38 protein-coding genes, 1 tRNA gene and 4 pseudogenes (2 of these 43 running past the window's edge) are annotated in these 57,671 nt (G+C 68.5%); 9 read left to right on the forward strand and 34 right to left on the reverse strand.

Annotation, left to right across the window (positions count from 1 at the left end; genetic code table 11):
- The 3 genes and pseudogenes from BN3794_RS15980 to BN3794_RS11180 all read left to right on the forward strand — a co-directional run.
- Nucleotides 1–783, forward strand: a pseudogene (locus BN3794_RS15980) (IS3 family transposase); its annotated part reaches 71 nt to the left of the window's first position; the annotation flags it as partial.
- Between the two features lie 73 nt (nt 784–856).
- A protein-coding gene (locus BN3794_RS15985) for an IS3 family transposase (protein ID WP_187128042.1) occupies nt 857–1,968 on the forward strand; the annotation gives its coding sequence in 2 pieces (ribosomal slippage) (nt 857–1,109 and nt 1,109–1,968; 1,113 coding nt in all).
- 14 nt (nt 1,969–1,982) lie between these two features.
- Nucleotides 1,983–2,288, forward strand: a pseudogene (locus BN3794_RS11180) (IS3 family transposase); the annotation flags it as partial.
- A gap of 143 nt (nt 2,289–2,431) precedes the next feature.
- Here the strand turns inward: BN3794_RS11180 and BN3794_RS11185 are convergent.
- The 10 genes and pseudogenes from BN3794_RS11185 to BN3794_RS11215 form a co-directional block, all read right to left on the reverse strand.
- The gene (locus BN3794_RS11185) at nt 2,432–3,157 is read right to left on the reverse strand and encodes a hypothetical protein (RefSeq protein ID WP_147675755.1); all 726 of its coding nucleotides are present in this window, start codon (nt 3,155–3,157) and stop codon (nt 2,432–2,434) included.
- Between the two features lie 40 nt (nt 3,158–3,197).
- The gene (locus tag BN3794_RS16400) at nt 3,198–3,605 is read right to left on the reverse strand and encodes a hypothetical protein (RefSeq protein ID WP_147675756.1); all 408 of its coding nucleotides are present in this window, start codon (nt 3,603–3,605) and stop codon (nt 3,198–3,200) included.
- A 23-nt stretch (nt 3,606–3,628) separates the two neighbouring features.
- Nucleotides 3,629–4,009: an immunity protein YezG family protein gene (locus tag BN3794_RS11195; RefSeq protein ID WP_066097409.1), complete on the reverse strand. Its 381-nt coding sequence runs from the start codon at nt 4,007–4,009 to the stop codon at nt 3,629–3,631.
- 2 nt (nt 4,010–4,011) lie between these two features.
- Entirely contained in the window at nt 4,012–8,727 is a 4,716-nt protein-coding gene (locus tag BN3794_RS11200) for a hemagglutinin repeat-containing protein (RefSeq protein WP_066097410.1), read from the reverse strand.
- A 34-nt stretch (nt 8,728–8,761) separates the two neighbouring features.
- Nucleotides 8,762–9,373, reverse strand: coding sequence for a hypothetical protein (locus BN3794_RS16405; protein WP_160330917.1), 612 nt, complete (start codon nt 9,371–9,373; stop codon nt 8,762–8,764).
- Complete coding sequence (locus tag BN3794_RS11205; RefSeq protein WP_066097411.1) at nt 9,370–17,745, reverse strand: hemagglutinin repeat-containing protein; 8,376 nt, start codon at nt 17,743–17,745, stop codon at nt 9,370–9,372. The genes BN3794_RS16405 and BN3794_RS11205 overlap by 4 nt, the downstream gene beginning before the upstream one ends.
- A complete protein-coding gene (locus BN3794_RS17065; protein WP_425476723.1) occupies nt 17,657–17,998 on the reverse strand; it encodes a hypothetical protein in 342 nt (113 codons plus the stop codon). The genes BN3794_RS11205 and BN3794_RS17065 overlap by 89 nt, the downstream gene beginning before the upstream one ends.
- Nucleotides 17,993–18,883 (reverse strand): annotated as a pseudogene (locus BN3794_RS17070) (hypothetical protein); the annotation flags it as partial. The gene BN3794_RS17065 and the pseudogene BN3794_RS17070, both read right to left, overlap by 6 nt.
- A gap of 6 nt (nt 18,884–18,889) precedes the next feature.
- Nucleotides 18,890–20,476 (reverse strand): annotated as a pseudogene (locus BN3794_RS17075) (two-partner secretion domain-containing protein); the annotation flags it as partial.
- A gap of 66 nt (nt 20,477–20,542) precedes the next feature.
- Nucleotides 20,543–22,264: a ShlB/FhaC/HecB family hemolysin secretion/activation protein gene (locus BN3794_RS11215; protein ID WP_236493248.1), complete on the reverse strand. Its 1,722-nt coding sequence runs from the start codon at nt 22,262–22,264 to the stop codon at nt 20,543–20,545.
- A 482-nt stretch (nt 22,265–22,746) separates the two neighbouring features.
- Between BN3794_RS11215 and mutS the strand changes: the two genes are divergently transcribed.
- From mutS to katG, 3 genes are all read left to right on the forward strand, one after another.
- Nucleotides 22,747–25,377, forward strand: coding sequence for a DNA mismatch repair protein MutS (mutS, locus tag BN3794_RS11220; RefSeq protein WP_066097413.1), 2,631 nt, complete (start codon nt 22,747–22,749; stop codon nt 25,375–25,377).
- A gap of 476 nt (nt 25,378–25,853) precedes the next feature.
- The gene (locus tag BN3794_RS11225; protein WP_066097414.1) at nt 25,854–26,477 is read left to right on the forward strand and encodes a DUF937 domain-containing protein; all 624 of its coding nucleotides are present in this window, start codon (nt 25,854–25,856) and stop codon (nt 26,475–26,477) included.
- A 339-nt stretch (nt 26,478–26,816) separates the two neighbouring features.
- On the forward strand, nt 26,817–28,961 hold the full coding sequence (gene katG / locus BN3794_RS11230; RefSeq protein ID WP_066097415.1) for a catalase/peroxidase HPI: 2,145 nt from the start codon (nt 26,817–26,819) through the stop codon (nt 28,959–28,961).
- A 372-nt stretch (nt 28,962–29,333) separates the two neighbouring features.
- Here katG and BN3794_RS11235 read toward each other — a convergent pair whose 3' ends face one another.
- Entirely contained in the window at nt 29,334–29,741 is a 408-nt protein-coding gene (locus BN3794_RS11235; RefSeq protein WP_066098813.1) for an RNA-binding S4 domain-containing protein, read from the reverse strand.
- 83 nt (nt 29,742–29,824) lie between these two features.
- Here BN3794_RS11235 and BN3794_RS11240 point away from each other — a divergent pair, with 83 nt between their 5' ends.
- Nucleotides 29,825–31,312, forward strand: a complete 1,488-nt coding sequence (locus tag BN3794_RS11240; RefSeq protein WP_066097416.1) for an MATE family efflux transporter — start codon at nt 29,825–29,827, stop codon at nt 31,310–31,312.
- A 704-nt stretch (nt 31,313–32,016) separates the two neighbouring features.
- Here BN3794_RS11240 and rplS read toward each other — a convergent pair.
- From rplS to ffh, 6 genes are all read right to left on the reverse strand, one after another.
- Nucleotides 32,017–32,421, reverse strand: coding sequence for a 50S ribosomal protein L19 (gene rplS / locus BN3794_RS11245; RefSeq protein ID WP_066097417.1), 405 nt, complete (start codon nt 32,419–32,421; stop codon nt 32,017–32,019).
- A gap of 159 nt (nt 32,422–32,580) precedes the next feature.
- Nucleotides 32,581–33,351 carry a tRNA (guanosine(37)-N1)-methyltransferase TrmD gene (gene trmD / locus BN3794_RS11250; RefSeq protein ID WP_066097418.1) on the reverse strand — a complete coding sequence of 257 codons (771 nt, stop codon included), beginning with the start codon at nt 33,349–33,351 and terminating at the stop codon, nt 32,581–32,583.
- Nucleotides 33,352–33,467: 116 nt separating this feature from the next.
- Nucleotides 33,468–33,983 (reverse strand): ribosome maturation factor RimM, encoded by a 516-nt coding sequence (gene rimM / locus BN3794_RS11255; protein WP_066097419.1) that lies wholly within the window; start codon nt 33,981–33,983, stop codon nt 33,468–33,470.
- A 38-nt stretch (nt 33,984–34,021) separates the two neighbouring features.
- A complete protein-coding gene (gene rpsP / locus BN3794_RS11260) occupies nt 34,022–34,282 on the reverse strand; it encodes a 30S ribosomal protein S16 (RefSeq protein ID WP_066097420.1) in 261 nt (86 codons plus the stop codon).
- An 86-nt stretch (nt 34,283–34,368) separates the two neighbouring features.
- Nucleotides 34,369–35,448, reverse strand: coding sequence for an NAD(P)H-dependent flavin oxidoreductase (locus BN3794_RS11265; RefSeq protein ID WP_066097421.1), 1,080 nt, complete (start codon nt 35,446–35,448; stop codon nt 34,369–34,371).
- Between the two features lie 18 nt (nt 35,449–35,466).
- Complete coding sequence (gene ffh, locus BN3794_RS11270) at nt 35,467–36,846, reverse strand: signal recognition particle protein (RefSeq protein ID WP_066097422.1); 1,380 nt, start codon at nt 36,844–36,846, stop codon at nt 35,467–35,469.
- Between the two features lie 157 nt (nt 36,847–37,003).
- Between ffh and BN3794_RS11275 the strand changes: the two genes are divergently transcribed.
- Nucleotides 37,004–37,753 (forward strand): cytochrome C assembly family protein, encoded by a 750-nt coding sequence (locus tag BN3794_RS11275; protein ID WP_236493282.1) that lies wholly within the window; start codon nt 37,004–37,006, stop codon nt 37,751–37,753.
- Between the two features lie 22 nt (nt 37,754–37,775).
- On the opposite strand, the gene BN3794_RS11280 is transcribed toward BN3794_RS11275, so the two are convergent.
- From BN3794_RS11280 to murJ, 15 genes are all read right to left on the reverse strand, one after another.
- Nucleotides 37,776–38,162, reverse strand: a complete 387-nt coding sequence (locus BN3794_RS11280) for a DUF805 domain-containing protein (protein WP_066097424.1) — start codon at nt 38,160–38,162, stop codon at nt 37,776–37,778.
- A 119-nt stretch (nt 38,163–38,281) separates the two neighbouring features.
- Nucleotides 38,282–39,184 carry a DUF817 domain-containing protein gene (locus BN3794_RS11285; protein WP_201455274.1) on the reverse strand — a complete coding sequence of 301 codons (903 nt, stop codon included), beginning with the start codon at nt 39,182–39,184 and terminating at the stop codon, nt 38,282–38,284.
- Entirely contained in the window at nt 39,181–40,572 is a 1,392-nt protein-coding gene (gene radA, locus BN3794_RS11290) for a DNA repair protein RadA (protein WP_066097425.1), read from the reverse strand. The genes BN3794_RS11285 and radA overlap by 4 nt, the downstream gene beginning before the upstream one ends.
- Before the next feature lie 342 nt (nt 40,573–40,914).
- On the reverse strand, nt 40,915–42,804 hold the full coding sequence (locus BN3794_RS11295) for a M61 family metallopeptidase (RefSeq protein ID WP_066097426.1): 1,890 nt from the start codon (nt 42,802–42,804) through the stop codon (nt 40,915–40,917).
- Between the two features lie 138 nt (nt 42,805–42,942).
- Entirely contained in the window at nt 42,943–43,284 is a 342-nt protein-coding gene (gene cyoD / locus BN3794_RS11300) for a cytochrome o ubiquinol oxidase subunit IV (RefSeq protein ID WP_066097427.1), read from the reverse strand.
- Complete coding sequence (gene cyoC / locus BN3794_RS11305) at nt 43,284–43,910, reverse strand: cytochrome o ubiquinol oxidase subunit III (RefSeq protein ID WP_066097428.1); 627 nt, start codon at nt 43,908–43,910, stop codon at nt 43,284–43,286. Before cyoC ends, cyoD begins: the two co-directional genes overlap by 1 nt.
- Complete coding sequence (cyoB, locus tag BN3794_RS11310; protein ID WP_066097429.1) at nt 43,907–45,919, reverse strand: cytochrome o ubiquinol oxidase subunit I; 2,013 nt, start codon at nt 45,917–45,919, stop codon at nt 43,907–43,909. The genes cyoC and cyoB overlap by 4 nt, the downstream gene beginning before the upstream one ends.
- Before the next feature lie 2 nt (nt 45,920–45,921).
- A complete protein-coding gene (gene cyoA / locus BN3794_RS11315) occupies nt 45,922–46,938 on the reverse strand; it encodes a ubiquinol oxidase subunit II (protein ID WP_066097430.1) in 1,017 nt (338 codons plus the stop codon).
- Nucleotides 46,939–47,242: 304 nt separating this feature from the next.
- Nucleotides 47,243–47,318 (reverse strand) — tRNA-Thr (locus tag BN3794_RS11320).
- Nucleotides 47,319–47,385: 67 nt separating this feature from the next.
- Nucleotides 47,386–48,567, reverse strand: coding sequence for an acyltransferase family protein (locus BN3794_RS11325; RefSeq protein ID WP_066097431.1), 1,182 nt, complete (start codon nt 48,565–48,567; stop codon nt 47,386–47,388).
- Between the two features lie 81 nt (nt 48,568–48,648).
- Nucleotides 48,649–49,599: a 4-hydroxy-3-methylbut-2-enyl diphosphate reductase gene (gene ispH / locus BN3794_RS11330; RefSeq protein WP_066097432.1), complete on the reverse strand. Its 951-nt coding sequence runs from the start codon at nt 49,597–49,599 to the stop codon at nt 48,649–48,651.
- A 55-nt stretch (nt 49,600–49,654) separates the two neighbouring features.
- Nucleotides 49,655–50,155: a signal peptidase II gene (gene lspA / locus BN3794_RS11335; protein ID WP_066097433.1), complete on the reverse strand. Its 501-nt coding sequence runs from the start codon at nt 50,153–50,155 to the stop codon at nt 49,655–49,657.
- Between the two features lie 133 nt (nt 50,156–50,288).
- On the reverse strand, nt 50,289–53,138 hold the full coding sequence (ileS, locus tag BN3794_RS11340; protein WP_066097434.1) for an isoleucine--tRNA ligase: 2,850 nt from the start codon (nt 53,136–53,138) through the stop codon (nt 50,289–50,291).
- A gap of 53 nt (nt 53,139–53,191) precedes the next feature.
- A complete protein-coding gene (locus tag BN3794_RS11345) occupies nt 53,192–54,145 on the reverse strand; it encodes a bifunctional riboflavin kinase/FAD synthetase (RefSeq protein WP_066097435.1) in 954 nt (317 codons plus the stop codon).
- 79 nt (nt 54,146–54,224) lie between these two features.
- Nucleotides 54,225–55,817: a murein biosynthesis integral membrane protein MurJ gene (gene murJ / locus BN3794_RS11350; protein ID WP_066097436.1), complete on the reverse strand. Its 1,593-nt coding sequence runs from the start codon at nt 55,815–55,817 to the stop codon at nt 54,225–54,227.
- Nucleotides 55,818–55,927: 110 nt separating this feature from the next.
- Between murJ and rpsT the strand changes: the two genes are divergently transcribed.
- Nucleotides 55,928–56,200 carry a 30S ribosomal protein S20 gene (rpsT, locus tag BN3794_RS11355; RefSeq protein WP_066097437.1) on the forward strand — a complete coding sequence of 91 codons (273 nt, stop codon included), beginning with the start codon at nt 55,928–55,930 and terminating at the stop codon, nt 56,198–56,200.
- Between the two features lie 182 nt (nt 56,201–56,382).
- Here rpsT and cgtA read toward each other — a convergent pair whose 3' ends face one another.
- Both cgtA and rpmA read right to left on the reverse strand, forming a co-directional pair.
- The gene (cgtA, locus tag BN3794_RS11360; protein WP_066097438.1) at nt 56,383–57,429 is read right to left on the reverse strand and encodes an Obg family GTPase CgtA; all 1,047 of its coding nucleotides are present in this window, start codon (nt 57,427–57,429) and stop codon (nt 56,383–56,385) included.
- A 210-nt stretch (nt 57,430–57,639) separates the two neighbouring features.
- Nucleotides 57,640–57,671, reverse strand: partial view of a 50S ribosomal protein L27 gene (gene rpmA / locus BN3794_RS11365; protein ID WP_066097439.1) — the 3' end only. Its footprint extends 235 nt past the window's final position; only the last 32 of its 267 coding nucleotides appear in the window; its start codon lies beyond the right edge, outside the window — the gene reads right to left on this strand; it ends in the stop codon at nt 57,640–57,642.

Raw genomic sequence — 57,671 nt, forward strand, 5'->3', positions numbered from 1 at the left:
GAGCTGCGCTCAGGTGGCCCGGGAGCTCGGGATCCGGGACACCCTATTGACCCGCTGGAAGCGGGAGGCCCAGAGCCAGGGCGCGGTCGCCTTCGGGGGAGCGGGAATGCCCCGGGACGAGGAAATGGCCCGCCTGAAGCGCGAGTTGGCCAGGATCAAGAAGGAACGAGATTTTTTGCGAGAAGCGGCGACGTTCTTTGCCAAGGGATCATCCTGAGGTATCAGGTGATCGAACGTTGCCGCGATGAGTTTCCGGTTCGACTGATGTGCCGCTGCCTGCAGGTGTCGGCCAGCGGTTACTACGACTGGAGCAAACGCTTGCCCAGTGCCCGACAGCTCGACAACCAACGCTTGCTCGGTCGGATCCGTGAGCTGCACGAGGACAGCCGGGGCACGCTGGGTGCCGGCCGCATTCACGAAGACCTGGTCGATCAAGGCGAATCAGCCAGCCTGAACCGGGTGGCACGCCTGATGGCGGCCGATGGCCTGCAGGGCTGGCCGCGGCCGAAGTGGCGTGGCAAGCGCAGCCAGCCGGCGCTGACGCCGCCAGGGGTGCGCAACCTGCTGGAGCGGGACTTCACCACATTGGAGCCGGAGACCAAGTGGGTCACCGACATCACCGAGCTCAAGACCCGGCAGGGCAAGCTGTACCTATGCATCGTGCTGGACCTGTTCGACCAGCGGGTCGTGGGTTGGTCGATGCACCACCGGCAGGATCGGCAGATGGTGATCCGGGCCGTGCAAATGGCTGTCTGCCAGCGCCAGGGGAGCGATCCGGTCATCCCGTAAGCTTCCCCGATCCGCAGACACCCCATAAGTAGAACTTTCTGGCATGTTTCCCCAGCCAGGAGGTTCCATGAAGAAGTCCCGTTTCACCGAGACCCAGATCGTCTCGATCCTCAAGCAGGCCGACGCCGGCGTGCCGGTCAAGGACATCTGCCGGCAGGCCGGCATCAGCGTGCCGACCTACTACAAATGGAAATCGAAGTACGGGGGCCTGGAGGCCTCGGAGCTGCGGCGGGTCAAGGACCTGGAAGCCGAGAACGCCAGGCTCAAGCGGATGTACGCCGAGCTGGCGCTCGACAACGCGGCGATGAAGGACCTGATCGCAAAAAAACTGTAGGGCCGGAGCAGAAGCGCGAGGCCGTGCGGTACCTGGTCGAGGTGCACGCGCGGCCCCTGAGCCGGTCCTGTGATTGCGTCGGGTTGTCGCGTGCGGCCTGGTATCAACCGCCGCTGCATTGGACCGTGCGCGACGCCGAGATCATCGCGGCACTGGCCGGGCAAGTCGAGAGTCGTCCGACGCGCGGCTTCTGGAAGTGCTGCAAGGTCCTGCGCCGTGCTCGGCCGGACTGGAACCACAAGCGAATCTACCGGGTGTACAAGGCCATGGAACTCAACCTCCGTCGCAAGGCCAAGCAGCGGCTGCCCAAGCGCGAACGCGTGCCGCTGTACGTCCCGCGCCTGCCAGACACCGTCTGGTCGGCCGACTTCATGGCCGATGCGCTGGCCTGTGGCCGTCGCTTCCGGACCTTCAACGTAGTCGACGACTTCAACCGCGAGGCGCTGCACATCGAGGTCGACACCTCGATCTCGTCCACGCGTCTGATCCGCATTTTTGAGCAGCTCAAGCGTGACCACGGCTTGCCGCAGGTCCTGCGCACCGACAACGGCCCGGAGTTCCTGGGCGAGACCTTCGTGCAGTGGGCCAAGCTCAACGGCATGGCCATCCGGTACATCCAGCCCGGCAAGCCCAACCAGAACGCCTACATCGAACGCTTCAACCGGACCTTCCGCGAGGAGGTCCTGGACCAGCACCTGTTCACCCGCCTCGACGACGTACGCGAGGCGGCGTACTGGTGGATGCTCGAGTACAACGAGGAGCGTCCCCATGACTCGCTCGGCGACATGACGCCGGTCGAGTACCGTCAAGCCGCCGAAGGTTCTACTTTTGAAATGTCTGCTTGACGGGGAAGCTTACGATCCTGCACTCGGACAGGGGAAGCCAGTTCCGTAGCGGCGACTACCAGCGTTACCTGTCGTCCCACGGGCTGGTGTGCTCGATGAGCGCGGTGGGCCACTGCGGTGACAACGCGGCCTGCGAAGGCTTCTTCGGCCTCCTCAAGCGCGAGCGGGTCTACCGCATTGCGTACCCGACACTCGATGCTGCAAAGGCAGATGTGTTCGAATACATCGAGCGGTTCCACAACCCAAGGATGCGGCGTAGGGTCGCCAGGCAAGACCAAAAGTTCTCAGCTCTTTCACAACCGTCCGTGATTTCGGGGTAGAACCCCCTTGCGCCGGACACGGACGCCGCTCAGCATCAGGAAAAGGTCGCGACCTTGAGCAAAGTCGCCAAGCTGCGCCGAGGCCATCAACCTTCCCGCCCGCAATCGCAGGCCTCCGGATGCACCGATCAACGTACGGCGCCCTAGCGGGCCAGACCCTGCCAACCGATGCCGAGGCGCTCCAGCTCCGACGCCATCTGTTCGGCCATCGGCTTGGCCGGGAAACCGCGGATGTCCAAGGTCCCGGTGGTCGTGCCGGCGGCGATCGGCTGATCGTCGACGTCTTCCAGCAGCCAGTACACGCGGAAGCTGTACGACGGCACCGCCGATGCCTGCGCGCCATGGATGAACCAGGTACCCGAGCCGCTGCCGATCTTCCGCGTTCCCCATTGCAGGCCGCTGGTCCGAACGACCTTGTCAGGCAACAGCAGCAGGCGATAGCCGACGGGCATCGCTGCTTCCTCGTCGCGATACTCGCGGGCGATGGCCGATGCACTGGTCCTTGCCGATTCGTCCAGGTTGCGCTCGAAGCCTTCGATGCCGTTGACGCCTCGCGGGGCCGCATCCAGGGTCAACGTGCCCGTCGGCATGTCCTTGGCGCCAACCCGGACGCCCTTCTCCCGCAAGGTGCCGACCACGACCTCCAGGTACTTGCCGATGTCCTTGGAAAGCCTCGAGTCGTCACCGGTGCCCTCCTGCAGGAACGAGTAGACGTACAGGCCGTCAACAGCAATCGGCCTGGCGTCGTCCAGGCGCTGGCCTTCGGTACGCGCGCGGGAGAAAGGGCCGGCCTGCGCCGCGAACGCCACCAGCACGAACGGAAAACACGCGGCCAGCAGGCCTCTGCAGATACGCATTCGGTTCTTCACGTCTCAGGACCTCAAATTTTCCTGCGCAATAAAAACCAACCTATGGGATAGCTAACCGAATGGAATCAGCATCCACCTCAAGGCGGATTTGGTGAACTCCCCACAGGTCTTGCATGAAACCTTCCCCAGCCCCATCACTCAACTGTCCGCGAGTGAAATCCATAAGACGATCGACCTGTTTCGGCGCCAGGCTCTTTTCAAGAAAATAGCGCACGTAGATCAGCAGCACGTCACCCTCGCGAGCGAGGATCATCGAACCATCCGTGATTCCTGCATCACGCAAAGGAGACGAAGTAGGCTCATCTATCAGATACTGAGCCATCTTGAGATCCTCGTCGCCGCTTACAGATGCGTGAAGATCGTCAAGCACATGCTCTGGAATAGCGATCTCGTCGTAGCTATCACTGTACGCGACAACCCGCGCACAGAATGCAAGTTCATCCGTCATGTCATCAGATCCTGAAAGGCTCGCTACTGCTGATCCGCCAGCTCTTGTGCAGTGCCACCCCTCATATAGACACCAATTACATCCTGCTCTCGAGGCACATAGGCGAACTCCACCTTGAACTTTCCCTCCTCATTGAGGATCGCCTTGAAATGGGTCCAGGGCTCTCTCTTGAACGGCTCCATGGTCCTCAGGCGGCGCATGTTCTCCATGATTTCGTGCAGCGGCATTGTTGGATAGTTGTCGAAGTCGAACTGGAAACGCCCACCCGATGCATCGATGAGCCAAGCTTCATCTTCGCTGAAATCGTCATAGAATTTTCCAAACAATTCGAACTTCACGGCCCTCTTCGGCATCAACGACCACATAATTTTGCCAACCGCGCTATAGATATCTTTGTCGCTCACGTTCAGCCACCTGAGTTGGAAATCGTCCGACGCACCGTTCTGCCGTCGATGGAATACAAAACACTGAATGCAGTAGGCCTACTACCGGTACCGGTGTAAATAGGTGACACATTGACTTTGACCTGCCCACCGGCCTGAAGTGCCTTCTTCCACTCTTGCTCCATCTGGTACCAGGCGCCGCCTGATCCGTTGAGCTTGGCATTCATTGGTACAAGGTTAACGCCTTCACCCGGACCGCCAAAGAGCGATGCGATCAGATGCCCACCGCAGTCGCCCTCGGCACCGCAACTTGCAGCCTTGCCTTGCTGATAGGTATTGCGGTCCCATGGATCGATCTTGAGGTCGGCCTCCACGGACGCCACGCGCCCCTGCGCATCAGTTTGGTAGGCATAGCCGTTGTCGAACGTGTACCGCGTATTGGGTTCGGGATTGTTGGCCAGCTTGTTCCAGTCGCCCTTGGTACCACGGACGAGATCCTTGCTTGCCAGTTCCCCGCCCTTAGGCAAGTCCTCGGCAACGTCCCCCAAGACATTGTCGGTACGTCGTACCGCACCTTCCACGACATCATCGGCCACGCGCGCCACGTCCTCGGCCGCGTTCGCCACCCGCGCCACCGTCTTGCCGCCCTTTAACCCGTACTTGGCCGCGGTCACCGCGGTGATCGCGCCCATGGTCGCCAGTTCCGCGACCACCTCCACGGCGATCCCGCCACGCAGTTCGGCGTACCCGTCGCGGAAGTCCTGCAGATCCATCTGCATGATATCGATCATCAACTCGGCACTGGCGTCGATGCCCAGATCCTGAAGTCCCTTGAGGATCCGTGCCGTTGTTCCGCTCGGGTCGGTGGCCATCTGCTTCGCCAAGGACGCGATGCCCTTGTAGGTAGCCGGATCCACGAAAGCGGCGTAGCCCTTCAGGGCGTTGGTTGTGCCTTCCAGGAAGGCATCGGCCTCCGCTCCGGGATTCTTCAAATAGACCTGCATCAATTCGCCGACCGACGTCTCGCTCAGCTTGATGTTGGCCGAGTCGAGGTACATCTTCAGGCTGGCCGGCGTCTCCATCACCTGGCGCGCGTACAGCGCTTCGTTGGCCCGCTCTTCCGCGCTCGAGGTGAAGGCCGGCTGGATCACCCCCACGCTGTCGCGGATCTGCAGGTTCGATTCGCCGGCCTTTCCTGCCAGCCAGCCGAACGCATCCTGGTACTGCTCAACGCCCTCGGACACGTACAGCGTCAGCAGTTCCTTCCAGTCGTCGTCGTTGTTCATCAAGGCACCGCGCAGCAATTGCTGCTCCGCCTCTTCGACGCTGATGCCCTGTTCGGCCGCGTACTCGGGTGCCTTGTCCTTGATGAACTCCAGTTCTTCCTGGTGCAGTTGGCGGTTGAACTGCTCGCCCGCCAGTCCGGTGGCGGCGCCACTGCCGCCGCCGGCCACCATGCCGATCCCCGCGCTCACCAGCTGCTGGACCAACCGGGATTCGTCGGCGGTCAGCGGACGTCCCAGCTCGGCCGCACCGGCGCCCAGTGCGCCCTGCAGTGCATTGCCACCGCCGGCGGCAGCCACCAGTGCACCGGTCACGGCATGCAGCACCGTCTTGCCAGTGCCGCCTTCCTTCCACAGGTCGTATTGGCCCTGGTTGGCCGCCATCGTGGCATTGGCCTTGTCCAGCATCTGCTGCGCCAGCTGCCGCTCGGCGTCGTTTGACGCACCATCCAGCAGTTTCTGCGCCGCTTCGGCCTGCATCTGCGCGTCGCTGTACTCCTTCGTCAGGGCCTTGCCGATATCGCCGGCCACGCGGAACCCGACCTGTCCGGCGACCTGGCCCAGTTCGAGCTTTTCGTTGACCTTCTGCTCGTCGAAGATCGGCTTCAGCCCATCCTGCTGCAGCTCGGTCACCGAGCGATCGACGTTGGCCAGGGCCGACTCGTCGCCATTGCGGATGTCCACCGTGCCGGCGCTGATGCCGCTGCGGGTCACACTGCTGGCATCCTCGTTCTGCGGTATACCCAGGCCGGGGCTAAAGCTCCCGCCACTGGAGCCCGAGTATGCCTTGCTTCCTGAAGGCGCCTGGCCCGCCATGCCGCCCGAGCCCCCGATGCTCGCCGAGACCGCGCTGTACTCGGCCCGGTTCTCGATGTCGGTCACCGCCAGGCTATCGGTGCTCAGGCGGTTCCTGCCGGGATCGGCGGTGCTGGCGATGGCCGCGCCGTTCAACTGCGTGTGGTTGCCCACATTGATGTCGAATCCGCCGCTGCCGGCCTGGATACCGGTCTGCTCCTTGACGCTGGCGTAGTCGCTGTCCACCTTGCTGTAGCTGGCCGACGCGCTGCCGCTGAAGCCGTAGCCGATGGTCATTTCGCCCTGCGCGGCGGTGTTCTCGTTCTTGTAGGTGTCCGTGTCCTGTTCGCTGGTCAGGGTCAGGTTGCGGCCGACGTCGCCGATGACGGTGTCCGCGGTCAGCTGCGCGCCCTGCAAAGTGGTGTCGCGTCCGCTGCTGAAGCGCAGCGTGTCGCTGGCGTTGATCAGGCTCTCGTTGTGGACCGTGCCGGCGCCGTCGCCCTTGCCGCGGGCGGTGTTGGCGGCCACGTACAGCCCGAACGCGGCGCCGCCGCTGTCGCTGGCGCTGATCGCCACGCCGATCTCCCCGCCTTGCGACTTGCTGCGGCTCTGGCTGCTGTAGCTGTCCTCGCTGCTCTTGACCAGCAGGTCGTTGGCCGCGGACAGGTCGATGTTCCTGCCGTCCACCGTGCTGCCGATGATGCTCAGGTCGCCCCCGTTGCCCTGGCCGTCGCCGGTGGCGACGATGGCGATGTCGCCGCCGCTCTGGATCGTACTGCCGCGATGGCTGGTTTCCTGGGTATGGGTCTCGGACTGCGAGCTCTGGCTGCCCACGGTGATGCGCACGTTCGCCCCGCCCGCGGCGCTGCCCGTGCCGGATTGCATGCCTTGGGCGCCCTGCATGGTATCCGCGGCCGAGTAGGCCGCCTGCGCGGCGTACAGCGCGCTCAACCGATCGTCCTCGACTTCGCCGCTGCGCTTGGCCGCGCCGTAGGTCGCCAGTGCGCTGTCCACCACGCCGCCGCCCACCGCCACGTTCAGCCCCGACTGCTTGAAGTAGCGGCTGTCGGTGCGGTCCAGGGTCTGTTCGGCGGCGGTGATGGTGACGTTCTGGCCCACCATCTGCGTGCCGGTGGCGCTGATCACGTCGCTGCCGCGCACGGTCAGGTCCTGGCCGGCGACCAGGGTCACGTTGCCTTCCACGCTGCCCACCGTGCTGCCCTCGGCGTAGGTCTGGGTGGCTTCCATCGTCTGGCCGCGCTTGCGGCTGCCGATGGTGATGCCGATACCGCTGCCCATGCCGCTCATCAGCCCGGACTTCTTCGTGTCGACGCTGTGTTCTTCGCCATGGGTCGACTCGGCCGCATCCAGGGTCAGGTTGCGGCCGGCGGCGATGGCCACGTCGCCGGTTCCCACGACCTGGGCGCCCTGTGCCGTCACGTCGCGGCCAGCGCCGATCTGCACCGTCTCGCCGCTGACCACCGTGCCGACCGCGTAGCTGTCGCTGTAGGCATCGTGGGTGGTGGTGGTCTTGCTGCTGAGCAGACCCGACTTCTTCCGGGTCTCGCCCACCGACACGGTGTGGTTCTCCTGCGCCGTGGTCAGGTTCACGTCGCGGCCGGCCGCCAATGCGATGCCGCCGGCCTCGCTGACCACCGTGGCCGACTGCAGGGTCAGGTCGTTGCCCGCACTCAGTGCCAGGTCCCCGCCGGCCGTGAACGTGCTGCCCTGGACCGTCTCGTCGCTGGCCGTCACCGTCCGCGAATAGCTACCGCCACGTTGGGCCCAGTCCAGCGACGTGCTATCCACCGCCGCCTGGCTGGTGATGTCGCCGCCGGCCTGCACCGCCAGCGCGTCGCCCGCCGAAACCTGCGCCGCGGCCAGGTTGACGTCGTTGCCGGCCTGGACGACCACGTCGCCGGCGCCCTGCACCGTCGTGCCCACCTGGGTGGTGGACGCGGTGCGATAGTGGTTGTCGCCGTGGGTCAGGTCGGTATTGCGGCTGGTAGTCAGCGTGCTCAGGTTGACGTTGCCCGCCGCTGCGATCTGGGTCAGGCCGTTTGCTCCTGCATTGCGGATCTGCGCCCCTTGCAGCGTGATGTCGCCACCCGCCGCGACCGCCAGCGTTCCCAGGCCATCGGGGCTGGTCACATACAGCCCGGCCACCCGGTCCAGCGTGGTCTGCGCGTAGCCGGACCCTGCCTGGGTCTGCATGGTCGAGGCCACGGTGATGTCGCCGCCGGCCCGCACGCTCAGCAGGTCCGCCGCGGTCACGGTGGCGCCGATGACGTTGATGTCCTGCGTGGCCTGCAGCCCCACGCTCTGGCCGCTGATCGCGCCGCCCTTCAGGTTCTGAATGTTGGTGGCATCGATCGACACCACCTGGCGCCCGGCGATGGTGCCGGTGTTGATCAGGTCGCCGCCCAGCTTCAACTCGACGTTCTCGCCGGCCAGCAGCGCGCCGTTGTCGTTCAGGTCGCCCGGACGCAGCCGCAGGTAGACCTGCGGCACCAGCGCCGTGGTGGTGCTGCCGTCGGGCAGGGTCACCGTCTGCTCCACCAGCCACACGATGTCGCTGGTCAGCTGCGCCATCTGCTCGGCGCTCAGCGCCACGCCCGGGCGCAGGCCGTAGGCTTGCGCGAAGGTGGCGCCGGCGTCCATTTACAGTCGTCCCTGACGCCTTAATCAGCCACCATCATCGATTCGGTGGTGGCTCATCTTTGCATTGATCAAATCCCCCCACATACCAGCACGGAGGGAACTCATCTTTCGTCAGTTCCCGGTATACAAAACCCTGCTCCCCCATGCATTTGTTCAAATACTCCTGGCTGTGCTCTTGCCGCAAGCATTTGCTTTTAATATCTGACGCCTCAATGTAACTAGACCCCAGCTTCATCCAACCCTTTCTCGGCGGCGGAGGCGGGACATACACAGACTCCCCCGGCGGATATTTCATATACTTATATCCCGCATTCTTCATACAGGCATCACTGTACTTCCCGATAAAAACTCCATCAGCGAACATATTTCGCCTATCCTCCCTTGTCCTTTCACTAATTCTCTTTATTTCAGGAACACTATCAGCCACCCTCTTTGCATCAAAATAACCGGGCTGCTCTTTTGCCTCAGAAATACATCGCTGCCACATTGAATAAGCATCCTTGCCTGTAACTCCCGGCTTGTACCACCCCTTAGAAGGCCCAACTTGCACCATAGAACTCGAAGCCGAGTACTGCCCCGTGGCACACGCAGTAACCACTAAAGCGATGCAAGCCAGCATAGCGATACGCAGTTTCACATTATTCATTTCCCACCCCTCTTCTCCAACTCGACTTTGGCCTTGTCCGAAGGTGGCACATATACTGGAATACTGTATTTACCCGACCCCCAAGTCTTGTCGGTAGCATCGCGAATATTCACGCCATTAATAACAGTACCCACTGCCGGCAACCACTGCATGTATGCGCTGTGGGAAGCCGGGAAACTACCCTTGTTTTTCTCACCCGTTGCCGGATTCCCACCAAGAATCACGGGAATACGCCCCACAAGATCGGTTGGATGCGTCGCCTGATATTGCGTGGACATGCCGCCACTGATGATGTAGCCAATATCCGCCGACTCCTGGGCATTGGCTGCGGCCCCAAAGAAATACACACTTCCGATGGCTACATTTTTTTCATCTCGCCGCTTCAGATCACCCACTGCATTAATCCACGTCATACTTCCACGACTGTGGTTGACGCTATCCACCACGGCACCTTCCAATTTAGCTTTCTTCAGGAACTCCTGATTCATTTCTTCAGCACTAGTCAGCGGCAATGCCCCACCCATCCAATCATTTAGCTTGTCGTAACCGGCATACAGTATTTCGGCCACAGGACTTCCAGTCTTTGGATTCAAGATGAAGTACACGCCCTCCTTGTTGACTTCGCTGAGATTCTGCTTTGCTCCATTGACAAGAGCATATTCCTCTTCATTGAAGATGCCATTGTTGAATACGTAAATCTTGCCATCGACCACCTTGACCTGATCCAGCGTCACTTCCTGCTTCGTACAGTTAAGACTGTTGGCTTCACACTTCTGCAAGACGATCTTGCTGTCCGCCGAAGCCGCGCGATGCACCAGGTCCACCTGCGTCATGGTCTGGCCAATCAGGGCATCGCTCAAATCCGGGCCAGTAAACAGCGCCATCGCTGCGCTATCAAGCCACTTGGCACTCTTCTTTATCCCTGCAGCCTCCTCGTCCAACCGTGAGGACTCCTCGGTATCAACGCCACCATTGGCCATCCGAATGGCGCGTGCCTCGTCCGCCTTGGCCTGTGCGTGCGCATACAGTTCGGCCTTGGCCTCCTGCCGGTTCTGGTCGAACGCCTGCGTCACCTGCACTTGCAGGTCCACTTCCTCCTGCACAGCCGCTGCATCGAACCGGTTGACCAGTGCTCCGCTATTCTCGGCCACCTGATCGGTGCTTGTGGTCGTAGCCACTTCGGCCTTGACCTGTTCGATGGTCTTGCCGGTCGCCACCTGCCCATCGACGTCGGTGATGATCAGATTCGTCGTATTGATACCACTGCGCGTGATGCTGCTCTGCTCATCGCTATCGTAGCCAAACCCCGCCGACTTGCTCGCGCTTGTGCCGCCGGGCTTTCCATTGGATGAGCCTTGTGCAAGTTCATGCTCTCCCTGCTCACCCTTGCCGTTGATGCCCACGCCACCACTCACTCCAAACCCCGTACCTTTGTACTCGGCCTGATTTTCGATGTCGCTGACGGTCAGCGTGCCGGTGCTGAGACGGTTGAGGCCGGCCGCTTCGGCCGCATCGGTGCTGGTGATGATGGCACCCTTCAGATCCGTGTTGCCCACCACATTGACTGCATAACCGCCATCGCCCGCCAGAATGCCGCTCTGTTCGGTCACACTGGCGTAATTGGCGTCAATGTCCGACTGGTTGTAGCTGCCGCTGACCGACGCACCGTAACCCACTGTCACCTGGGCGCTGGCATTCATCTGCTTGCTCTTGTAGGTCTCCGTGTCCTGCAGGCTCTCGATGAGAAGATCAGCGGCATTCACTTCCACACGATTCCCGCTGACTTGACCACCCCTGATACTGGTGGTTCCGCCGCTTATCAGTGTCGTCGTGCCACCGCTACCCACGTGCGAATTGACCTGAGTAACGGTCTTTCCATCGCTGTTCCCCTTGCCCACGTTGCCACCAGCGGTAATGCCTGCCGCCCAACCGCTGGAACCGAAACTGATCCCGACGCCGGCATTCCAACCGCTGGACTTGTTCTCGGAATGTTGTTCGTAAGTACTCTGCGCCGCCACTATGTCGATGGCGTCTTCGGCAAACAGGCCCGTTCCAGTACCGCCATAGATGTCTGAGCCCGATATCCGGATATCGGAGTCGCTCCCCCCTCCCGTCGCGAGGATGTCCACACGCCCTCCCGCCTTGACGGAACTTCCCACTACCTGACTGGAACTTGCGTTCATTTCATTCTTCGACTGCTGCGACCCGACAGTGATGGAAATGCTGGCCGCCTGACCACTCATGGCGCTTGCCGCGGCACCCGCGGCTTGATAGGTATCGTAGGCCGCATTGGCCGCAGCCATTGCGTTGACACGAGAGTCCTTGCTTTGCCCCACAGTCTTGGCAGAGCGATAGGCACCCATTGCCGCATCCACCACTGGGGCAGAGGCACCGACGGTGAGACCACCCTGTTTCATTTTCTCGACGGAGTGGTAAGTCGATGTGTCGTGGACCTCTTCGATATTGACTGCCTTTCCGCTGATCGCCACATTGCCCTCAAGCGAACTCACGGCCGAGCCCAGCACGTTTACTGTTTCACCCGCCACGATCATGGTGTCGCCCTGCAGGCTCCCGATCAGGCTGCCGGTGTGCGTGGTCTCGCTGATGTCCACATCGGTATCCATCTGCTGCTTGCCGATGGTGAAGCCAATTCCACCACCCCCGAACACCCCCGACTTCTTCACCGTCTTGTCGTGCGTCTCGGTGTGGGTGTTCTCGCCGGTGCCGATCGTCACGTCGCGACCGGCCGCCAGCAGCACGTCGCCGGTGCCGGCGATCTGCGCCGCCGTCGCACTCAGGTCGCGGCCGGCCGCCACCTGCACCGTCTCGCCCGACAGCACCGTGCCGATCGCGTAGCTGTCGCTGTAGGCATCGTGGGTGGTCGTGGTCTTGCTCTTCAGGAACCCGGACTTCTTCGTCGTCTCGTCCACCGTCAGCGCATGCTCTTCCTGCGCCGTGGTCAGGTTCACGTCGCGGCCGGCCGCCAGCGCGATGCCGCCGTCCTCGCTGATGACCGTGGCCGCCTGCAGGCCGATGTCCCGGCCCGCCAACAGGGCGATGTCGCCGCCGGCCTGGAACACCGTGCCGTGCACCGTCTCGTCCGAGGCCGACACGCCCAGGGCATGCTTGCCCCCGGTCGCCTGCGTGTCCAGGGTGGCCGTGTCGGTGGCCGCGGTGCTGTTGAGGTCGCGCCCAGCCTGCACCGCCAGCGCGTCGCCGGCCGAGATGTTCGCCGCCGCCAGGTTGACGTCGTTGCCGCCCAGCAGTGCGACGCTGCCGGCGCCTTGGATCGTCGTGCCCACCTCGCGGCTATCGCTGCTGCGGATGTAGTTCTTCTCGTCGTAGGTGCTGTCGCGGTCGTGCCGTTCGCTCACCGTGGTCAGGTTCAGGTCGCCCGCCGCGGCGATACTGGTGATGCCGTCGGTGCCGGCATTGCGGATCTGCGCCGCCTGCAGGGTCACGTCGCCGCCGGCGGCCACCGCCAGCACGCCGCTGCCGCCGGGACTGGTGACATACAGCCCGGCCACCCGGTCCAGCGTGGTCTGCGCGTAGCCGGCACCTGCCTGGGTCTGCGTGGTCGAGGCCACGGTGATGTCGCCGCCGGCCTGCACGCTCAGCAGGTCCGCCGCGGTGACGGTGGCGCCGATGACGTTGATGTCCTGCGTGGCCTGCAGCCCCACGCTCTGGCCGCTGATCGCGCCGCCCTGCAGGTTCTGGATGTTGGTGGCATCGATCGACACCACCTGGCGCCCGGCGATCGTGCCGGTGTTGACCAGGTCCCCGCCCAGCTTCAAGTCGACGTTCTCGCCCGCCAGCAGCGCACCGTTGTCGTTCAGGTCGCCCGGACGCAGCCGTAGGTACACCTGCGGCACCAGCGCCGTGGTGGTGCTGCCGTCGGGCAGGGTCACCGTCTGCTCCACCAGCCACACGATGTCGCTGGTCAGCTGCGCCATCTGCTCCGCGCTCAGCGCCACGCCCGGGCGCAGGCCGTACTCCTCGGCGAAGGTGGCGCCGGCATCCATCAGCGCCTGGAACTGCTCCTCGTCGCTGGCGTAGCCCTCCAGGAAGCGGCGGCCGGTCAGCTGCCCGATCTGCTCGTTCACCAGGCGCTGTTCGTAGTAGCCATCGCCCAGGCGCTTCTGGGTGAGCGCCGGGTCGCTGCCGAGCAGGCCCAGCAGGTAGTCCGACCCCAGCCAGCTGCGGTAGTCGGCGAAGCGCGGGTCGGTCTCGACCAGGTAGCTGCCGCCGTTGGGCTTGACCGTGAACAGGCTGGCGGTCGGCAGCTTCGTGTCCAGCGTGGCGGCCACGATGGTGTCGGGGGAACCGTCGGCAGCAGAGGCCACGGTGCGGCCCGCCACGCCGCCCTCGCCTTGCACCACATCGGGCCCTTCGCCGCTGCCGCCATGCGCGGCCTGCGGCCCCGCCACGGTGGCCGTGTCGGCGTCGCGGCCGGATATCGCGGCCGGGCCGGTGATCGTCGTGCCGCCCGGACCGGTGGGGCCGGTGCCCGGTCCATGCGGGTCCAGGCCGGCGATCGCGCCGCTGTCCTGCACGTTGGGCGCATCTCGCCCTTCGTTGAGGTTGCTCAGCTCGCCCACGTCTACCGTCAACGTGCCGCCGCTGGTGATGCTGCCGCCGATCTGGCCGATCACCTGGGAGATCGAGGGATTGCTCCAGGCCACGACGCTACCGCCGAAGGTGTGGCTGACGTTGTCGAAGTCGTAGGTCCGGTACAGTGTCTGCGCCAGGTTGGTGACGCTGGCCGCCGCGGTGAGGCCGACGATGTCCAGGTTGCCGCCGGCGGCGATGCTGCCATAGTGGTTCACCAGCTCGTCGGTGCCGATGCGCATCGCGCCGCCGGCGTGGATGATCGCGTCCGCGCCGACGCCCGGGGCGAGCACGTCCTCGGTCACCGTCTGCGTGGCGATGCGGTACTGCTCATTGTTGCTGGTCGAATTGCCGCCGGTCCCATGGGGATTGGTCAGGATGTGGTCCGGATCGTCATAGTCGTGATAGGCCACCAGCTGCACGCAGTGGGTGGTGCAGGTGCCATAGGCGCTGGAATAGGTGAGCGTATCGCTGACATAGCTGAAAGCCGGCGAACCGGGTTCGATCTGCGACAGCTCGGCGAACGGGTCGTCCGCCCCATTGGCGACCTGGTCCGGATTGACCTGGTTGTCCTGCCGATCGAAGTAGTACAGGGTCACGGTCCCCGAATCCACGTCCAGCCGCGAACGCTCGCCACGCGCCCTGTACAGCGCGCCGCGCCCGAAGAAATAGGCGCTGGTCTGCGTCGTCAGCCGCACCACGGCACGATGTACGGTGTAGCCGTCCGGGGTGACGTAGGGCTCGTCCTCGAGGATATCGGCCGGGTCGAGGTAGTAGATCTCGTAGGCGTTGTAGTTGCTGGTGCTGCGGATGTTCGAGGTGGCGTTCTCTCCGTTGTGCCACCATGCCGGCCGCTGCATCCTTACCGGATCCTTCACCGTCGTCGTCTGGGTGACGACCACGTTCTCGCGAATGTTATTGATCGCCTGCGATTGGATATCCAGGTTGCCCGCGATCTCGATAGTGGAACTGAGGTTGTCGATCCGCTCGGCGATGCCGCTGGCGTGCAGGCTGGCATCGAGCGCACCGCCGATGGCGGCGTTGCCGTCGCTGTAGACCAGGCCGCCGCCGGTATTGGCCAGCGTGTCCACGCCCAGGTCCAGCCGCTCGCGCGCGGCGATGGTCGCCGAGCGGGTCGTGCCGTCGAGGGTCTCGGCACGGTTGCGCAGTTCGCCGGCGTCGATCGCGATGTGGTCGCCGTACAGGCGTCCGCTGCCGACGTTGTCGAGCAGGCCCGCCTCCAGGTGCGCGATGGCGCCGTCGATCAGGCCGCGATTGGTCAGCGTGCCCCCGGCCACCAGGTGGGCCGTGCCGACGGCGGTGAGCTCGCCCTCGGCGGTGTTGTCGATCGTGTCGGCCTGCAGTTCCAGGTTGCCGGCCTGCACCAGGCCGGCATTGCGCAGGTCGCCGTCGGTGGTCAGCGACAGCGTGCCGTTGGCGGTGAGCTCGCCGGTATTGGTGAAATCCTCCTGCAGGACGAGCGTGGCGTCGCCCTGCGAGAGCACGCGGCCATCGCCGCCGAGCTGGCGCGCGGTCAAGCGCTGGTCGCCGCCGGACAGCAGCGTGCCGCCGGTGTTGGTCACCGCATCGGCGCGGACCTGCAGGTCGCCGCCGGAGGACACCTGGCCGGCCGTGTTGTCGAGCCTGCCGCCGAGCTGGAAGTCGGTACGGGTATCGGAGAGCACCTGTCCCTGGCGGTTGTCCAGGCTGCCGGCCTCGACGCGCAGCGCATCGGCCTGCAGGCCCAGCGGCGCGCCCGGCGTGGCGGACAGGGTGTCGCGGTTGTCGACGCTGGCGGCGGTCACCGCCAGCGCGTTGGCCGCGGCGACCAGGCCGCCGCGGTTGTCCAGCGCTCCGGAAAGCGCGAGCCGGGCATCGCCGCCGGCCTGCACCGCGCCGCCGGCGTTGGACAGGCGGTCGGCCTGCAGCGCCAGGCTGGCCGCACCGCCCAGCTGGCCGTCGAGGGTGTTGTCGATGGCGGCTGCCTGCAGGTGCACGTCGTCCTGCGCGAACACCACGCCGGCGCGGTTGTCGAAGTCGCCGGTGTGCAGGTCCATGCGCCCGGCACTGAGCAGGCCACCGGCGGTGCTGGAATCGCGGTTGGTCACCGTCTGCCCGCCGGTGTCCAGGGTCAGGTCGCCGGCCGACTGCACCAGCCCCCCGGTGTTGTGCACCGCGCCCGTGCTCAGGTCGAGATCGCCGTCCGTGCTGGCGAGCGTGCCCCCGCCGTTGTCCAGCAAGCGGCCACGGGTGTCGATCCGCACGTCGCCGCCGACGATCGTGCCGCCGGCGTTGGTCAGGCCGCTACTCGCCAGCACCAGCGAGTCCCCGGCCTGCAGGAGACCGTCGGTGTTGTCGATGCCCGTGACTGCAGTGCCTTCCAGTGCGCCGCCGGCACCCAGGGTCCCGGCGCGGTTGTCCAACGACTGCGCGGCGAATACCAGGTCGCCGCCGCTGGCGATCACGCCCGCTTCGCGGTTGTCCAGCAGGCCATCGACCGTGACCTGCAACTGCGACGTGCCGGCGGTCTGCAGGGCGCCGCCTCGATTGGACAGCGAGCCGGCGTGCACCGAGGCATCGCCTGCCGTCAGCAGGGTGCCGCCGCGGTTGTCCAACCCGGCAGCCACCTCGAAGACGCTGCGCTGCGCACCGGCCGCCTGCACGGTGCCCTGCGCGTTCGTGAACGTCGTCGCCTGCAGGGCGATGGCGCCGTTGCCGCCGATGGTGCCGGCGGTATTGTCCAGCGTGCCGCGTACCTGCAGGTCGAGCACGTCGGTACCGGTGGCCGCCAACTGGCCGCCGGCCGTGGTCAGGTCGCCGGTGGCGATGGCGATGCGCTGGGCCGAGGTGACGCCTTCGGCCAGGTCGGTCGTCTCGCCGGCGATCGACAGCGACCCGTTGCTGACCAGGGTGCCGCCACGGCCGTCGAGCGTCACCGCCTCGATCGCCAGCGTGCCGTCGCCGGCCTGCTGCACCAGGCCGTCGATATTGACGAATCGATCGGCCGCCAGCGACAGGTCGCCATTGCCGGCCAGCGTGCCGTCGCGGTTGTCCAGCTCGCCGGTCACGCGCACCTGGTTGGCTGCGCCGCCGGTGGCGACGATCTGCCCGCCGCGGTTGTCCAGGCGGGCGGCGTCGATCACGATCCGGTCGGCGCTGAGGTTGCCCTGGCGGTGCGAGATATCGGTGGCCGTCAGGGCCAGCGTGCCGGCGGTGGCGATCGTGCCTTGGTCGCCCTGCAACCGGCCGGTGGCCACGTTCAGGCCCTGCGTGCCGGCCTGCTGGATCGCACCGCGCGTATTGAGCAGTTGGCCCGCCGCGATATCCAGCCGGTCCGCATTGCTCGCCAGGGTACCGTCGGTATTGTCCAGGGTACCGGCGACGTCGATGGTGGTGGCATCGGTACCCGCCGAGGTCAGCGTGCCTTCACGGTTGTCCAGCGAACCGGCCGCCACGTCCAGCGCGCCGTTGGCGGTGATCGCGCCGCCCGCGTTGTCGAGCGCCCCCAGCACCTGCAGCCGCAGGGCCTGTTCGCCGGTGGAGACCAGCGCGCCGCCGGCAGTGGTCAACGTGTCGGCCGCCACGTCGATGCGGTCGGCCTGCGTGACGCCGTTGCGCAGGTCGATGTCGCCGCCGGCCAGCGCCAGCGTACCGCCGCTACGGATGCTGCCGCCTTCACCCTGGAGCGTGCCGGCCTGCACGGACAACATTCCCTCCCCGGCATGCTCGATCGCGCCGCCGCGGTTGTCCAGCGTCGCGGCCACGAGTGTCAGCTCGCCCCCCCGCGGCAATCTGGCCCCGGGCACTGTTGTCCAGCCGGCCATCCACCGTAACCTGCAGCGTGGCCTGCTCGGCCGCCAACAGGCTGCCGCCGGCATTGTTCAACGCGCCGGCGCGCAACACGGTGTCGCCCCCGGTGGAAAACTCGCCGTCGCGGTTGTCGAACGCGCCGCTCACCTGCGCGATGGAAGGCGCGGTGCCGGCCGCCACCAGGCGCCCCTGCCGGTTGTCGAGCATGCCCGCATCGAGCGCCAGCGCACCATTGGTTCCAAGGATGCCCGTGCTGTTGTCCAGCGTGCCACGAACCTGCAGGCGCAGCAGGTCGGTGCCGGTCGCCGTCAGCTGGCCGCCGGCCGTGGTCAGGTCGCCGGTAGCGATGGCGATGCGCTGGGCCGAGGTGATGCCTTCGGCCAGGTCGGTCGTCTCGCCGGCGATGGACAGCGAGCCATTGCTGGCCAGCGTGCCGCCACGGCCCTCCAGAATGGCCGCGTCGATGCTCAACACGCCGTCGCCGGCCTGCTGCACCACGCCGTCCACGTTGACGAAGCGCCCGGCCTCCAGCGACAGGTCGCCGTTGCTGGCCAGGCTGCCGTCGCTATTGTCCAGCTCGCCATCGACGCGCAGCCGATTGGCATCGCTGCCGGTGGCGACGATCTGCCCGCCGTGGTTGTCCAGGCTCGCGGCATCGATCGCGACCTGCTGCGCGCTGAGGGTCGCCTCGCGATGGCTGATGCCGGCGGCGGCCAGTTGCAGCGCGCCGGCGGTGGCGATCGTGCCCTGGTCGCCGTCCAGGCGGCCGGTGGCGAGGGTCAAGCCGTCTGCGCCGGCATGCTGGATTAGGCCGCCGCGGTTGACCAGGTGCCCGGCAGCGATCTCCAGTGCGCCGGCGTTGGTGGCCAGCGTGCCGTCGGTATTGTCCAGGGTGCCGGCGATGTCGATGCGGGTGTCCTCGGTCCCGCCGTGCTGGATATGCCCCTCCCGGTTGGACAGCGACCCGGCCCGCAGGGACAGGGCTTCGTTGGCCTGGAAGGTCCCCGCGTCGTTGTCGAAGCTGGCGACGTCAAGACGGGCGGCGCCAGTGACGGTCAACGCACCGCCCTGGTTGAGCAAGTCGCCCTGTGCGACGGTGAGCGACCGTACGCCGAGCTGGCCGCCCGCATTGTCCAGCCCCGTGGCTGTGGACAGGTCGATGCCGCCCCCTGCGCTGATGCGGCCGCCGTCGTTGTCCAGCAGGCCGGAGATGTGCAGGGCGCCATCGGCCAACGGGACGACCGGCGGAACCGAGGGGCCGGCACCATCGCCGGTATCGTCGCTGCCGGGCCCGCTTCCGCCGCCATCCTGCGAACCGGACCCGGCATCGTTGCCCATGCCGGGCGTGCCGCCTTCGGCCGGTTCCGACGTCCCGGGATTCCCGCCGGCACCGGCGTCGATTTCGCCGATACGCCCACCGTCACGGTTGGACAGGGCTCCCGAGTTCAGCGCCAGCGCCTGCAGGCCAGTCTGCTCGATCGCGCCATCGCGGTTGTGCAGCGATTGCGCGTCGACCGCCACGCGCATCGCGTTGAGCGTGCCGCCGCTGTTGTCCAGGTCCTGCGACGTATCCACGGTCAACTCGCGCCCAGCGCTGAGTATGCCGGCGTTGGCGATGCCACCGCTGGCGACGACCCGGGTGTCTTGTTGCGACTGCAGGGAACCGGTGTTCTCCAGGCGGCCGTCGACGGTCACCACCAGGTCGCCCGCCTGCGCACCGATGGCGCCGGCATTGCGTACGCCGACGCCGTGCTCGGTGCCGACCAGGGTGATCTTGCCGGCGTACATGCCGCCCAGTTGTCCCACGTCGATCGCGAACCCCGGTGCCGCCGAAGCGGGTCGGCGCAGTTGCGTCGTCCCGGCCGCCGCGGCGACCTCGTTACTGCCTGCGGTCACCGCCAGGTTCTGGGCCCAGATCCCCGCATTGATCTGCAGCGAGCGCGCAATCAAGCCGGTGTAGTCGGTCTGGCTGGCGTCCAGTCCGGCGCCGGAAACGCCGATCACGCCGCCCTCCACGCGATAGGCATCCAGCGATCCACCGTTGAAAACAGGCTTGCCCGTGGTCAGCGTCGCCCGGCTCGCATTGAGGAAGCCGCCGCCATCGACCTGGATGCCGGCCGGATTGGCGATGATCACCTCGGCGCGGTCGCCAGCCACTTCGACATAGCCGTTCAGGTAGCTGGGGTTGGCGCTGTTGACCTCGTTGAGGATGACCCGCGCCGTGCCGGTGGCCAGCCAGGGATTGCCCTGCACCCAACCGCCCAGCTGCGTCTGGGCGTTGGTGCGCGAATTGTTGAGGATCGCGCCCTTGGCACCGACGTCGAACTGGGAATAGGTGTTGTGCGAAACACCTGCCGCCGAAGGCGTGGCGATGTTGACCGTGGGCGTGCCGTTGGCTGCGGCGACCACGGCCGGGCGCTGATTCCGCGGCGCGCTCGGGTCGGCAACGATGCGCCCCATCTCGCCTGCAGTCGTCCTCGCCGGAGGTGTCTGCTGCGCAGCCGCGGGCATCGCGATCCCGACCCAGCCCAGCGCCGCCCACATGGCGAAGCTGACCGGTCGCAGCGTTGCCACCCGTCGGCCATCCACGGCCCTGCCGGAGCCGGCGGCCGCGCGGACGAGTTCGGAGGCGACCTGCAATATGCCCAGGACACGGTTGAAGACCAGACGGTAGACGCGGTTCATGAATTCCTTCCCCTTGATGAGTATTTCCGTATCGCGCTTACGCAGTTGTCGGCCGCCGCCGTGGCGTCAGAAAGACCAGTTCATGCTCATGCCGAAGGTGGTGTACGCCGTCGGGAATCCATCCGGCTTGGACAGGGGCCCACCGACGAAGCCGTCCCAATACAAGCCGCTCCATCCCCCCCGCAGTCCCAGCGCAAGGCCGGTGAGGTCGTGTCCGAATTGCTGCGCGGTGGAGGGCCCGGATACATGGCCGCGATCCACCGCGAGATAGAACTCCTGGCCACCGCCAAGCGCCACTCCGATGTCGTTGCGCCAGAGCCAGCCGCGTTCACCGATCAGCGATGCCTCGCCATCGAATCCCCGTACGGTATAACGGCCGCCGATGGAGAATCGGTCCTGAGGCACCAGCGGGGTGCGGTTCCATTGCGCACGCCACGCGCCGGTATAGCGCATGCGTTGCTTTCCCAACTCGAACGGTGCGGACAGTTGTGCATCCGCAGTGATCAGCTTCAGGCGCGACGTCCCTTCGCCAAACGGCTCTTCGGGCGCGGCGAGCGCCTTGAAAGCCCCCGTTCCTCGTCGAAAGGCGACGCTGGCATCCAGCGTCGCAGCGCCCATGAACTGCTTGTGGGTCAGTCCAGCCTCCCATCCCGCCATGCGCCGACGCTGCACGTCGATCTCGACGTCGTCGATGAAGTTGTCCGACTCGCGCCACCACGCACGGCCATAGATGCCGAGCTTGCTCGTCGCATTGCGAAACACCAGGCGCGATGCACGCAACTCGGCGTTACGGCTGGAGCCGCTGTATGCGTACTGCTCGAACGGGCCGACGACCCTTTGCCGATAGTCGTAGTCGTTCACTGTGGTGCCCAGCAACCAATGATCGGCCGGCACGTCAAAGTGCACCGTCCAGTTGGAAGTCCCCTTGGCACCGCCGTTGAAAACGTCGTGCCCGGCATTGACGTAGAGCAGGTCGTTCCAGCCCAGCAGGTTGTCCAGCGAGACCGTGGCGCCGGCCTGTAGCTTGCCGGTCGCTTCGCTGCCGGCGTCGTCCAACGACAGACTTGCACGCCAAAGCCGGCGCTGTTGCCAGCTGATCACCAGGTCACTTTCGCCCGGCGCCGCCGGCTCGCCTTCGGCCGGCACGATCTGGATATCGGCCGCGACCGTCGGTACGCGCTGGAGATTCTCCAGCGCCTGCTCGATGGCGCGCAGGTTGAGCACTTCACCGGGCCGCACCGGCACGGCATTGGCCAGGCTCGGCCTCGGCGCGGGGCCATCGGCAAAGCGGATGGTGCGCACACGCCCGGGTACGACAGTCAGCGTCAGAGTCCCGCTCTTGAGATCCTGCGGCGCCGCCAGCACGCGGGTGGTGACGTAGCCGTGGGCGATGATGGCGTCCTGGATGCGGCCCATCACCATGTTCATGCCGGTCGAACCCAGGCATCTCCCCGTGGCCGGGTCTTCGGCCGGATCGGCTGCACGCAGGGCCCAGGCAAATGTACCGGCCAGTTCACCACCCAGGACAATCCGCCGGATCGGGAAGCAGGGCGCCTCGTCCACAGGCAGGCGCTTGGTCTGCTCGTGCACATCGCGCGGTAGCCGGACATCCGGCGAGCGCTCCTGCTGTTCGCGCAACTGACGTTCGCGCTCCTGTTGCCGCAACAATTCTTGAGCGGCTACATCCGGCGCCTGCGCCCACGCAGCCTCCCCGATTGCCGCCACCAACACCAACACGCACAGACAGCGCATCGGCATGCCGTGCCCAAAACTTCCCTGCTGCTCCATGGCCCCTGTTCCGCGTCCAACTCCTTGATTTGCAATTGTTCCACAGTCAGTCTTGGTTCATCAACTCGCCATCGGCGCTGGATGCCCGGCTACTTCGTCTTTGAGCCCACTCGACCTGCGTCGCGATGGCGCATTGACCCAGTCGATATGCTGGCCTTGCCCCCCAGGTGCCAAGAAAGCCAGCCGATTGCACCGGCCGGCGATACGCTCGGTGGCCGTCCCTGTCCGCAGGAACCAAGCAAGCGCTCCGGGACCGACAATGCCACATGGCCTTTCGAATCCTGCCCAAGGCCATCTGCCGGTCACGCACGCCCGCTTGCCGACAGGCGTCTCGTCGCCTCACCGGCTTGAAAGAGCTGCCTGTCTTTCCCGAGGCGAGGATGCAGGGGGCCAGGACCGCGCCATGGCTACAATTGAAGGCTTGCGCAGCCTCCACCCGTATCGCTTCCCATCCCTTCTCCGGCCTCTCGCATCCGCCACAAATGACCGAATCTTCAGAAAAATCGCAGCGAGACAAGGCCAGCGTGGAACACACGCCCCTGATGAAGCAGTACTTCGCCGCCAAGGCGCAGCATCCCGACCTGCTGCTGTTCTTCCGCATGGGCGACTTCTACGAGCTGTTCTACGACGACGCGCGCAAGGCGGCGCGGTTGCTGGACATCACCCTGACCCAGCGCGGCAGCTCGGCCGGCGCGCCGATCCCGATGGCCGGGGTGCCGGTGCATGCCTACGAGGGCTACCTGGCGCGGCTGGTGGCGCTGGGCGAGTCGGTGGCGATCTGCGAGCAGATCGGCGACCCGGCACTGGCCAAGGGCCTGGTCGAGCGCAAGGTGGTGCGCATCGTCACGCCCGGCACGGTCACCGACGAGGCGCTGCTGGACGAGCGCCGCGACACCCTGCTGATGGCCTTGTCGCGCGGCAGGCACGGCTACGGCCTGGCCTGGGCCGACCTGGCCGGCGGCCGCTTCCTGGTCAACGAGGTCGATGGCGAGGACGCGCTGGAGGCCGAACTGGCGCGGCTGGAACCGGCCGAGCTGCTGGTGCCCGACGAGGAGGGCTGGCCGGCGTTCCTGCCCACCCGCCACGGGTTGCGCCGGCGCGCGCCGTGGCTGTTCGACGCGGACAGCGGCCGCCGCCAGCTGCTGCAGTTCTTCGGCATGCACGACCTGTCCGGCTTCGGCATCGAGGACCGCCCGCGTGCGATCGCCGCGGCCGGTGCGCTGCTCGGCTATGTCGAGGAGACGCAGAAGCAGCGCCTGCCGCACCTGACCGCGATCGCGGTGGAGACCGCCACCGAGGCGATCGCGATGAACGCCGCCACCCGCCGCCACCTGGAGCTGGACACGCGCGTGGACGGGGACACCCGCAACACCCTGCTCGGCGTGCTCGACGGCACGGTCACGCCGATGGGCGGGCGCCTGCTGCGGCGCTGGCTGCACCGCCCGCTGCGCCTGCGCGAGGTGCTGCAGCAGCGCCACCACGCGGTCGCCACGCTGATCGAGTCCGGCGCCGACGTCGAGCTGCGCGAGCGCTTCCGCGCGCTCGGCGACGTCGAGCGCATCCTCACCCGGGTGGCGCTGCGTTCGGCGCGCCCGCGCGACCTGTCCACGCTGCGCGACGGCCTGGCGCTGCTGCCGCAGATCGCCACCCTCCTCGCCCCGCTCGATTCGCCGCGGCTGCAGGCGCTGGCCGCCGAGCTGGGCGAGCACGGCGCGATCGCGCACCTGCTGGCATCGGCCGTGGCCGAACAGCCGCCGTTGAAGCTGTCCGACGGTGGCGTGATCGCCGCCGACCACGACGCCGAGCTGGACGAGCTGCGCCGCCTGTCCACCCACGCCGACCAGTTCCTGATCGACCTGGAGCAGCGCGAACGCGAGGCCAGCGGCATCGCCACGCTCAAGGTCGGCTACAACCGCGTGCACGGCTACTACATCGAGATCAGCAAGGGCCAGGCCGACAAGGCCCCGGTGCACTACACCCGGCGGCAGACGCTGACCAACGCCGAGCGCTACATCACCGAGGAGCTGAAGGCGTTCGAGGACAAGGTGCTGTCGGCGCGCGAACGCGCGCTGTCGCGCGAGAAGCTGCTGTACGAGCAGTTGCTGGACGCGCTGGGCGGCCACCTGGAGCCGCTCAAGCGCGCGGCCGCCGCGCTGAGCGAACTGGACGTGCTGGCCGACTTCGCCGAGCGCGCCCAGGCCCTGGACTGGGCGCGGCCGGAGCTGGCCGCCGCACCGGGCCTGTGCATCGAGCGTGGCCGCCACCCGGTGGTGGAGGCGGTGCGCGAGGAGCCGTTCGAGCCCAACGACCTGGACCTGCGCCCGGACCGGCGCATGCTGGTGATCACCGGCCCGAACATGGGCGGCAAGAGCACCTACATGCGCCAGAACGCGCTGATCGTGCTGCTGGCGCACATCGGCAGCTTCGTGCCGGCCGCGCGCGCGGTGATCGGCCCGATCGACCGCATCCTCACCCGTATCGGCGCCGGCGACGACCTGGCGCGCGGCCAGTCCACCTTCATGGTCGAGATGGCCGAGACCAGCTACATCCTGCACCACGCCAGCGCGCAGTCGCTGGTGCTGATGGACGAGATCGGCCGCGGCACCTCCACCTACGACGGCCTGGCGCTGGCCGACGCGGTGGCGCGCCACCTGGCCCACGTCAACCGCTGCTACACGCTGTTCGCCACCCACTACTTCGAGCTGACCGCGCTGGCCGACGAGACCGTCGAGGGCGGCCCCAGCGGCATCGCCAACGTGCACCTGGACGCGATCGAGCACCGCGACCACGCGGGCAACGAAACGCTGGTGTTCATGCACGCGGTCAAGGACGGGCCGGCCAACCGCAGCTTCGGCCTGCAGGTGGCGGCGCTGGCCGGCCTGCCGCGCGAGACCGTGGCGCAGGCGCGCCGGCGCCTGGCCGAACTGGAGCAGCGCGGCGGCGAGAGCCAGGCCTCACAGATGGCCCCGCAATCGCTGGATGCGCCGCGGCAGTTCGGCCTGTTCCCGCCGCCGTCGGCCGCGGCGCAGGAAGCCCTCGCCGCGCTCGATCCGGACGAACTCACGCCCAAGCAGGCCCTTGAGGCGCTGTACCGGCTCAAGTCGCTGCTGTAGGCGCGGCCGTCGCCCGCGATCTCGCTGTCCGCGGAAGGGCACTCGCGACTTCTCCGGAGGGGCCGGGCGCGCGATCGCCACGGCCTGCGCGCGTGCCGTCGCGTTCCGGGCCCGAGCCCCCGGCCACGCCCGGCCGGGGGCCGTCGATCCCTCGTCCCCCATGCCGGCCGCCAGCCGCTAGCCTTCCGGATCGGGACATGCGGACCGACGCGCGCCCGCCCCCGCCGTCATCGTTGCGCCCGCACCGCCTCCGGCAGGGGCGGCGCGGCGGCGAAGCGGTACAGGGCATGCAAACTCGCCCCAGGACCCGATGCACCGGGCTGTCCGGTGTCGCCCCTGCCGTCGCGCCGATTCCCGCGCTGTCGCTGCCGCAACGGAAGTGCCACGACCTCCCCGACGACGGCACGTATCCGCCCCCGAGTGCTGCTAGCCTGTCGGCTGTCGCCGGCGCCCGCCGGCCTGCCAGGAAGCCGAACATGACCACCCCCAGCCTCACCGATACCCTCCTGCAGCAACTGCAGGGTCCCGCCTTGCAACAGGTCGCCCAGCGCCTGGGCATCGACACCCAGCAGGCGCAGAGCGCCGTCGGCACCGCGCTGCCGCTGCTGATGGGCGCGCTGGGCCAGAATGCCCAGCAGCCGCAGGGCGCGCAGGCGCTGCTGGGTGCCCTGCAGCGTGACCATGCCGGCGGCTCCGGCTTCGATCTCGGCAGCCTGGTCGGTGCCGTGCTCGGCGGTACCGGCAGCGCCGGCAGCGCCCAGACCGATGGCGCCGGCATCCTCGGCCACGTGTTCGGCGCGCAGGCCCCGCAGGCCGCCACCCAGCTGGGCCAGGCCACCGGCCTGGGCAGCGAGAAGGCCTCCCAGCTCCTGCAGGTGCTGGCACCGATCGTGATGGGCTACCTCGCCAAGCACTTCCTCGGCGGCGGCGGCCAGGCCGACGCCGGCCAGCTCGGCCAGGCACTGGGGCAGGAGCAGCAGCATGTGGCGCAATCCAGCGCCGGCGGCCTGCTGGGCTCGATCCTGGACCAGGACGGCGACGGCAAGTTCGACGTCGGCGACCTGCTCAAGATCGGCGGCAGCCTGTTCGGCAAGCACTGATCCGGCGATCGCCGATCGCGGCCGGCGTCCGTTGCGGGAGACGGCGCCGGCATGCCAGCTGCAATAGCTCCTGCCTATCGACTGGGTGAATTCATTCGATTTCACTCCGGAGCGGCCGCTTCCTAGTCTGTGTCCATCGTCCAGACCACGGAACCCCGCCATGCGCCCTGCTAGCCAACCTGCCCGGGCTTCCGGCCGGCAACGCGTCCCGCGCCGCGCCCATCGCTGACCTGCGTCCGCCGCGCCCGCGGCGGACGCCCTCCATCACCGCCGTTCCCCGCCTCGCCACGCCGGCGGCCACGCGCATTCCCGATTTCCCGACCCAGGCAGGAGCTTCCCATGTCGACCCAAGCCAAGTGCCCGTTCAACCACGCCGCCCTCGGCGCCAACACCACCCGCAAGGACTGGTGGCCCGAGCGCCTGAACCTGGAGATCCTGCGCCAGCACTCGGCCAAGTCCGATCCGCTGGACCCGGGCTTCAACTACCGCAAGGCCTTCGGGAAGCTCGACTACCACGCGCTCAAGAAGGACCTGCTGCAGCTCATGACGGATTCGCAGGACTGGTGGCCGGCCGACTTCGGCCACTACGGCCCGCAGTTCATCCGCATGGCCTGGCACAGCGCCGGCACCTACCGCGCCTTCGACGGCCGCGGCGGCGCCGGCCGCGGCCAGCAGCGCTTCGCCCCGCTCTCGGCGTGGCCGGACAACGTCAACATCGACAAGTCGCGCCGGCTGCTGTGGCCGATCAAGCAGAAGTACGGCCAGCAGATCTCGTGGGCCGACCTGCTGATCCTGACCGGCAACGTCGCGCTCGAATCGATGGGCTTTCGCACCTTCGGCTTCGGCGCCGGCCGCGAGGACACCTGGGAGCCGGACGAGGACACCGACTGGGGCACCGAGAAGACCTGGCTCGCGCACCGCCCGCTCGACGACTTCCCGGAGAACCTCGGCGCCAGCGAGATGGGCCTGATCTACGTGAATCCGGAAGGCCCCAACGCCAGCGGCGACCCGGCCGCGGCTGCGCCGCTGATCCGCGAGACCTTCGCCCGCATGGGCATGAACGACGAGGAGACCGTCGCGCTCATCGCCGGCGGCCACACCTTCGGCAAGACCCACGGCGCCGCCCCGGAATCGCACAAGGGACCGGACCCGGAGGCCGCCCCGCTGGAGAACCAGGGCCTGGGCTGGGTCAGCGACTACGGCAGCGGCCACGGCGCCGACGCCGTCGGCAGCGGCCTGGAGGTGATCTGGACCCAGACCCCGGCGCAGTGGAGCAACCACTTCCTGGACAACCTGTTCAAGTTCGAATGGGTGCAGACCCGCAGCCCGGGCGGCGCGATCCAGTGGGAGGCCAGGGATGCCGAAGCGGTCATCCCCGGCCCGGCGGCCGACTCGCCCCGGCGCCGGCCGACCATGCTCACCACCGACCTGTCGCTGCGCTTCGACCCGGCCTACGAGAAGATCGCGCGCCGCTTCAGGGACGACCCGCAGGCCTTCGCCGAGGCCTTCGCCCGCGCCTGGTTCAAGCTCACCCACCGCGACATGGGGCCCAAGGCGCGCTACCTCGGCCCGGAGGTGCCCCGGGAAGACCTGATCTGGCAGGATCCGCTGCCGACGGCGACCCTGCCCATCCCCAGCCCCGACGACATCGCCGCGCTCAAGGCGCAGATCGCCGCCTCGGGCCTGGGCGTGGCGCAGCTGGTGGCCACCGCCTGGGCCTCGGCGTCCACCTTCCGCGGCGGCGACAAGCGCGGCGGCGCCAACGGCGCGCGCATCCGCCTGGCGCCGCAGAAGGACTGGGAGGCCAACGACCCGGACCAGCTCGCCGGCGTGCTGGCCAGGCTCGAGGAGATCCGGCAGGCTTCCGGCAAGGTGTCGCTCGCCGACCTGATCGTGCTCGCCGGCGGTGTCGGCATCGAGCAAGCGGCCAGGGCCGCGGGCGTCGACATCGAGGGGCCGTTCACGCCCGGCCGCGTCGATGCGACGCAGGAACAGACCGACGTCGACCTGTTCGCCTTCCTGGAGCCGCGCGCGGACGGCTTCCGCAACTTCGCCAAGGCCGCCTACGCGCAGGTGCCGGGCGAGGCGCTGCTGGTGGACAAGGCGCAGCAGCTCACCCTCACCGCGCCGGAGATGACCGTGCTCGTCGGCGGCCTGCGCGTGCTCGGCGCCAATCACGGCGGCTCCAGGCACGGCGTGTTCACCGAGCGGGTCGGCGTGCTCTCCAACGACTTCTTCGTCAACCTGCTCGACATGCGCACCGAGTGGAAGCCGGCCGGCGAGAACGTCTATGAAGGGCGCGACCGCAGGACCGGGCAGGTGCGCTGGACCGGCACCCGCGTCGACCTGGTGTTCGGCGCGAACTCCGAGCTGCGCGCGCTCGCCGAGGTCTACGCCAGCAGCGACGCGAAGGAGAAGTTCGTGCGCGACTTCGTCGCCGCCTGGACCAAGGTGATGGAGCTGGACCGCTTCGACCGGGCCTGAGCCGGGAAGACGAAGCATGCGGGCCGGGCAGGGAAGGCTTCTCCGCCCGGCCCGCGCTGGCTCGCGGGCTTGCCTTCGCCAAGATCGCCCCGCCTGCCCGATCGCATCGCCGGAGCGTCTCCCGCTATCACCATGCGGATTCGTCGCCGTGCCTCGTCTCCGCCTGCTCGCGATACCTGGCATGCGCCCGGGCAAAGTACCCGTTGGCCACCCCGGAAGCGGCGGCGGATGCGGCGGCGGGCGAGGCCGACGGTCCGGCCGCGGTCCGCACCGCCGGGCAAGGCGATGCCAGGATTTCCGGCGACGGGATCGCGCCAGGGCCCAGGCACCGGACGATCCGGCAACCGCGCCGGCAACCCGCGCCGACGCCGGCTACAGCGCGTCGATGTCGCCCAGCGCGCGGATCAACCGCCGCGCGCGCTTGTCCGGCTTGTGCTCCGGGGCGCGGTAGCCATCGCGCATGGCGATGCGCTCGGCCCGTTCGCGCTCGCGCCGCATCCGCGAGGCCGGGCTTTCCTCGTACAGGGCCTGCGCGGCCGGTGCCGGGCCGCGCACGTCGCTCAGCGCGCGCACCTGCACCTCGAAGCGTTCCTCGCCGCGCACCACCTCGAGGGTGTCGCCCACGCGTACCGCGCGCGACGGCTTGGGCCGCTGCCCTGCCAGGACGACCTTGCCGTGCTCCACCGCCTGGCGCGCCAGGCTGCGGGTCTTGAAGAAGCGTGCGGCCCATAGCCAGACATCGAGCCTGACCGGCGCAGCGGGGATGGGCGTTTCGACCATGGTGTCCTGTGGCGGGGCGCCCGCCACGCATGGCCGGGCCCGGGAATGCTAGTGTGCCGCTCCCCCGAGGACGTGACCAGCGCATGCCGCCCAAGACCGGCCCCCTGACCGAAGGCCCCATCGGCCGCACCCTGTTGCTGTTCGCCCTGCCGATCCTGGCCGGCAACGTGGCGCAGTCGCTCAACGGCTCGGTCAACGCGGTCTGGGTGGGCCGTTTCCTGGGCGAGGCGGCGCTGACCGCCACGGCCAACGCCAACAACATCCTGTTCTTCCTGCTCGGCTCGGTGTTCGGCATCGGCATGGCCTCCACCATCCTGATCGCCCAGGCCATCGGTGCCGGCGACACCGCCCAGGCACGCCGGGCGATGGGCTCGAGCGCCACCTTCTTCATCGGCCTGTCGGTGGTGATCGCCGTGGCCGGCTGGATCCTCGCCCCGCAGCTGCTGGCGTGGATGGGCACCCCGCCCGCGTCGCTGGCGATGGCGCGCCACTACCTGCGGGTGATCTTCCTGGCCATGCCGGTGCTGTACGCCTTCGCCTTCCTGTCGGCGGCGCTGCGCGGCGCCGGCGATGCGCGCACGCCATTCCGCTTCCTGCTGCTCTCGGTGGTGCTGGACATCGCCTTCAACCCGCTGCTGATCTTCGGCGTCGGCCCGCTGCCCGCCCTGGGCGTGCCCGGCGCCGCGCTGGCCACGCTGTTCGCCCAGGCGCTGTCGCTGGCCGCCCTGCTGCTCTACATGCGCCACAAGCGCCACCTGCTGTGGCTGGGACGCCGCGAACTGGCCCTGCTGCGCCCGGATCCGGCCATCGTCCGCGCCCTGGTGGTCAAGGGCGTGCCGATGGGCCTGCAGATGGTGCTGATCTCGCTGTCGATGATCGCGATGATGAGCATGGTCAATGCCCACGGCACCCACACCGCGGCCGCCTACGGCGCGGCCATGCAGCTGTGGACCTACGTGCAGATGCCGGCCATGGCCATCGGCGCGGCGTGCTCGTCGATGGCCGCGCAGAACGTCGGCGCACGCCGCTGGGACCGGGTCGCGGCCACCACCGGCTACGGGGTGATGTTCAACTTCCTGCTGACCGGCGTGCTGATCGCCCCGCTGATCCTGCTCGACCGCTGGACGCTGACCCTGTTCCTGCCCGCGGCCAGCCAGGCGCTGGAGATCGCCCGCCACCTCAACCACATCGCGGTGTGGTCGTTCCTGTTCTTCGGCGTGACCTTCGTGGTGTCCGGCGTGGTGCGCTCCACCGGCGCGGTGGTGCCGCCGCTGCTGATCCTGGCCTTCGCCCTGTGGGGCATCCGCGTGCCCTTCGCCAGCGGCATGCAGGCGGTGATCGGTACCGATGCGCTGTGGTGGAGCTTCCCGATCAGCGCGGTGTGCTCGATGCTGATGGCGCTGGCGTACTACCGCTGGGGGCGTTGGCGCCGCGCGCACATGCTGGAACCGGAGCCGGTCGCGGTCGCGGTGCCCGCCGAGGTACCGGCCACGCCGCCCTCGCCGGTGGCCGACGCGGACGCGGCGCTGGACGCCCCGGCGCAGCCGGCACCGGCCACGCCGCAGCGCTGAACCAGCCTGGCGGCCTCCATCCGGGGCCCCGAAAGCGGCATCTGCAGGCACGAAGCGCTCGCACCTGCAGCCGCCACCGCGACAGCCGCCCGGCTTCCGGGCCACGCGCCCCGCGTGCAGGCCTACACGGACAGCTGCCAACACGGCAGGAACGGCCGGTTGGCCGGATCCGCGATGGGCGCGGCCAACCCGACGGGCCGCTGCCCGGTGCCTGCCGACGGCGCACTTCGCGAAGTTCGCTGGACCAGGATCGGAGTACGGGCCTGCCGCCACCCGCGATCGGCCGCGGCCATGCCGATCGCGCCGCAGCGCTGAACTGGCCCAGTCGGGGCGGTCCCATCCCGCGAGCAACCGGACGCGACATCTGCAGGCACGAAGTGCTCGCGCCTGCAGCCGCCACTGCGACGGCGACCGCCGATTTCCAGGCCACGCGCCTCGCGTGCAGACCTACACGGATAGCTGCCAACACGGCAGGAACGGCCGGTTGGCCGGATCCGCGATGGGTGCGGCCAACCCGACGGGCCGCTGCCCGGTGCCTGCCGACGGCGCGCTTCGCCAAGCCCGCCGCACCAGGATCGGGGGACGAGCTGCCGCCACCCGCGAACGCCGCTACCCGCGGCCCTGCCGCTCCCGTCGCGCCGCCCACCGCCGGAAACGAAAACGGCCACCCGGAGGTGGCCGTTCGTGCGTCCTCGCCGGAGCGATTACTCGGCGGCGGCAGCGGCCTTCTCGGCCTTGGCCTTGGCCACGGCAGCCAGGTCTTCCTTGATGCGGGCCGCCTTGCCTTCCAGGCCGCGCAGGTAGTACAGCTTGCCGGCGCGCACCTTGCCGCGGCGCTTGACCTCGACCGACTCGATGGTCGGGCTGAAGGTCTGGAACACGCGCTCCACCCCGTAGCCGTAGGAGATCTTGCGCACGGTGAAGGAGGAGTTCAGGCCGGCGTTCTTGGTCGCGATGACCACGCCCTCGTAGGCCTGCACGCGCTCGCGGTTGCCTTCCTTCACCTTGACGTTGACCACGACGGTATCGCCCTGGCTGAACTTCGGCAGTTCGCGGGTGATCTGGGCGGACTCGAATTCCGCGATGATGGACTTGTTCAGCTTGCTCATGGGTGCACCGATTTCTGTTCGGGGTGGTGGTGTCGTTCGACAGCCTGGACTGATGCGATCGCCGGATTGCGCCGCACGTTTGTTGTTCTTGGGCCCGCAGGACCGGCGACGCCGGCCGCCCGGGAACTTGCCATCATACCCGATCGCGCAGGCGTGGCGCTACCCGCCCCGCGCCCGGCCGCTTCCCGCCGCCAGGTCGGCGCGGGCCTCGTCGAGCAGCTTGCGGTCGCTCTTGGACAGGGCCGGCTCGTCCAGCAGGTCCGGCCGCCGCAGCCAGGTGCGCAGCAGCGACTGCTGGCGCCGCCAGCGCGCGATGGCCGCGTGGTTGCCCGAGCGCAGCACCTCCGGCACCGTGCCCAGCGCGTGCTCCACCGGCTGGGCATAGTGCGGGCAGTCCAGCAGCCCCTGCTCGCCCTCGAAGCTGTCCTGCACCGCCGACTCGGCATCGCCCAGCGCGCCCTCCTGCAGGCGCGTGACCGCATCGATGATCACCGCCGCCCCCAGTTCGCCGCCGGAAAGCACGTAGTCGCCGATGGAGATCTCCTCGTCCACCTCGGCGGCGAGGAAGCGTTCGTCCACGCCCTCGTAGCGCCCGCACAGCAGGATCACCCGCGGCAGTGCCGCCAGCTCGTGGACCTTGCGCTGGTCCAGCCGGCGCCCTTGCGGGCTCAGGTAGACCAGCGGCGCGGGCGGGGCGGCGGCAGCGCGGACCTGCGCCAGGCAGGCGAGCAGCGGCTCCACCAGCATGACCATGCCCGGACCGCCGCCGTAGGGACGATCGTCCACGCGCCGGTAGTTGCCCAGGCCATGGTCGCGCGGGTTCCAGGCATGCAGGTCCAGCAGGCCGCGCTCGCGTGCCCGCCCGACCACGCCGAAACCGGCGCTCTGGTCGATGAACTCGGGGAACAGGCTGATGACGTCGATGCGCACGGGACGGAAAGGCCACGAAGGGTTCGAGGGAAGCATCTTCGCCCGGATCGGACCGCCGGGCGATCACGCCCGGGCATGGCGGGCATCCGCGACCGGCGAAGGCCGCGCCGCCGCGCTCAGAACTCCGGATCCCAGTCGACGACGATGCCGTCGCCGTCGAAATCCACCGAGCGCACCACGTCCGGCTGCACGAACGGGATCAGCCGCTCGCGCTCGCCGCGCACCACCAGCACGTCGTTGGCCCCGGTGGAGAACAGGTGCGACACGGTGCCCAGCGCCACGCCGTCCACGGTACGCACCGGCAGCCCTTCCAGGTCCACCCAGTAGTACTCGCCCGGGCTGGGCGGCGGTAGTGCGCTGCGCGCGACGAAGATCTCGGTGCCGCGCATGGCCTCGGCCATGTCGCGGTCGTCCACGCCGGCCACGGTGGCGACCAGGTGCTTGCCGGCCTCGCGGCCACGCACGCCCGCCAGCTCGCGCTCGTGCCCGGCGGCGTCGCGCAGGATCCAGGGCTGGTAGCCGAAGATCGCCAGGCGCGGCTCGGTCCACGACTCGAGCTTCACCTCGCCACGCACGCCAAAGGCGCCAACGATCCTGCCCAGCAGGATGCGGCGCCCCGGATCGGTATCCATCACGACGAAACGGGCCGTGCCGGGCACGGCCCTGCGGCTCAGGCCGCGACGGCCTGTGCCTTGGCCGCTTCCTTGTACAGGGTGCGGACCTTCTCGGTCAGCTGCGCCCCGTTGGCGAGCCAATGGTCGACGCGGGCCACGTCCAGCACGACGCGCTCCTCGGCACCCTGGGCGACCGGGTTGTAGTAGCCCACGCGCTCGATGTTGCGGCCGTCGCGCGCGCTGCGCGAGTCGGTGACGATGATGTGGTAGAAGGGGCGCTTCTTGGCGCCGCCGCGGGTAAGGCGGATCTTGACCATGGTGTTTTCCGTGTTGCCCAGTCGCCAGGATGGCGAGGTAAGCCGGCGATTATAGCGGCCGCCCCCGGGCGTGCCAAGCCGGCCGGTCAGGCCCCGCCGAGCAGGGCCGTGGCCTGCGCCCACCACGCCCGTACCAGTCGCGCGGCCGGCTCGGCCCGGGCCAGGCGCGCCGCCTGCCCCGCCCAGGCCTGGATCGCGTCGAGGTCGTCGGCGCGCGCGGCGGCCGCGCGCATCGGCGCGGTCAGCGCGCGCTGCACCGGATACGGGCACGGGGCCGGGGCCTGGGGCGCGGCGGCGGCACGCACGTAGGCCGTGGCGATCGCGCGCCCGGCCCGCCCGGAGAAGGCGCGGGTGAGGCAGGTGGCCTCCGCCGGCGTCTGCGCCAGCGCATCGGCCCAGGCGGCGGGAATGGCGGCTTCCGGCGTGCGCAGGAAGGCGGTGCCGACCTGCACCGCGCTGGCGCCCAGGCACAGCGCGGCGGCGATGCCGCGGCCATCGGCGATGCCGCCGGCGGCGACCACCGGGATCTCCAGCGCATCGGCCAGCTGCGGCACCAGGGCGAGCGTGCCGATCATCTGCGCCTCCGCCCGCCCGGCCTGCGCGGCACCACGATGGCCGCCGGCCTCGGCCCCCTGCGCCACCACCGCGTCGGCACCGGCGGCCTGCGCGGCCAGGGCCTCGTCCAGGGTCGTGGCCGCGGCGAACCAGGCGATGCCCGCGGCCTTCAGGCGCGCCACCTGGTCCGGCCGGAACAGGCCCATGACTGAGGACGCCACGTCCGGCGCGGTCCGCACCAGGGCATCGAACTGCGCATCGAAATCGGCCGGGACCGCCTCCGCGGCCGCGGCCGGTACCGGCGGTCCCCATTGGCCGAGGAAGGCGCGCATGGCCGCCTCCGCACCGGCGTCGCGCGCCGGCGGCGGGTCGGGGATCCACAGGTTGACCTGCACCGGCCCGGCCTGCCGGGCACGGAAGTCGGCCATCCAGGTCCCGATGTCTGCCGGCGTGGACAGCACCGCGCCCATCGCGCCCATGCCGCCGGCCGCGGCCACCGCCGCCGACAGCGCCGGCGGGCAGGCCCCGGCCATCGGCGCCAGCAGCAACGGCACGCGCAGGCCGAAGCGTGCGCAGAACCCGTCGACCCGGACGCGGATAGCCGCGTTCATATCAGCCGGGCTGCGCCATCACCGGAACGGCAGGCCGCCGCGGCCGCCCATCGCGCCCATCATCCCGCGCATGCCGCGCATCAGCCCCTTCATGCCGCCGCCGGAGAGCTTGGACATCATCTTCTCCATCTGCTGGTACTGCTTCATCAGCTTGTTGACGTCGGCGGGCTGCAGGCCGGCACCGCGGGCGATGCGCGCGCGGCGCGAGCCGTTGAGCAGCGCCGGATTGCGGCGCTCCTTCTTGGTCATCGAATTGATGATGGCGATCATCCGCGGCACTTCCTTGTTCTGCGAGACCTGCTGCTTGAGATGCTCGGGGATCTGCCCCAGGCCCGGCAGCTTGTCCATCAGCGAGCCGATGCCGCCCATGTTCTGCATCTGCTCGAGCTGTTCCTTCATGTCGTTGAGGTCGAACTTCTTGCCCTTGGCGACCTTGGCGGCGAGCTTGGCGGCCTTCTCCTGGTCCACCGACTGCTCGACCTGCTCGACCAGCGACAGCACGTCGCCCATGTCGAGGATGCGGTTGGCGACGCGGTCCGGATGGAACACGTCCAGGCCATCGACCTTCTCGCCGGTGCCGACGAACTTGATCGGCCGGCCGGTGACGTAGCGCACGCTCAGCGCCGCGCCGCCGCGGGCATCGCCGTCGGTCTTGGTCAGCACCACGCCGGTCAGCGGCAGCGCCTCGCCGAACGCCTTGGCGGTGTTGGCCGCGTCCTGGCCGATCATCGAATCGACCACGAACAGCGTCTCGGCCGGGTTGACCGCCGCGTGCAGGGCCTTGATCTCGTCCATCATCGCCTGGTCGATGGCCAGGCGGCCGGCGGTATCGACCAGCAGCACGTCGACGAAGGACTTCTTCGCATCGTCGATGGCCGCGCGCACGATCTCCACCGGCTTCTGCCCGGAGTCGGACGGGAAGAACGCCACGCCGACCTGCTCGGCCAGCGTGCGCAACTGCTCGATGGCGGCCGGACGGTATACGTCGGCGCTGACCACCATCACCTTCTTCTTGCGCTTTTCCTTGAGGAACTTGGCCAGCTTGCCGACGGTGGTGGTCTTGCCGGCGCCCTGCAGGCCGGCCATCAGGATCACCGCCGGCGCCGGCACGTTCAGGTTGAGGTCGGTGGCGGCCGAGCCCATGACCGTGGTCAGCTCGTCGCGCACGACCTTGATCAGCGCCTGGCCCGGGGTCAGCGACTTGAGCACCTCCTGGCCGACGGCGCGCACCTTGATGCGCTCGACCAGCGCCTGCACCACCGGCAGGGCGACGTCGGCCTCGAGCAGGGCGATGCGCACCTCGCGGGTGGCCTCGCGGATGTTCTCCTCGGTCAGGCGACCGCGGCCGCGCAGGCGCTGCAGGGTGCCGGAAAGGCGTTGGGTGAGGGACTCGAACATGCGGCGGCATCGCGTAGGAGGAAACAGGGTGGGATTATAGCCGGCCGCCCCGCCCGCTCCCGCGCGGGCCCGGCGCACCGCCGTGCCCGGCCTGTGAGAAACTGCACCGATGACAATCGTTCTCATCACCGTCCTGGCCTACCTGGCCGCGGCCGTCATGCTGGCCTACGGCAGCCACCACATCGCGCGCGGCAACGCGCGTACCTGGCTGCTGCCGGCCTGGCTGGCGATCGTGCTGCACGCGGCCTACCACGTGGCGGTGGCCATGCGCATGCCGGGGGGACCGGACATGCACTTCTTCGCCGCGGCCTCGCTGGTCGGGCTGGGCATGGCCGCGCTGACCTCGCTGGTGGCCCAGCGCGGGCGGATGGCGGCGCTGGGCGTGGTGGTCTACCCGCTGGCGGCGATCCTGCTGCTGGCCTACCACCTGCACGGGCACATGCCCAGCCCGGCGCTGGACTGGCGCCTGCAGCTGCATGCCTGGCTGGCCCTGCTCGCCTACGCCACGCTGGGCATCGCCGCATTGCTGGCGCTGATGCTGTGGCTGCAGGAACGCGCCCTGCGCCGGCGCGACATCAGCCACATGCTGCGCGCGCTGCCGCCGCTGACCGAGCTGGAGACGCTGATGTTCCGCACCATCGCGGCCGGCTTCGTGCTGCTGACCCTGGTGCTGCTGACCGGCATGCTGTTCGTGCAGGACTTCATGGCGCAGAAGCTGGTGCACAAGACCGTGCTCAGCTTCCTGTCCTGGCTGGTGTTCGGTGGCCTGCTGCTCGGCCGCTGGCGCTACGGCTGGCGCGGCACCAAGGCGATCCGCTGGACGCTGGCGGCCATGGTGCTGCTGGTGCTGGCCTTCTTCGGCAGCAAGTTCGTGATCGAACTGGTGCACAACCGCCCGGGCGCCTGAGCCGCCCGGGCGGCACGCAGGCTCATTGCTGAAGTGGATCCGGCCCGAACCGGTTGGCGCCGGGGGTGCCGCGCAGGCACATGAAGACCAGCACGATCAGGTTGCCCACGTACGGGATGAAGCCGAGCAGGACGAACCAGCCGGACTTGTCCTGGTCGTGGAAGCGCCGGACCTGCACGGCCAGGCAGGGAATGATCGCCGCCAGGCCCACCAGCGCCAGCACGACCAGCGCCAGGAAGAACAGGGCCGAAGGATGGTCCCGCGTTCCCATGGCCATGCCGATGCCCATCAATACGATGAGCGGCACGTAGACCAGCAGCAGCAACAGCTGGAACATCCAGTACTCCTTGCGCCGCGAGCGCCCGGAAAAATCGGCATAGCGCCTCAGCGGCATCAACATCCAATCCATTGAAATCCCCTTTGTCGTTTCGTTGCGGTGCAAGTGCCGGCATGGACCGGCGGCGCATGATGGCATGCGGTCGCCCCCCGCCCAAGCGCATCGGGCGGCGGCATCGCTGGCGCACCGGCTCAGGCGGGATCGGCCACGTGCACCGTGCGCTTGAGGTGCTTGAGGCAGGCGACGATGGTGAAGGTCATCACCACCAGCAGCGACCACGAGCTCCACTTGCCCAGGTGCACGTGGGCCCAGGCACCCATCTGGTCCGGGTAGCGCCACACGCCCAGCAGCGTGGCCAGGTTCTCGGCCAGCCAGATGAAGAAGCCGATCAGCACGAAGGCCAGCAGCAGCGGCATGCGCCGGTCGCGGTCGAACGGCCGGAACACCACCGTGGTGCGCGCATACAGGCCCAGCGCGCAGGCGGCCAGGTACCAGCGGTAATCGCCGATCCAGTGGTGGGTGAAGAAGTTGGCGTAGATCAGGCAGGCGATCGACACCGCCATCCAGTACGGCGGATGGTGGCGGATGCGCAGGTCGAACAGGCGCCAGGCCTGGATGATGTAGCTGCCGACCGCCGCATACATGAAGCCGGAGAACAGCGGCACGCCCAGCACCTTGCTCCACGCCGGGTCCGGGTACGACCACGCACCGATGCCGGGCGAGGTCTTGAACACTTCCAGCGCGAAGCCGACCAGGTGGAACAGGCAGATCGCCTTCATCTCGTCGAGCGTCTCCAGCCGGGCCGCCAGCATCCCGCCCTGGATCGCCAGCGCGATCAGCAGCAGCAGGTCGTAGCGGGCGATGCCCCACAGCCCGGCGCGCGGCACCAGCCAGACCGCGGCGAAGAACAGCCCGGCGAACAGGCAGGCGCGCGCTTCCTTCAACCCGAACCAGAGCAGCTCGACGCCGGCGCGGCGCAGGCCATGCAAGGCGGGGTGCGGCGCCACGTCGACCAGCCATGCGTCCAGCCACGCCAGGCCGCGTGCCTGGGCATGCGCGGTGGCGACCGCGGCGGCCGGCAACGCCTCGCTCACGCCGCTTCCAGCGCCTCGGCCAGCCGCTCCACCGCGATCACCTCCAGCCCCTTGAACGTGCCCGACTTGGGCGCGTTCGCCTTGGGCACGATGGCGCGCTTGAAACCGTGCGTGGCCGCCTCGCGCAGGCGCTCCTCGCCATTGGGCACCGGCCGGATCTCGCCGGACAGGCCGACTTCGCCGAAGGCGACGGTCTTCTCCGCCAGCGGCGCATCGCGCAGCGAGGACAGCACCGCCAGCAGCGCCGGCAGGTCGGCCGCGGTCTCCTGCACGCGGATGCCGCCGACCACGTTGATGAACACGTCCTGGTCGCCGACCATCACCCCGCCGTGGCGGTGCAGCACCGCCAGCAGCATCGCCAGCCGGTTCTGTTCCAGGCCGACGGCCACGCGCCGCGGATTGGACAGCGGCGAGGCGTCCACCAGCGCCTGCACCTCCACCAGCAGCGGCCGCGTGCCTTCGCGGGTGACCATCACGCAGCTGCCCGGCTGGCGCGTGCTGCCGCCGGACAGGAAGATCGCCGACGGGTTGGAGACTTCCTTCAGCCCCTTCTCGCCCATGGCGAACACGCCCAGCTCGTTGACCGCGCCGAAGCGGTTCTTGAACGCGCGCAGCACGCGGAAGCGGCTGCCGCTCTCGCCCTCGAAATACAGCACCGCATCGACCATGTGCTCGAGCACGCGCGGGCCGGCGATGCCGCCCTCCTTGGTGACGTGGCCGACCAGGAACACCGCGGTGCCGGTCTCCTTGGCATAGCGCACCAGCCGCGCCGCGCTCTCGCGCACCTGGCTGACCGAGCCGGGCGCGGCGGTCAGCGATTCGGTCCACAGCGTCTGCACCGAATCGGCGACGATGAGCCGGGGCCGCATCGCCGCGGCGTGCTGCAGGATGTTCTCAATGCCGGTCTCGGCCAGCGCGCTCAGGCCGTCCAGCGGCAGGTCCAGGCGCACCGCGCGCCCAGCCACCTGCGCCAGAGATTCCTCGCCGGTGACGTACAGCGCCGGCAGGGTGCCGGCCATCTGCGCCAGCGCCTGCAGCAGCAGCGTGGACTTGCCGATGCCCGGGTCGCCGCCGACCAGCACCACCGCGCCTTCCACCAGCCCGCCGCCGAGCACGCGGTCCAGTTCGCCGATGCCGGTCGACACGCGCGCCTGCTCGCTGTGCTGCACGTCCTTGAGCGCGGTGACCTTCGGCGGGTCGACCTTGCCGGCCCAGCCGCTGCGACGCGAGGCGGCCACCGGGCCGGCGCCGGCACCGCCCGGCGTGGCGCTTTCCAGCACGATCTGGCTCAGCGCGTTCCAGGCGCCGCATTCGCCGCACTGGCCCTGCCACTTGCTGTACTCGGCGCCGCATTCGTTGCAGACGTAGGCGATCTTCGCCTTGGCCATTCGGGGAAATTTCCGCTGGGGAGGACGCGCAGGATAACCACCGGCCATCTCACCCGTCGCGACCGGCCGGCAATCCGCCGCGGCCATCGCCTGGCATGTGACCGCGGATGCGGCGGCCCATCCGCCCGGCGGCCCGGCGGGGTGTCGGCCGGGCCACCCTGAAATGGCGGTCGCGCCGGTCCAGGCCGCGGACAGCGCCGACGCCCCTGGTCGCGGGCCGGCCCCGGATGCCCTACGTGGCAATGCGCGCCGGCATCGGCGCCCTCGCCCGCATCCGGCGCCGTAACGGCAACGGCCCGATGGCAGCTGCCACCGGGCCGTTCGACGACACGCTATCGCGGCTCAGCGGGCCTTGAGCAGTTCCGCCAGCCGGTCCGGGGTGCCGGCGATCCGCTCCAGGTGCGGATACTGCAGGCCGCCGTGGTAGTCCACGCGCAGCGTCTGGTAGCGGTCGAAGTTCTTGACCAGCAGCTCGATCGGCGCGGTGCCGTCCTTGGCGGCGGTCACCGCCTCCTTGACGGCATCGGCGCTGTACTCGCGCCCGTCCACCGCGACCACGCTCATGCCCGGCGACAGGCCGGCCTTGAAGGCCGGGCCGTCCCACAGCACGTCGATCACCCCGCCCTTGCCGTCCAGCGAGGCGCCGATCGAGTAGGTCAGGTTGACGCTCTTGCTGCGGGCCTCGCTGGCGCTGAAGGCTTCGTTCGGCTTGTCGTTGTAGACCAGCTTCCAGCCGTGCGAGGCCAGCCCGCCGATCAGCGGGCCGTGGCCGTCGATGCGGTCACGCAGGAACGAGGACCAGTCGAACGGGGCGATGCCGTTCAAGGTGGCGACGATGTCCTCGAACGTGTACGGATTGACGTCCCAGGCGCCGTTGTCCATGCCGAAGAAGGCCTTGGCGAAGTCGTCCAGCGAACGCTTGTCGCCGCTCAGCTCGCGCAGCTTGCCGTCCACTTCCAGCCACACCATCTGCCCGCCGGAGTAGTAGTCCTCGCTCATCTGGTAGTTGCGGTACGCCAGCGGCCGGCGCTGGGCGATGGTCGGGTCGTTGGTGGTGTCCTGCACGGTGCGCCAGGACAGGCCCGGGCGGCCGCGGTCGTAGGTGGCCGCCACGCTGGCCAGCACCGCGCGCGTCTGGTCCTGGTTCCACAGCCCGGAACGGGCCGCCAGCACCTGGCCGTAGAACTGGGTCTGGCCCTCGTACAGCCACAGCAGGCTGTCGCCCATGGGCACGTTGAAGTTGGGCGTGGACAGGTCCGCGCCGCGGCGGTACTTGCCGTTCCAGGAGTGGTTGAACTCGTGCGGCAGCAGGTCGCGGCCGATCCAGGTCTTGTCCCAGTCGGTGAAGTAGCCGGTGGCGCCGCTGTTCTCGCTGGAGCGGTGGTGCTCCAGGCCGATGCCGCCAAGCTTGTCGGTCAGCGCCAGCAGGAAGTCGTAGTGGTCGAAATGGCGCGCGCCGTAGAGCTTGTCCATCTGCTGGACCAGCGCCTTGTGCTTGTCCAGCTGGTCGGGCTTGGCCTCCAGGCTCTTGGCCGCGTCGGCGAACAGGTTCAGGTGCACCGGCTGCTTGCCGTCGGCCAGTTCCACGCGCTTGTAGTACTTGCCGGCGAACAGCGGCGAATCGACCAGGTCGTCGTAGTCGATCGGCTTGAACACCACCGTGTCGCCGTCGCGGCGCTCGGTCTCCAGCGCGGTCGCGTAGGACCAGCCGGCCGGCAGCTTCACGCTGGCCTGCGCCTTGATGTTGCGCGCGTAGTAGCCGGCCGGATACAGCGAGTTGCTGTTCCACTGCAGGTTGAGCATCTCCGGGGTCATCACCACCCGTCCCTGCGCCGGTCCCTGCGAGGACAGGAACTGGAACTCGGCGACGATCTCGCGCGTGCCCTCGGGCACGTCGATCTTGAAGGCGAACACGTCGTACTGGTCGCGCGTCCACGGGATCACCTCGCCGGTGTCGCTGCGGATGGTCAGTCCCGCCACCTTCTCCAGCGTGCCGCTGGGCGAGTGATGGCCCGGGATCCATTGCGGGTAGAGCAGCGTCATCGGGCCCGGCTTGGCCGGCATCGTGGTGCGCACGCGGAAGATGCGGTGGCCGATGTCGGTGGCATCGACATCCACCTTGATCACCCCGTCGAAGGGGACGTCGGCGGGCGGTGCGGTCTGGGCGGCAGCGGGCTGGAGGATGGCCATGCAGGCGAGCAACGGAAGGGACAGGAGGGAAGAACGGGACATCACGGCTCCGGGCGGGGTCAACCCGTCGATGCTAGCGCCCGCGGCAGGGGAACCACCATGCCATAGGTCATGGATGCGCGGAAACGGGAAGAGGCCGCGCGGAGGCGGCCTCTTCCCGGGATGCATGCCGCACGCGGCTCACATCATGTGGCGGTTCATGTTGTAGAGGATCCACAACGAACCGGCGACCAGGATCGCGATGACCAGCACGGTGAACGCGAAGGCCGATACGTTCCAGCGCTGCTCGGACGAGTTGTCCATGTGCAGGAAGAACTTCACGTGCACCAGGATCTGCACGATGCCGAGCACGGCGATCAGGCCGGCCGCGGCCGCCCCGCCCATCGCCCCGGTCATCACCACCGCGAACGGGATCACCGTCAGGATCACCGCCAGCACGAACCCGATCAGGTAGGACTTGACGCTGCCGTGGCCCTCGCCGCCGGCACTGTGGGCTTGGATGTCGTGGGTCTCGTGTGCCATTACAGAACTCCAAACAGGTAGACGACGGAGAACACGCCGATCCAGATGATGTCCAGGAAGTGCCAGAACAGGCTCAGGCACGACAACCGCGTCTTCACCACCGGGGTGACGCCGTTCTGGGCCAGCTGGACGAACATCACCACCAGCCACAGCAGGCCCGAGGTCACGTGCAGGCCGTGCGTGCCGACCAGGGTGAAGAAGGCCGACAGGAAGGCGCTGCGGCCGGGGCCGTTGCCTTCCTGGATCAGGTGGCTGAACTCGTGGATTTCCATGCCGAGGAAGCCCGCGCCCAGCAGGAAGGTGACGCCCAGCCAGGCATAGACCTGGCCCAGCTTGTGCTGGTGCAGGGCCACCATGCCCAGGCCGAAGGTCAGGCTGGACAGCAGCAGCAGCGCGGTTTCCCAGGCCACGAACGGCAGCTCGAACAGCTCGGCGCTGCCGGGACCGCCGTTGGTCGACCCGTGCAGCACCACGTAGGTGGCGAACAGGCACGAGAAGATGAGGCAGTCGCTCATCAGGTAGATCCAGAACCCGAGCAGGGTGGTCTCGCCCGGATCGTGGTGCTCGTGATCGTGGGCCGCCGCGTCGGCGGCCCCGGTCAGGGTGTGGATGTTGGCGTTGCTCATGCCGTCGGCTCCGTTGCTTTCACCACGCCCGCCGCGATCAGCTGGCTGCGGCGCTCGTTCTCGATGCGCTCGACCTCCGCGGCAGGCACGTAGTAGTCCGTGTCCTTGACGAAGGAACGCGCGATGAAGGTACCCACCATGCCGACGAAGCCGACGATGGCCAGCCACCAGATGTGCCAGATCATCGCGAAGCCCAGCACCAGGCCGAAGGCGCCGATGAACACGCCCGCCGAGGTGTTGCGCGGCATGTGGATGTCCGTGTACCGGGTCGGCTTCTCGTAGCGGGCATAGGCGGTGCCGTCCTGCTTGTCGTGCCAGAACTGGTCGATGCCGGTGACCTGCGGCAGCACCGCGAAGTTGTAGAACGGCGCCGGCGAGGACGTCGACCACTCCAGGGTGCGGCCGTTCCACGGGTCGCCGGACAGGTCGCGGTTCTTCCTCCAGTCGCGGATGGAGACCACGAACATCAGCAGCTGCAGGGCGATGCCGACCGCGATGATCGCGGCACCGCACGCGGCCACGATCAGCCACGGCTGGTACTCGGTGTTGGCATAGCTCTGCATGCGCCGGGTCATGCCCATGAAGCCGAGCACGTACAGCGGCATGAAGGCCACGTAGAAGCCGATGAACCAGCACCAGAACGCCGCCTTGCCCAGCTTCTCGTTGAGCTTGAAGCCGAACATCTTCGGGAACCAGTAGGTGATGCCGGCCATCATGCCGAACACCACGCCGCCGATGATCGTGTTGTGGAAGTGGGCGATCAGGAACAGGCTGTTGTGCAGCACGAAGTCGATCGCCGGCACCGCCATCATCACGCCGGTCATGCCGCCGATGGTGAAGGTCACCATGAAGCCGATGGTCCACAGGATCGGCACCTGGAACTCGATGCGGCCGCGGTACATGGTGAACAGCCAGTTGAACAGCTTCACGCCGGTCGGCACCGAGATGATCATCGTGGTGATGCCGAAGAACGCGTTGACGTTGGCGCCCGAGCCCATCGTGAAGAAGTGGTGCAGCCACACCACGAAGGACAGCACGCCGATCGCGCAGGTGGCGTAGACCATCGAGGTGTAGCCGAACAGCGGCTTGCGCGAGTAGGTCGCCACCACCTCAGAGAACACGCCGAAGGCCGGCAGGACCAGGATGTACACCTCCGGGTGGCCCCAGATCCAGATCAGGTTGATGTACATCATGGCGTTGCCGCCACCGGCATTGGTGAAGAAGTGCGTGCCGAGGTAGCGATCAAGCGTCAGCAGCACCAGGGTCGCGGTCAGCACCGGGAACGCGGCCACGATCAGCAGGTTGGTGACCAGCGCGGTCCAGGTGAAGATCGGCAGGCGCATCATCGTCATGCCCGGCGCACGCATCTTGAAGATGGTGACCAGGAAGTTGATGCCGCTGAGCGTGGTGCCCAGGCCGGAGACCTGCAGCGCCCATATGTAGTAGTCCATGCCCACGCTGGTGCTGTACTCCGGCCCCGACAGGGGTGGATAGGCCAGCCAGCCCGCGTTGGAGAACTCGCCGACGAACATCGACAGCATCACCAGCACCACGCCGGCGAAGTACAGCCAGAAGCTGAGCGAGTTGAGGAACGGGAAGGCCACGTCGCGCGCGCCGATCTGCAGCGGCAGCACGATGTTCATCAGGCCGGTGACCAGCGCCATGGCCACGAAGAAGATCATGATCACGCCGTGGGCGGTGAAGATCTGGTCGTAGTGGTGGGGTGGCAGGTAGCCCTCGGCACCGCCGGCGGCGATGGCCTGCTGGGCGCGCATCATGATCGCGTCGGCGAAGCCGCGCAGCAGCATCACGAACGCCACCACCAGGTACATGATGCCGATCTTCTTGTGGTCGACCGAAGTGAACCACTCGTTCCAGAGGTAGCCCCACTTCTTGAAGTAGGTGATCAGCCCGAGGACCGCCACGCCGCCGAGGATGACCGCGGCGAGCGTGCCCATGATGATCGGTTCGTGGTACGGAACCGCTTCGATAGTCAGTTTACCCAGCATCGTTATTCTCCCGAACCCGCATGGCCATGGTGGGCCGAGGCCTCGGCATGGGCGTTCGCGTTGTCGTCGGCGTCTTCGGCCATTTCCATTCCGGCGTGCTCAGCCGGAGCGTGGTCCATGGCCGCATGGTCCTGCGAGCCGTGGTGGTTCATGCCGAAATGATGGTTCTCGCCCTGGTGCGCGGCGATGATGGACTGGAACAGTCCCGGCTCGACCGAGGAATAGTAGGTCTCCGGGTAGTGCTCCTCGTTGCGGTCCTCGGCCAGCGCCTTGTAGCTAGCGCCGTCCAGCGGCTTGCCGTCGGCCTTGGCCCGGGCCACCCAGTCGGCGAAGTTCTGCTCGCTGGTGGAATGGGCGGTGAAGTGCATGCCGTGGAAACCGTGGCCGCTGTAGTTGGACGACATGCCGTGGAACTCGCCCTGCTCGTCGGCGATCAGGTGCAACTTGGTCTCCATGCCCGCCATCGCGTAGATCTGGGTGCCCAGCTGCGGGATGAAGAACGCGTTCATCACCGTGTCGGAGGTGATGCGGAAGTTGAGCGGCGTATCGACCGGGAAGGTCAGGTCGTTGACCGTGGCGATGTCCTGCTCCGGGTAGATGAAGAGCCACTTCCAGTCGAGCGAGACGACCTCGACGGTGAGCGCCTTCTTCTCCGAGGCGATCGGCTTGTACGGGTCCAGCGCATGCGAGGAGCGCCAGGTCAGCACCGCCAGCACCAGGATGATCAGGCAGGGGATGGCCCACACCACCGCCTCGATCTTGTTGGAATGCGACCAGTTGGGCTCGTAGCGCGCCTTGGTGTTGGAGGCGCGGTAGTGCCAGGCGAAGGCCAGGGTCATCACGATCACGGGAATGACCACCAGCAGCATCAGCACCACGGCGGTGATGAGCAGGGTCTTCTCGTCCTGGCCGATCTGGCCCTTCGGGTTGAGGACGGCCGCGTTGCAGCCCGTGAGGAACACGGCAGCCAGCAGCGACGCTGGACGGAGCAGGCGCCCAATTTTTTTCAACGGAGTCATCGGGTCGATCCAATGGCGGAGGAGTGCTTGCCGCCCCTGCCCTGCCCATGCCGGCAACGGCCGGCCGCGGATACCCGGCTGAGGCCGGGATCCGGACAGGAAAACGGTTGGCCGGGCAATTCTAAGCCCCGCCCCGCCACCGGCGAAACCCGTTGACAATGATCCTGGGCAAGCAACGCGCCACGACGGCTGCGACATGTTGTCGCAGCCTGTCGCAGACCCCCGTCGCAGGCCGAGGCGTCGGCGCAAAGACGAACGGGCCGGCCACTGGCCGGCCCGTTCGCGGGACTTGGAACATCGTGCTTGGTGCCGGAAATAGGATTCGAACCTACGACCTACGCATTACGAATGCGCCGCTCTACCAACTGAGCTATTCCGGCAGGATCGCAAATTGTAGCCGGCATGGGCGCGACCGGGCAACCGCCGACGCCCATTCCAAGGCCTGTTTCAGAGCGGCTCGGCGGTGGTCGCGGCCACCTCGCCCGCCGCCCGGCCCGCTTCCGCCCTGCGGGGCTGCCAGCAAGCCGCCAGGCGTTTGCCGAGCACCATCATCGGTACCTCCACCGTGCGATAGGCCAGGGCCGACAGCGGCAGGCTCACCACCAGCACCGCCAGCGTCACCACCAGCGTGGCCAGCCGCGGGTCCCCGGTCATCACCGGCAGCCGCAGCAGGTCGGTGCCGACACCGGCCACCAGGCCCAGCACCGGCATGTGCACCAGGTACAGGCTGTAGGAAATGTCACCCAGCCAGACCAGTGCCGGCCACTTCAGGATCGCCACGGCTTCGGGGCGCAGGTGGATGCCCAGGATCAGCGCCGCCGCGGCGAACGTCTCCAGCAGCACCGCCGCAGCGTTGTGGTAGTCCACCTCGTAATGCCCGGCCACCGCCAGCCGCCCGAACCAGAGTACGAGTGCGCCGCCGGCGATCAGTCCGACGCCGCCGCGGCGCCATGTCGCCAGGCGCCCGGACAAGGGCACCAGGGCGGCGCCGACGGCAAAGCCGCACAGGTACAGCGGCACCAGGTACAGGCGGTCGCCGGCCACCAGCGGCGCGACCAGCGAGAGGGCCAGCACGCCCACGAACCAGCGGGGTCGGCGCAGCGACAGCCACACCAATGGCGGCAGCAGGCACGAACCCACCAGCTCGATGCGCAGTGTCCAGATGGGCAGCGGCAGGCGCGTCCCCACGCCGAGCAGGCTCTTGACCAGGCCCGGCAGATCCGGAAGCTCCCGGAACCCGGGTTGCCACCACTGTGCGGCAACGCTCGGCGCCAGCGGCACGTCGTGGAACAGGGCCGCATAACCCAGTGCCAGGCCCACCGCACACCACAGCATCGGATAGATGCGGAACCCGCGGCGCAGCAGGTAGCCGGCCGGCGTGGCCCTGCCGGTCCCGGCCGGCTGCAGCGACAACGCCAGCACGAAGCCGCTGAGCACGAAGAACAGCACCACGGCGCCATGGCCGTTGAACGCCCGCTCGGCGGCGAGCCTGAGGCCGGGCGCGTTGGCGTAGTAGAAGGTGCAATGGTGGAGCACCACCACCAGTGCGGCCAGGCCGCGCAACGCCTGCAGCTCCGGCATGTGGCGGCGTCCCTGCACCCGCCGGGCCAGCGTTTCGATGCTCGTCATGCCGCACTCCGCCCGCGGGAAGAATCTCCCCTGGCAGGAAACGCGGGCCGGTCCGGACGCAGGACAGCCGCGGCCGGTGCCTCAATCCACCAGGCGCAGCCGCAGTTCCTTGGGCAGGGCGAACACCATCGATTCCGGCTCGCCGGACAGCTCCGACACCGAGGCCGCGCCGAGTTCGCGCAGGCGCGCGATCACCCCGTCCACCAGTACCTGTGGTGCCGAGGCGCCGGCGGTCAGCCCGATGCGGCGCTTGCCCGCCACCCAGGCCGGGTCGATCTCCTGCGCACCGTCGATCAGGTGGGCCTGCACGCCGTCGCGGCGGGCCAGCTCGGCCAGGCGGTTGGAGTTGGAGCTGTTGGGCGAGCCGACCACCAGCACCAGGTCGCACTCGCGCGCCAGCTCGCGCACCGCGTCCTGGCGGTTCTGGGTGGCGTAGCAGATGTCGTCGTTCTTTGGCCCCTGCATCGCCGGATAGCGGGTCCGCAGCGCCTCGATGATGCCGCGGGTGTCGTCCACCGACAGCGTGGTCTGGGTGGTGTAGGCCAGGTTGTCCGACTGCGACACCTGCAGCGTGGCGACGTCGTCGATGTCCTCGACCAGGTAAATGTGGCCGCCGGTCGAATCGCGGCTCCACTGGCCCATCGTGCCCTCCACTTCCGGGTGCCCGGCATGGCCGATCAGCACCACGTCGCGCCCGGCGCGGCAGTGGCGCGCCACTTCCAGGTGCACCTTGGTCACCAGCGGGCAGGTGGCGTCGAACACTTTCAGCCCGCGGCGGTCGGCCTCGGCGCGCACCGCCTTGGAGACGCCGTGGGCGCTGAAGATGACCGTGGCGCCGTCGGGCACCTCGTCCAGCTCCTCGACGAAGACCGCGCCGCGCTGCTTGAGGTCGTCGACCACGAACCGGTTGTGCACCACCTCGTGGCGCACGTAGATCGGCGCGCCCAGCGTCTCGATCGCGCGCTTGACGATCTCGATGGCGCGATCGACGCCGGCGCAGAAGCCGCGGGGATTGGCGAGCAGGACATCCATGGGCGACAGGTTCGGGGTGCGGCCGCGAAGTTGCAAGGGATCCGTGGCCGCGCGATCAGCCGGCGGCGGGCTTGCGCCCGCCCAGCATGCCGAACAGGGCGATGCCCACCGCACCGGCGACGATGGCCGAATCGGCGACGTTGAACGAAGGCCAGTAGTGGCTGCCCACGTACCACTGGATGAAGTCCACCACGTGCCCGTGCACGAAGCGGTCGATCACGTTGCCGATGGCCCCGCCGATCACCAGCGCGAACGGCAACGCACTGCGCCAGTCGCCGCGCGCGGTGCGTGCCAGCCACCAGGTCAGCAACGCGCTGAAGCCGAGGGCGAGCACGGTGAACAGCCACTTCTGCCAGCCGCCGGCGCCGTCGAGCAGGCTGAACGAGGCGCCGGTGTTGTAGCTGCGGAACCAGTTCCAGAAACCGGGGATCACCGGCACGGCGGTGTATTCGGGCAGGCGCGCCAGCACCCAGGCCTTGCTCCACTGGTCCAGGCCGATCACCACGGCCGACAGCAGCAGCCACACCAGGGCGTTGGGTTGGGGTCTTGCGGTCATCTCGATTCCATTGCGCGGTACTGGAGTGTGTGGACCCCGTCGCCTCCGCGCCGGCGGGAACCCAGTGCCCGGCCCGGCGGGGCCGGAAGTCGCTGGGTCCCCGCCGGCGCGGGGACGAGGGCATGCAGGCCGGTCAGAACCAGCGCCGGTCCTCGCCCGGGCCTTCGATGTTGCTCACGCAGCGCCCGCACAGTTCCGGGTGGCGCGGGTCGGCGCCGACGTCGTCGCGGTGGTGCCAGCAGCGCACGCACTTGGGCTTGGTGGTCGGCTGCGCGCTGACGAAGATGTCCTCGGTGCTGGCCGCGGCCACGGTCACGTCGCCGCTGATGAACAGGAAGCGCAGTTCCCCGGCCAGCGGCTGCAGGCGCGCGGCATCGGCCGCGCCGGCCGCGACCGTGATCTCCGCGTCCAGCGCCGCGCCGATCACGCCGTTGGCGCGCATCGGCTCGAGCACCTTGGCGACCTGCTCGCGCAGGGCCAGCAGGCGGTCGAAGTCGGCCGGCGCCAGCAGCGCGTCGGCCGGCAGCGACGCCAGCCCGTCGTACCAGGTGGTGAACAGCACGTTGGCCTTGCGCTGCCCGCCGTCGCCGTGGCCCGGCAGGTAGCCCCACAGCTCGTCGGCGGTGAAGGTCAGGATCGGCGCGATCCAGCGCACGAAGGCCTCCAGCACCCGGTACATCGCGCTCTGCGCCGAGCGGCGCCCGCGCGAATCCTCGGCCATCGTGTACAGGCGGTCCTTGGTCACGTCCAGGTACAGCGAGCCCAGGTCCACCGAGCAGAAGTTCAGCAGGGTCTGCACGATGGTGGCGAAGTCGTAGACCTCGTAGGCGGCCTTGATCTTCTCCTGCACTTCCCAGGCGCGATGCACGATCCAGCGGTCCAGCGCGACCATGTCGTCGAGCCCGCGCAGCTGCGTGGCCGGGTCGAAGCCGTTGAGGTTGGCCAGCAGGAAGCGCGCGGTGTTGCGCAGGCGGCGGTAGGCGTCGGCGTTGCGCTTGAGGATCTCCTGCGACAGCGACATCTCGTTGCTGTAGTCGGACGAGGCGATCCACAGGCGCAGGATGTCCGCGCCCAGGGTCTTCATGATGTCCTGCGGCTCGATGCCGTTGCCCAGCGACTTGGACATCTTGCGGCCGTGCTCGTCCACGGTGAACCCGTGGGTCAGGCACTGCCGGTACGGGGCGGCCTTGTCGATGGCCACGCCGGTGAGCAGCGAGGACTGGAACCAGCCGCGGTGCTGGTCCGAGCCTTCCAGGTACAGGTCGGCCGGCTTGGGCAGGCCGCGGTCGGCCAGCACCGCCTCGTGGGTGACGCCCGAGTCGAACCACACGTCGAGGATGTCGGTGACCTTGTCGTACTGGTCGGCCTCCCCGCCGAGCAGCTCGTGCGCGTCGAGCGAGTACCACACGTCGATGCCGCCCTGTTCCACGCGGTCGGCGACCTGGCGCATCAGCTCGGTGGTGCGCGGGTGCAGGTCGCCGGTGACGCGGTGCACGAACAGCGCGATCGGCACGCCCCAGGTGCGCTGGCGCGAGATGGTCCAGTCCGGGCGGCCCTCGACCATGCCGGTGATGCGCGCCTGGCCCCAGGCCGGGTACCAGGTCACGCCCTTGATCGCCTCCAGCGCGTCGGCGCGCAGGCCGGCCTGGTCCATCGAGATGAACCACTGCGGGGTGGCGCGGAACGCGACCGGGGTCTTGTGACGCCAGCAGTGCGGGTAGCTGTGCTCGATCCGGGCCAGCGCCAGCAGCGTGCCGTCCTCGCGCAGCACCTCGACGATCACGTCGTTGGCCTTCCAGATGTGCAGCCCGGCCAGCACGGTGCCGTGCGCCGGCGGCGTGGTCGGCAGGTACACGCCACGGCCGTCGACGGGATTGATCTGCGAGGCGTTGTAACGCTCCAGCAGGCCGTATTCGCGCGCGACCTGGTAGTCCTCCTGGCCGTGGCCGGGAGCGGTGTGCACCGCGCCGGTACCGTCCTCGTCGGACACGTGCGCGCCCAGGATCACCGGGATGTCGCGCTCGTCGTAGAACGGATGGGCCAGTACCGTGCCTTCCAGCGCCTGTCCCGGCGCGCGGCCGAGCACCTGCACCTCGCCCTCCACGCCGTAGCGGGCCAGCGCCGCCGGCGCCAGGCGCTCGGCCAGCACCAGCCAGCGCGGCCGGCCGCCATGGTCCGGCCCGCGCACCAGCACGTAGTCGATGTCCGGGCCCAGGCATACCGCCAGCGAGGCCGGCAGGGTCCACGGGGTGGTGGTCCAGATCGGCACCGCCACCTCCGCCCCATCCGGCACCGCCGCGCCGAACAGCGCCGCCAGCGCCGCCGCGTCGCGCGCCGCGTAGGCCACGTCGATCGCCGGCGATACCTTGTCCTGGTACTCGATCTCGGCTTCGGCCAGGGCCGAGCCGCAGTCGAAGCACCAGTGCACCGGCTTGACCCCGCGCGCCAGGTGGCCGTTGTCGACGATCTTGGCCAGCGCGCGCAGCTCGTTGGCCTCGAACCGGAAATCCAGCGAGCGGTACGGGTGCTCCCAGTCGCCGACCACGCCCAGGCGCTTGAAGCCGGTACGCTGGATGTCGATCTGCTCGAGCGCGTATTCGCGGCACTTCTGCCGGAACTGCTCGGCATCGAGCTTCACCCCGACCTTGCCGTACTTCTTCTCGATGGCGATCTCGATGGGCAGGCCGTGGCAATCCCAGCCCGGGATGTAGGGCGCATCGAAGCCAGCCAGGTAGTGCGACTTGACGATGATGTCCTTGAGCACCTTGTTGACCGCGTGGCCCAGGTGCATGGCGCCGTTGGCGTAGGGCGGGCCGTCGTGCAGGACGAACAGCGGCCGGCCCTTGGCGTTCGCGCGCAGCTGCGCGTAGAGGCCCTCGCCTTCCCAGCGCTCGAGGATGCCCGGCTCGCGCCTGGGCAGGTCGCCGCGCATCGGGAAGTCCGTCGCCGGCAGGTGGAGGGTGGCTTTGTAGTCCTGGCTCACGGGTATCTACCGTTCCGCAGTTTCGGGGGAGGCCGCGACGGGCGCGCGGACGTTCATGGGGTGGCCGCCTCGACGGCGGCGCCGGCCTGCAAGGCGGCGCGGGCGCGCACGGCATCGCGGTGCATCTGCGCGGTCAGCGCTTCCAGGCCATCGAACTTCTCCTCGTCGCGCAGCTTGGCGACGAATTCGACCCGGATGTGGCGCCCGTACAGGTCGCCGTGGAAATCGAACAGGTGCGCCTCCAGCAGCGGCTCGCGGCCGGCCACGGTCGGCCGGGTGCCGAAGCTGGACACCGACGGCCACGGATGCCCGGCCACGCCGTGCACCCAGGTGGCATAGATCCCGGACAGGGCCGGCACCTTGGGAAAACGCAGGTTGGCGGTCGGGAACCCGAGGGTGCGGCCGAGCTGCTGGCCGCGCACCACGCGGCCGCCGATCGCGTACGGATGCCCCAGCAGCTCGCCGGCATGGGCGAAGCGACCGGCCATCAGCAGTTCGCGGATGCGGGTGCTGGACACGCGTTCGCCATGCAGGCGCACCGGCTCGATCTCGCCGGCGGAAAAGCCCAGCTCGGCGCCCAGGGACTGCAACAGCGCCAGGTCGCCGCCGCGGCGATGGCCGAAGCGGAATTCCGGGCCGATCCAGACCTCGCGCGCACGCAGGCGCCCGGCGAGCAGGCGCCGCACGAACGCCTCCGCATCCATCGCCGCCATGCGCGCGTCGAAGCGCAGCAGGCCGATGCCGTCCACGCCCAGGCCGGCCAGGCCCTGCACCTTGCCGCGCGGCAGCGTCAGCCGCGGCGGCGGGTTGCCGTGGGCGAAGAACTCGCGCGGCAAGGGCTCGAAGCTGACCGCCACCGCCGGCACGCCGAGCGCACGGGCGCGGGACTCGGCATGGCGCACCAGCGCGCGATGACCCAGGTGCAGGCCGTCGAAGGCGCCGATGCAGACCACGCTCCCGCGGGGATACAGGACCCCGCCGTCAACGTCTCGAAACAGCCTGCTCATTCAGGAAAACCGGATCCGGCCCGCCGAGGCCGGCCCTCTTCGCGATAGGTGAACGGCAAGTATAGCCGGGCCATGCCGCTCAACGTCCGCGCAGCTCGCGCGGACGGAAGCCCAGCGCCAGCATCGCCGCCACGTAGGTGGCGCCGCCGCCGCACACCAGCACGGCCAGCCAGCCGGCGCGGTCCCACTTGGCCATGGCCGTGAACGGCGGCAGCCACAGGCGCACCGCCAGCAGCACCGCCACCATCGCCGCGCACGCCAGGCCCAGCCGCACCAGGTAGCGGCCCCAGCCGGCGCCGCCGTGGTACACCCCGTCGCGGCGCAGCCACAGCCACAGCAGGCCCAGGTTGAGGTAGCTGGACAGTGCGCTGGCGATGCCCAGCGCCAGGTGCAGGCCGGGCTGGGTGCCCAGCGCCACCATCACGCCCCTGGCACGCAGCGCCTCGGGGACCATCAGCCGGTAGAGCAACGCCAGGAACACGAAGTTGAGCACCATGTTGGCCACCAGCGCGGTGACGCCCGCGCGCACCGGGGTCTTGGTGTCCTGGCGCGAATAGAACGCCGGCAGCACCACCTTGAGCAGTGCGTAGGCCGGCAGGCCGAAGCTCAGCCCGTACACCGACAGCGCGGTCATGCGCGTGTCGAAGGCGGTGAACTGGCGGTACTGGAAGAAGGTGGCGATCAGCGGTTCGGCCAGCAGCAGCAGGCCGAACATGGCCGGCACCGCGATCAGCAAGGTGGTGCGCAGGCCCCAGTCCAGCGCGTCGGAGAACGCCAGGCGATCGGTCTTGACGTGGTGGCGGGTCAGGGTCGGCAGGATCACCGTGCCCAGCGCCACCCCGAACACGCCCAGCGGCAGCTCCAGGAACCGGTCGGCCAGCGACAGCCAGGACTGCGAGCCGTCGCTCAGGCGCGCGGCGATCACCGTGTCCAGCAGCAGGTTGATCTGCGCCACCGACGAGCCGAACAGGGTCGGCACCATCAGCGTCAGCACCTTGCGCACGCCGGGATGGCGCCAGCCCCAGCGCGGCAGGGTCAGCAGATCGATGCCCCGCAGCGCCGGCAGCTGGAACAGCAGCTGCAGCACGCCGGCCACCAGCACCGACCAGCCCAGCGCCAGGATCGGCACCTGCAGGCGCGGGGCCAGCCACAGCGCGCCGGCGATCATGCACAGGTTGAGGATCACCGGGGTCAGCGCCGGCATCGCGAACTTCTGGAAGCTGTTGAGCGCGCCGCCGGCCAGCGCGGTCAGCGACACGAACAGCAGGAACGGGAAGGTCAGCCGGAACAGCGCCACCAGCAGCCCCTGCTTCTCCGGATCGCTGGCCACGCCCGAACCGAACAGCCACGCCAGCTGCGGGGCGAACAGCAGGCACACCGCGGTCACCACCAGCAGGGCCCCGCCCAGGGTGCCGGACACCCGCGACATCAGCGCACGCAGCTCGGCGTGCGGGCGGGTCTCCTTCACCTCCGTGAACACGGGGACGAAGGCGGTGGCGAACGAGCCCTCCGCGAACAGCCGGCGCAGGAAGTTGGGCACGCGGAACGCCACCCAGAACGCATCGGTGACCGCATTGGCGCCGAAATGGGTGGAGATCACCTGGTCGCGCACCAGGCCCAGCACGCGCGAGACCATGGTCATGCTGCTGAACGAGAGCAGCCCCCTGAACATGCGCGAGGAACTCACCGCGCCCCCTTGACAATTCGCTTGACGTGACTTTCGGGAACCATCATAATTTCGCGCTTGTTTTTCCCACCCTCGTTTTTCAGGAATACGCCACCGTGGCCAACATCAAGTCCGCCAAGAAGCGCGCCAAGCAGACCGTCGTGCGCAACGCGCGCAACACGGCTCAGCGTTCGATGCTGCGCACCGCCGTCAAGAAAGTGATCAAGGCCCTGGACGCCAGCGATGCCGCCGGCGCCGAAGCCGCCTTCGCCGTCGCCCAGCCGATCCTGGACCGCTTCAGCGCCCGCGGCCTGATCCACAAGAACAAGGCTGCCCGCCACAAGAGCCGCCTGACCGCCCGCATCAAGGCGCTCAAGAGCGCCGCCTGATCCGGCGATGCCTCCGGCGGCCCGGCCGCCGGCAGTGCGAAAGAACCCGGCTGCGGCCGGGTTTTTTGTTGCCCGCGGCCGCGCGGCGACCGCGCGCCGCGCGCATGCCGGGCACGCCCGCCCGCCGCGGAAGCCGCGACGCAGCCCGGGCACGCCGCCCTCCCTCGTCCCGGCGGCTACGCTCACGCGTCCCGCTCCTCCGCGTCCTCGCGCTGGCGGTCGAAGAAGGCCATCACGTCCTTCATGATCGGCCAGGTGCCCTCGCGGCCCAGCGCCGACACCAGGTACCACGGCGCCGTCCAGCCCAGCTCGGCGATGATCGCCTCGGCGGCCTGGCGCGCCTCGTCCTCGAACATCAGGTCGGCCTTGTTGAGCACCAGCCAGCGCGGCTTGGCCAGCAGCTCGGGATCGTGCCGCTCCAGCTCGCGCTCGATCGCGCGCACCTGGTCGACCGGCGAGACGCCCTCGACCCCGCCTTCCATCGGCGAGATGTCCACCAGGTGCAGCAGCAGGCGGGTGCGCTGCAGGTGGCGCAGGAACTGCGCGCCCAGGCCCGCGCCCTCGGCCGCGCCCTCGATCAGGCCGGGGATGTCGGCGATGACGAAGCTGCGGTGCGGCTCGACGCTGACCACGCCCAGGTTCGGATACAGCGTGGTGAACGGGTAGTCGGCCACCTTCGGCGTGGCCGCCGACACCGCGCGGATGAAGGTGCTCTTGCCGGCATTGGGGAAGCCCAGCAGGCCGACGTCGGCCAGCAACTTGAGTTCCAGCTTGAGCGTGCGCTCCTCGCCCTCCTCGCCCGGCGTGGCCTGGCGCGGCGCGCGGTTGATCGAGCTCTTGAAGTGCATGTTGCCCAGGCCGCCCTTGCCGCCCCGCGCCACCAGCAGGCGATCGCCGTGGCGGACCAGGTCGCCGATCACCTCGTCGGTATCGACATTGGTCACCACGGTGCCGACCGGCACGGTGATCACCCGGTCCTCGCCGGCGCGGCCGTACATCTGCCGGCCCATGCCGTTCTGGCCGCGCTGCGCCCTGTAGATGCGCTCGTGGCGGAAATCGACCAGGGTGTTGAGGTTCTCGTCGGCCTGCAGCCACACGCTGCCGCCGTCGCCGCCGTCGCCGCCGTCCGGGCCGCCGAGCGGGATGAACTTCTCGCGCCGGAAGCCGACGCAGCCGTTGCCGCCGTTGCCGGCGATCACCTCGATTTCAGCTTCGTCTACGAGTTTCATGAGGGGAGCCGGTAATGGGGAATCGGAAGGAAGGCCGGGAATGCGGGGCGGCACGAAACGGGAAGTCTATCGGCCCGCGGCGGCGCTCGCGTGCAACGCGCCCGACCGGTGCGGCCGGGCCACCGCCGCGCTCCCGGGCGTGCCAACGAAAAGCCCCGCCGAAGCGGGGCTCTCCTCGCCGCGGCCGCCCGTGGGCGGCCCGTCGATGGGTCAGGCCTGCTCGGCCGACACCACGCTGACGG

Source organism: Xanthomonas massiliensis, assembly GCF_900018785.1.
GTDB classification, from domain to species: Bacteria; Pseudomonadota; Gammaproteobacteria; order Xanthomonadales; family Xanthomonadaceae; genus Xanthomonas_B; species Xanthomonas_B massiliensis.

What these genes read in the sequence shown, in the direction of transcription:
- BN3794_RS16400 (WP_147675756.1), bottom strand. Translation starts at nt 3,605, where the DNA reads ATGACGGATGAACTTGCATTCTGTGCGCGGGTTGTCGCGTACAGTGAT.
- BN3794_RS11200 (WP_066097410.1), bottom strand. Translation starts at nt 8,727, where the DNA reads ATGGACGCCGGCGCCACCTTCGCGCAAGCCTACGGCCTGCGCCCGGGC.
- BN3794_RS16405 (WP_160330917.1), bottom strand. Translation starts at nt 9,373, where the DNA reads ATGAATAATGTGAAACTGCGTATCGCTATGCTGGCTTGCATCGCTTTA.
- BN3794_RS17065 (WP_425476723.1), bottom strand. Translation starts at nt 17,998, where the DNA reads ATGCTCGACAACCGGCAGGGGCGCCTGGTGGCGGCCGGCACCGCGCCT.
- BN3794_RS11215 (WP_236493248.1), bottom strand. Translation starts at nt 22,264, where the DNA reads ATGGAGCAGCAGGGAAGTTTTGGGCACGGCATGCCGATGCGCTGTCTG.
- mutS (WP_066097413.1), top strand. Translation starts at nt 22,747, where the DNA reads ATGACCGAATCTTCAGAAAAATCGCAGCGAGACAAGGCCAGCGTGGAA.
- BN3794_RS11225 (WP_066097414.1), top strand. Translation starts at nt 25,854, where the DNA reads ATGACCACCCCCAGCCTCACCGATACCCTCCTGCAGCAACTGCAGGGT.
- katG (WP_066097415.1), top strand. Translation starts at nt 26,817, where the DNA reads ATGTCGACCCAAGCCAAGTGCCCGTTCAACCACGCCGCCCTCGGCGCC.
- BN3794_RS11235 (WP_066098813.1), bottom strand. Translation starts at nt 29,741, where the DNA reads ATGGTCGAAACGCCCATCCCCGCTGCGCCGGTCAGGCTCGATGTCTGG.
- BN3794_RS11240 (WP_066097416.1), top strand. Translation starts at nt 29,825, where the DNA reads ATGCCGCCCAAGACCGGCCCCCTGACCGAAGGCCCCATCGGCCGCACC.
- rplS (WP_066097417.1), bottom strand. Translation starts at nt 32,421, where the DNA reads ATGAGCAAGCTGAACAAGTCCATCATCGCGGAATTCGAGTCCGCCCAG.
- rimM (WP_066097419.1), bottom strand. Translation starts at nt 33,983, where the DNA reads ATGGATACCGATCCGGGGCGCCGCATCCTGCTGGGCAGGATCGTTGGC.
- rpsP (WP_066097420.1), bottom strand. Translation starts at nt 34,282, where the DNA reads ATGGTCAAGATCCGCCTTACCCGCGGCGGCGCCAAGAAGCGCCCCTTC.
- BN3794_RS11265 (WP_066097421.1), bottom strand. Translation starts at nt 35,448, where the DNA reads ATGAACGCGGCTATCCGCGTCCGGGTCGACGGGTTCTGCGCACGCTTC.
- ffh (WP_066097422.1), bottom strand. Translation starts at nt 36,846, where the DNA reads ATGTTCGAGTCCCTCACCCAACGCCTTTCCGGCACCCTGCAGCGCCTG.
- BN3794_RS11275 (WP_236493282.1), top strand. Translation starts at nt 37,004, where the DNA reads ATGCTGGCCTACGGCAGCCACCACATCGCGCGCGGCAACGCGCGTACC.
- BN3794_RS11280 (WP_066097424.1), bottom strand. Translation starts at nt 38,162, where the DNA reads ATGGATTGGATGTTGATGCCGCTGAGGCGCTATGCCGATTTTTCCGGG.
- radA (WP_066097425.1), bottom strand. Translation starts at nt 40,572, where the DNA reads ATGGCCAAGGCGAAGATCGCCTACGTCTGCAACGAATGCGGCGCCGAG.
- BN3794_RS11295 (WP_066097426.1), bottom strand. Translation starts at nt 42,804, where the DNA reads ATGTCCCGTTCTTCCCTCCTGTCCCTTCCGTTGCTCGCCTGCATGGCC.
- cyoD (WP_066097427.1), bottom strand. Translation starts at nt 43,284, where the DNA reads ATGGCACACGAGACCCACGACATCCAAGCCCACAGTGCCGGCGGCGAG.
- cyoC (WP_066097428.1), bottom strand. Translation starts at nt 43,910, where the DNA reads ATGAGCAACGCCAACATCCACACCCTGACCGGGGCCGCCGACGCGGCG.
- cyoB (WP_066097429.1), bottom strand. Translation starts at nt 45,919, where the DNA reads ATGCTGGGTAAACTGACTATCGAAGCGGTTCCGTACCACGAACCGATC.
- cyoA (WP_066097430.1), bottom strand. Translation starts at nt 46,938, where the DNA reads ATGACTCCGTTGAAAAAAATTGGGCGCCTGCTCCGTCCAGCGTCGCTG.
- BN3794_RS11325 (WP_066097431.1), bottom strand. Translation starts at nt 48,567, where the DNA reads ATGACGAGCATCGAAACGCTGGCCCGGCGGGTGCAGGGACGCCGCCAC.
- ispH (WP_066097432.1), bottom strand. Translation starts at nt 49,599, where the DNA reads ATGGATGTCCTGCTCGCCAATCCCCGCGGCTTCTGCGCCGGCGTCGAT.
- lspA (WP_066097433.1), bottom strand. Translation starts at nt 50,155, where the DNA reads ATGACCGCAAGACCCCAACCCAACGCCCTGGTGTGGCTGCTGCTGTCG.
- BN3794_RS11345 (WP_066097435.1), bottom strand. Translation starts at nt 54,145, where the DNA reads ATGAGCAGGCTGTTTCGAGACGTTGACGGCGGGGTCCTGTATCCCCGC.
- murJ (WP_066097436.1), bottom strand. Translation starts at nt 55,817, where the DNA reads ATGTTCAGGGGGCTGCTCTCGTTCAGCAGCATGACCATGGTCTCGCGC.
- cgtA (WP_066097438.1), bottom strand. Translation starts at nt 57,429, where the DNA reads ATGAAACTCGTAGACGAAGCTGAAATCGAGGTGATCGCCGGCAACGGC.